Annotated in this window: 51 protein-coding genes and 1 tRNA gene (2 of these 52 cut by a window edge); 21 read left to right on the top strand and 31 right to left on the bottom strand. The window is 64.0% G+C overall.

What is annotated here, in order from left to right:
• Nucleotides 1–850 carry the 5' portion of a TAXI family TRAP transporter solute-binding subunit gene (locus tag JQ591_RS27995; protein ID WP_211399231.1) on the bottom strand. It extends 128 nt beyond the left edge of the window, so the window shows 850 of its 978 coding nt (coding positions 1–850); the start codon lies at nt 848–850; the stop codon falls past the left edge of the window.
• A 107-nt stretch (nt 851–957) separates the two neighbouring features.
• On the opposite strand from JQ591_RS27995, the gene JQ591_RS27990 reads away from it, so the two are divergent.
• The 4 genes from JQ591_RS27990 (at nt 958) to JQ591_RS27975 (ending at nt 3352) form a co-directional block, all read left to right on the top strand.
• A complete protein-coding gene (locus tag JQ591_RS27990; protein ID WP_211399230.1) occupies nt 958–1935 on the top strand; it encodes a Bug family tripartite tricarboxylate transporter substrate binding protein in 978 nt (325 codons plus the stop codon).
• A 336-nt stretch (nt 1936–2271) separates the two neighbouring features.
• Nucleotides 2272–2347 (top strand) — tRNA-Ile (locus JQ591_RS27985).
• 121 nt (nt 2348–2468) lie between these two features.
• Entirely contained in the window at nt 2469–3038 is a 570-nt protein-coding gene (locus JQ591_RS27980) for a hypothetical protein (protein WP_211399229.1), read from the top strand.
• A gap of 143 nt (nt 3039–3181) precedes the next feature.
• A complete protein-coding gene (locus JQ591_RS27975) occupies nt 3182–3352 on the top strand; it encodes a hypothetical protein (protein WP_211399228.1) in 171 nt (56 codons plus the stop codon).
• Here JQ591_RS27975 and JQ591_RS27970 read toward each other — a convergent pair.
• The 3 genes from JQ591_RS27970 to JQ591_RS27960 form a co-directional block, all read right to left on the bottom strand.
• Nucleotides 3349–3723, bottom strand: a complete 375-nt coding sequence (locus JQ591_RS27970; RefSeq protein ID WP_211399303.1) for a response regulator — start codon at nt 3721–3723, stop codon at nt 3349–3351. The genes JQ591_RS27975 and JQ591_RS27970 overlap by 4 nt on opposite strands.
• Before the next feature lie 376 nt (nt 3724–4099).
• Nucleotides 4100–4420: a hypothetical protein gene (locus JQ591_RS27965; RefSeq protein ID WP_211399227.1), complete on the bottom strand. Its 321-nt coding sequence runs from the start codon at nt 4418–4420 to the stop codon at nt 4100–4102.
• A 25-nt stretch (nt 4421–4445) separates the two neighbouring features.
• A complete protein-coding gene (locus tag JQ591_RS27960; protein WP_211399226.1) occupies nt 4446–5558 on the bottom strand; it encodes a DUF1236 domain-containing protein in 1113 nt (370 codons plus the stop codon).
• A gap of 184 nt (nt 5559–5742) precedes the next feature.
• Between JQ591_RS27960 and JQ591_RS27955 the strand changes: the two genes are divergently transcribed.
• Nucleotides 5743–5970 (top strand): hypothetical protein, encoded by a 228-nt coding sequence (locus tag JQ591_RS27955; protein ID WP_211399225.1) that lies wholly within the window; start codon nt 5743–5745, stop codon nt 5968–5970.
• Between the two features lie 281 nt (nt 5971–6251).
• On the opposite strand, the gene JQ591_RS27950 is transcribed toward JQ591_RS27955, so the two are convergent.
• The 5 genes from JQ591_RS27950 to JQ591_RS27930 form a co-directional block, all read right to left on the bottom strand.
• Nucleotides 6252–6764 carry a PRC-barrel domain-containing protein gene (locus JQ591_RS27950; protein ID WP_211399224.1) on the bottom strand — a complete coding sequence of 171 codons (513 nt, stop codon included), beginning with the start codon at nt 6762–6764 and terminating at the stop codon, nt 6252–6254.
• A 152-nt stretch (nt 6765–6916) separates the two neighbouring features.
• Complete coding sequence (locus JQ591_RS27945; RefSeq protein WP_211399223.1) at nt 6917–7957, bottom strand: glycosyltransferase family 4 protein; 1041 nt, start codon at nt 7955–7957, stop codon at nt 6917–6919.
• Between the two features lie 131 nt (nt 7958–8088).
• Nucleotides 8089–8298, bottom strand: coding sequence for a hypothetical protein (locus JQ591_RS27940; RefSeq protein ID WP_211399222.1), 210 nt, complete (start codon nt 8296–8298; stop codon nt 8089–8091).
• Between the two features lie 95 nt (nt 8299–8393).
• Nucleotides 8394–8798, bottom strand: coding sequence for a hypothetical protein (locus JQ591_RS27935; protein ID WP_211399221.1), 405 nt, complete (start codon nt 8796–8798; stop codon nt 8394–8396).
• A gap of 13 nt (nt 8799–8811) precedes the next feature.
• Entirely contained in the window at nt 8812–9012 is a 201-nt protein-coding gene (locus tag JQ591_RS27930; RefSeq protein WP_211399220.1) for a hypothetical protein, read from the bottom strand.
• 295 nt (nt 9013–9307) lie between these two features.
• Between JQ591_RS27930 and JQ591_RS27925 the strand changes: the two genes are divergently transcribed.
• The 4 genes from JQ591_RS27925 to JQ591_RS27910 all read left to right on the top strand — a co-directional run bounded on the left by JQ591_RS27925 (nt 9308) and on the right by JQ591_RS27910 (nt 13938).
• Nucleotides 9308–9718 (top strand): hypothetical protein, encoded by a 411-nt coding sequence (locus JQ591_RS27925; protein ID WP_211399219.1) that lies wholly within the window; start codon nt 9308–9310, stop codon nt 9716–9718.
• Nucleotides 9719–10219: 501 nt separating this feature from the next.
• A complete protein-coding gene (locus JQ591_RS27920) occupies nt 10220–11869 on the top strand; it encodes an amidohydrolase (protein WP_211399218.1) in 1650 nt (549 codons plus the stop codon).
• 614 nt (nt 11870–12483) lie between these two features.
• The gene (locus JQ591_RS27915) at nt 12484–13614 is read left to right on the top strand and encodes a helix-turn-helix transcriptional regulator (RefSeq protein WP_211399217.1); all 1131 of its coding nucleotides are present in this window, start codon (nt 12484–12486) and stop codon (nt 13612–13614) included.
• A 69-nt stretch (nt 13615–13683) separates the two neighbouring features.
• Nucleotides 13684–13938 carry a hypothetical protein gene (locus JQ591_RS27910; RefSeq protein WP_211399312.1) on the top strand — a complete coding sequence of 85 codons (255 nt, stop codon included), beginning with the start codon at nt 13684–13686 and terminating at the stop codon, nt 13936–13938.
• Nucleotides 13939–14050: 112 nt separating this feature from the next.
• Here the strand turns inward: JQ591_RS27910 and JQ591_RS27905 are convergent, their stop codons facing one another.
• Entirely contained in the window at nt 14051–14602 is a 552-nt protein-coding gene (locus JQ591_RS27905; protein WP_211399216.1) for a TetR/AcrR family transcriptional regulator, read from the bottom strand.
• Between the two features lie 129 nt (nt 14603–14731).
• On the opposite strand from JQ591_RS27905, the gene JQ591_RS27900 reads away from it, so the two are divergent.
• Both JQ591_RS27900 and JQ591_RS27895 read left to right on the top strand, forming a co-directional pair.
• Complete coding sequence (locus tag JQ591_RS27900) at nt 14732–15589, top strand: oxidoreductase (RefSeq protein ID WP_211399215.1); 858 nt, start codon at nt 14732–14734, stop codon at nt 15587–15589.
• Nucleotides 15590–15647: 58 nt separating this feature from the next.
• Nucleotides 15648–16649 (top strand): NADP-dependent oxidoreductase, encoded by a 1002-nt coding sequence (locus JQ591_RS27895; protein ID WP_211399214.1) that lies wholly within the window; start codon nt 15648–15650, stop codon nt 16647–16649.
• A 31-nt stretch (nt 16650–16680) separates the two neighbouring features.
• Here JQ591_RS27895 and JQ591_RS27890 read toward each other — a convergent pair whose 3' ends face one another.
• The 9 genes from JQ591_RS27890 to JQ591_RS27850 form a co-directional block, all read right to left on the bottom strand.
• The gene (locus JQ591_RS27890) at nt 16681–17478 is read right to left on the bottom strand and encodes an adenylate/guanylate cyclase domain-containing protein (protein ID WP_211399213.1); all 798 of its coding nucleotides are present in this window, start codon (nt 17476–17478) and stop codon (nt 16681–16683) included.
• 142 nt (nt 17479–17620) lie between these two features.
• Entirely contained in the window at nt 17621–18811 is a 1191-nt protein-coding gene (locus JQ591_RS27885; RefSeq protein WP_211399212.1) for an adenylate/guanylate cyclase domain-containing protein, read from the bottom strand.
• Nucleotides 18812–18954: 143 nt separating this feature from the next.
• Complete coding sequence (locus tag JQ591_RS27880; protein ID WP_211399211.1) at nt 18955–19539, bottom strand: HutD/Ves family protein; 585 nt, start codon at nt 19537–19539, stop codon at nt 18955–18957.
• 167 nt (nt 19540–19706) lie between these two features.
• Entirely contained in the window at nt 19707–20861 is a 1155-nt protein-coding gene (locus JQ591_RS27875; protein WP_211399210.1) for an ABC transporter substrate-binding protein, read from the bottom strand.
• A 21-nt stretch (nt 20862–20882) separates the two neighbouring features.
• Nucleotides 20883–21728: an amidohydrolase family protein gene (locus JQ591_RS27870; RefSeq protein ID WP_211399209.1), complete on the bottom strand. Its 846-nt coding sequence runs from the start codon at nt 21726–21728 to the stop codon at nt 20883–20885.
• 19 nt (nt 21729–21747) lie between these two features.
• Nucleotides 21748–22590 carry a shikimate dehydrogenase gene (locus tag JQ591_RS27865; RefSeq protein WP_211399208.1) on the bottom strand — a complete coding sequence of 281 codons (843 nt, stop codon included), beginning with the start codon at nt 22588–22590 and terminating at the stop codon, nt 21748–21750.
• Between the two features lie 322 nt (nt 22591–22912).
• A complete protein-coding gene (locus JQ591_RS27860) occupies nt 22913–23761 on the bottom strand; it encodes an SDR family NAD(P)-dependent oxidoreductase (protein WP_211399207.1) in 849 nt (282 codons plus the stop codon).
• A gap of 9 nt (nt 23762–23770) precedes the next feature.
• Nucleotides 23771–24322 (bottom strand): carboxymuconolactone decarboxylase family protein, encoded by a 552-nt coding sequence (locus tag JQ591_RS27855; protein ID WP_211399206.1) that lies wholly within the window; start codon nt 24320–24322, stop codon nt 23771–23773.
• A complete protein-coding gene (locus JQ591_RS27850) occupies nt 24300–25001 on the bottom strand; it encodes a TetR/AcrR family transcriptional regulator (protein WP_211399205.1) in 702 nt (233 codons plus the stop codon). The genes JQ591_RS27855 and JQ591_RS27850 overlap by 23 nt, the downstream gene beginning before the upstream one ends.
• A 117-nt stretch (nt 25002–25118) precedes the next feature.
• On the opposite strand from JQ591_RS27850, the gene JQ591_RS27845 reads away from it, so the two are divergent.
• The 4 genes from JQ591_RS27845 (at nt 25119) to JQ591_RS27830 (ending at nt 29972) form a co-directional block, all read left to right on the top strand.
• Nucleotides 25119–26108, top strand: a complete 990-nt coding sequence (locus tag JQ591_RS27845) for a Bug family tripartite tricarboxylate transporter substrate binding protein (protein ID WP_249137787.1) — start codon at nt 25119–25121, stop codon at nt 26106–26108.
• A gap of 25 nt (nt 26109–26133) precedes the next feature.
• Nucleotides 26134–26679 (top strand): VOC family protein, encoded by a 546-nt coding sequence (locus tag JQ591_RS27840; RefSeq protein WP_211399204.1) that lies wholly within the window; start codon nt 26134–26136, stop codon nt 26677–26679.
• A gap of 111 nt (nt 26680–26790) precedes the next feature.
• Complete coding sequence (locus JQ591_RS35760; protein ID WP_211399203.1) at nt 26791–29106, top strand: caspase family protein; 2316 nt, start codon at nt 26791–26793, stop codon at nt 29104–29106.
• A gap of 53 nt (nt 29107–29159) precedes the next feature.
• Nucleotides 29160–29972 (top strand): class I SAM-dependent methyltransferase, encoded by an 813-nt coding sequence (locus JQ591_RS27830; RefSeq protein WP_211399202.1) that lies wholly within the window; start codon nt 29160–29162, stop codon nt 29970–29972.
• Nucleotides 29973–29996: 24 nt separating this feature from the next.
• On the opposite strand, the gene JQ591_RS27825 is transcribed toward JQ591_RS27830, so the two are convergent.
• The 7 genes from JQ591_RS27825 to JQ591_RS27795 form a co-directional block, all read right to left on the bottom strand.
• Nucleotides 29997–31553, bottom strand: coding sequence for a L,D-transpeptidase (locus JQ591_RS27825; protein WP_211399201.1), 1557 nt, complete (start codon nt 31551–31553; stop codon nt 29997–29999).
• A 335-nt stretch (nt 31554–31888) separates the two neighbouring features.
• Nucleotides 31889–32584, bottom strand: coding sequence for an ABC transporter ATP-binding protein (locus JQ591_RS27820; RefSeq protein WP_106946251.1), 696 nt, complete (start codon nt 32582–32584; stop codon nt 31889–31891).
• The gene (locus JQ591_RS27815) at nt 32584–33333 is read right to left on the bottom strand and encodes an ABC transporter ATP-binding protein (RefSeq protein ID WP_211399200.1); all 750 of its coding nucleotides are present in this window, start codon (nt 33331–33333) and stop codon (nt 32584–32586) included. Before JQ591_RS27815 ends, JQ591_RS27820 begins: the two co-directional genes overlap by 1 nt.
• The gene (locus JQ591_RS27810; RefSeq protein WP_211399199.1) at nt 33330–34622 is read right to left on the bottom strand and encodes a branched-chain amino acid ABC transporter permease; all 1293 of its coding nucleotides are present in this window, start codon (nt 34620–34622) and stop codon (nt 33330–33332) included. The genes JQ591_RS27815 and JQ591_RS27810 overlap by 4 nt, the downstream gene beginning before the upstream one ends.
• Nucleotides 34619–35566 carry a branched-chain amino acid ABC transporter permease gene (locus JQ591_RS27805; protein ID WP_211399198.1) on the bottom strand — a complete coding sequence of 316 codons (948 nt, stop codon included), beginning with the start codon at nt 35564–35566 and terminating at the stop codon, nt 34619–34621. Before JQ591_RS27805 ends, JQ591_RS27810 begins: the two co-directional genes overlap by 4 nt.
• 117 nt (nt 35567–35683) lie before the next feature.
• Nucleotides 35684–36916, bottom strand: a complete 1233-nt coding sequence (locus tag JQ591_RS27800; protein WP_211399197.1) for a branched-chain amino acid ABC transporter substrate-binding protein — start codon at nt 36914–36916, stop codon at nt 35684–35686.
• Nucleotides 36917–37110: 194 nt separating this feature from the next.
• Entirely contained in the window at nt 37111–38142 is a 1032-nt protein-coding gene (locus JQ591_RS27795; protein ID WP_211399196.1) for a fatty acid desaturase, read from the bottom strand.
• Between the two features lie 759 nt (nt 38143–38901).
• On the opposite strand from JQ591_RS27795, the gene JQ591_RS27790 reads away from it, so the two are divergent.
• Entirely contained in the window at nt 38902–39579 is a 678-nt protein-coding gene (locus JQ591_RS27790) for a Crp/Fnr family transcriptional regulator (RefSeq protein ID WP_211399195.1), read from the top strand.
• A 209-nt stretch (nt 39580–39788) separates the two neighbouring features.
• Nucleotides 39789–40016, top strand: coding sequence for a hypothetical protein (locus JQ591_RS27785; protein ID WP_211399194.1), 228 nt, complete (start codon nt 39789–39791; stop codon nt 40014–40016).
• A gap of 251 nt (nt 40017–40267) precedes the next feature.
• Here JQ591_RS27785 and JQ591_RS27780 read toward each other — a convergent pair whose 3' ends face one another.
• Both JQ591_RS27780 and JQ591_RS27775 read right to left on the bottom strand, forming a co-directional pair.
• On the bottom strand, nt 40268–40414 hold the full coding sequence (locus JQ591_RS27780) for a hypothetical protein (protein WP_211399193.1): 147 nt from the start codon (nt 40412–40414) through the stop codon (nt 40268–40270).
• Nucleotides 40415–40875: 461 nt separating this feature from the next.
• A complete protein-coding gene (locus JQ591_RS27775; protein ID WP_211399192.1) occupies nt 40876–42312 on the bottom strand; it encodes a lipopolysaccharide biosynthesis protein in 1437 nt (478 codons plus the stop codon).
• Between the two features lie 305 nt (nt 42313–42617).
• Here JQ591_RS27775 and JQ591_RS27770 point away from each other — a divergent pair, with 305 nt between their 5' ends.
• A complete protein-coding gene (locus JQ591_RS27770; RefSeq protein ID WP_211399191.1) occupies nt 42618–43700 on the top strand; it encodes an endo-1,4-beta-xylanase in 1083 nt (360 codons plus the stop codon).
• Nucleotides 43701–43764: 64 nt separating this feature from the next.
• On the opposite strand, the gene JQ591_RS27765 is transcribed toward JQ591_RS27770, so the two are convergent.
• The 3 genes from JQ591_RS27765 to JQ591_RS27755 form a co-directional block, all read right to left on the bottom strand.
• Nucleotides 43765–44715 (bottom strand): DUF6492 family protein, encoded by a 951-nt coding sequence (locus tag JQ591_RS27765; RefSeq protein ID WP_211399190.1) that lies wholly within the window; start codon nt 44713–44715, stop codon nt 43765–43767.
• Between the two features lie 95 nt (nt 44716–44810).
• Entirely contained in the window at nt 44811–45605 is a 795-nt protein-coding gene (locus tag JQ591_RS27760; protein ID WP_211399189.1) for a protein-L-isoaspartate O-methyltransferase family protein, read from the bottom strand.
• Nucleotides 45602–49072 carry an ATP-binding protein gene (locus JQ591_RS27755; protein ID WP_211399188.1) on the bottom strand — a complete coding sequence of 1157 codons (3471 nt, stop codon included), beginning with the start codon at nt 49070–49072 and terminating at the stop codon, nt 45602–45604. The genes JQ591_RS27760 and JQ591_RS27755 overlap by 4 nt, the downstream gene beginning before the upstream one ends.
• Nucleotides 49073–49214: 142 nt before the next feature.
• On the opposite strand from JQ591_RS27755, the gene JQ591_RS27750 reads away from it, so the two are divergent.
• The 3 genes from JQ591_RS27750 to JQ591_RS27740 form a co-directional block, all read left to right on the top strand.
• Nucleotides 49215–55667 carry a non-ribosomal peptide synthetase gene (locus JQ591_RS27750; protein WP_211399187.1) on the top strand — a complete coding sequence of 2151 codons (6453 nt, stop codon included), beginning with the start codon at nt 49215–49217 and terminating at the stop codon, nt 55665–55667.
• 143 nt (nt 55668–55810) lie between these two features.
• Nucleotides 55811–55978, top strand: a complete 168-nt coding sequence (locus tag JQ591_RS27745) for a hypothetical protein (protein ID WP_211399186.1) — start codon at nt 55811–55813, stop codon at nt 55976–55978.
• A gap of 245 nt (nt 55979–56223) precedes the next feature.
• On the top strand, nt 56224–56789 hold the 5' portion of the coding sequence (locus JQ591_RS27740; RefSeq protein WP_211399185.1) for a 4'-phosphopantetheinyl transferase family protein. It continues 166 nt past the right edge of the window; the window shows 566 of its 732 coding nt (coding positions 1–566); its start codon is at nt 56224–56226; its stop codon lies off the right edge, out of view.

Genomic DNA, 56789 nt, shown 5'->3' with positions numbered 1-56789 from the left:
TCGCCTCGACACCGTGCAGCGTCTTCGCAAGACGATAGGCGAGATCATCAGGCAAATCTTCGCGGGTCAGGACAAAACTCCAGGAGCCGAGCGAGGCGATCGGTTCGGACTGGTTCGGATAGCTGCCGGCCGGCACGGTGAGCGGCTTGAGGAACGCATGCTTGGCGCGGATGCGCGCGATGTCCTCCGCGCTCGGCGCAATGAAGCGCGCGCCTGACGCGCTCGAGGCCACCGCCGCAAAGCCGGGCCAACCGATGCCGGCGCCCCAGAGTGCTGCGACACGACCATCCTCGACCATCGCGGGGCCGTCGCCGGCGCGGTCGAGATAGATCGCCTTGAAGTCCTCGTCCTGCCTCAACCCGAGACCGTCGAGCACGTAGCGCGCCAGGATCGGCAGGCCCGAGCCTTTCGCACCGAATGCGACGGGCTGACCGACCAGATCGCGAATCGTCTTGTACGGACTGTCCGCGCGCACCACGAACATGCCGGGATTGGAATAGATCGCGGTGAGAATTTTCAACCGTACCGGCGCACGGCCGATGCCGGCAAAGGCTTCGTAGGCCGGCTCGCCCGCGACCAGAGCGAGATCGAGCTCGCCCTTCTCCAAGAGCGGAATGTTCTCGTTGCTGCCCTTGGTGTTGCGCGGAACGATGGTGGCCTGCGGATCGGCCGCGTTCATCGCTTGCGCGAAGGCGTTGCCATAGAGCGGGAAGCCGCCGCCGGGCGTCGCGGTGCCCAAGCTGATCGTCAGGCTGGGTGTCGTGGTCGAAATGGCCTTGCCTCCGGTTTGAGCAGCGGCGGGGCTCAAGAGCAGCGCCGCGCCGAGAAGAACGGTGATTGCGAATCTCATGGTCGGTCCCGGCGGGGGCGCGTCAACATCGACTTGCGACGATGTAGGCAGCGCCCCGATTTTGTGAAAGCATGCAGCCCAACGACAATAGAACAATGGGAGGCGTCATGTTGCGAATTCTGCGTAACAGTGTTTTCGGGCTGGTTTTCCTTTCAACGCTTTTCAGCGCCGCAGCTCCCGCCTCCGCCGCCGGCTATCCCGACCGTCCCGTGCACTGGATCATCGGCTTCTCCGCCGGTGGCCCGGTCGACATCGTGGCGCGGATCATGGCGGCCTGGCTGTCGGACCGTTTCGGCCAGCAATTCATCGTCGAGAACCGCGCCGGCTCCGGCGGCAACATCGCGGCCGGTGCCGCGATCAACTCCACGCCGGACGGCTACACGCTGCTGTTCGTCGCGCCCAACAACGCGATCTCGACCTCGCTCTACAAGAAGCTGCCGTTCGACTTCTTGCGCGACACCGTGCCGGTCGCGAGCATCATGCAGCTCACCAACATGCTGGTCGTCTCCAACGCGTTTCCGGCGAAGACGGTTCAGGAGTTCATCGACTACTGCAAGGCCAATCCCGGAAAAATCTCCTTTGCCTCGTCCGGCAACGGCACCTCGGTGCACATGTCGGCCGAGCTGTTCAAGGTGATGACCAAGTGCGACATGGTGCACGTGCCCTATCGCGGCTCGGCGATCGCCTTCCCCGACATCATCTCCAACAAGGTGCAGCTGATCTTCGACAACCTTCCCTCCGCGATGGAGCAGGCCAAGGGCGGCAATGTCCGCGCGCTCGGCGTGACCTCGCCGCAGCGCTGGCCGAGCGTGCCCGACGTGCCCACGATCGCCGAGACCGTGCCGGGCTTCGAATCGGTCGGCTTCTACGGCATCTCCGCGCCGAAGGGCACGCCGCCGGACGTGATCGAGATCCTCAACAACGCCGTCAACGAGGCGCTGAAGGACCCGAAGCTGGTCGCGCGCCTCGGCGAGACCGGCGGCATCCCCAAGCCGATGACGCCGGCCGAGTTCGGCAAGCTGGTCACCGACGAGACCGAGAAGTGGCGCAAAGTGGTGGAGTTCGCCGGGGTGTCGGTGGACTAGCGCTGTGGAACTGCCGCGCGCCTACGCGACATTGGAGGGGACCGGAAGACCCCTCCCAACAAAATGTGCGAAAACAACCCCATGCACAGTAGAAAGATTTAGCGATCACAAGGGGTTACAGAATCGAGAAAGCGAGCCTCCGCGGCGGCGGCTTGCTCCGTCGGGCAAAACAGGGCTATAAGGGCATTATCGCAGAATTCGGTTTTTCAAAACTATCAGGCCTTGCTGCGCCGGGCGTTTCCTTCTCCCCAGAGTCAGCATTGCACCCCCGCCTCCGCCCCTGTAAACGAACCGCGCACCGTTGCCGGCCGCTGATCCCGCGGCCGTCTCGCGGCGGGGCCTGTAGCTCAATGGTTAGAGCCGGCCGCTCATAACGGTCTGGTTGCAGGTTCGAGTCCTGCCGGGCCCACCAGCGCTGGAATGCACCCTACAGTTCGCGCCTACCTGTGAGGAAATGGTCGCGACGGTCGAATAGCTCGTTTGGTCTGCGGGCTTGTAAACTGCCGGAACCTTCTTGATAAAATCTGAGAACAATGACCTCATTTGCTCAAGCCCCCGAGAAAGAGGCACAGACGCTGCGGTGGCTGCCCTTCTTTGCCGCAATTGCCGCGGTCACGACTGCAACGCCCTTTGCGTGGGATAAGAGCCTTGGCACGTTTCAGTTTCTCATCTCACTCTACTTGCCCGCGGTGGCATTAGCTTGCGTCGGACTCTGCATCTGGGCCGGAGTCGAGAGGAAATCCCCCCGAGCTCGTTCGATAGTCATCTCGCTCGTGCTGATGCTCACGCTGATCGGCGGGACCTTCTGGGCACTGCCGCGAGTCAAGGATGAACTTCGGTTTCTAGCTTGGTCTTACGCGCACAACGACGCACTACGAGGGTTCGCGGACAAAGACTCGGTCATGCTGGCTTGGGAAAGCTGGGGAATGGCTGGTATGGAAAATGACGATTACCTCGTCTCGAACCCGAGCGATAACCTCGCTGAGGACGGTGGAGCTTCGGAGTGGCTCCGCCACGTCGGATCAAGTTGCGAAATCGTTGCTTCGAAACGGATGCGTCGTGGAATCTACGCCGTCACGACTTACAATTGTCCGCTCCAATAAGCGCCATACGGCCGTAGAGCGGAGACCATCGGGATTCAGTGTGACAGTGCACTCAATGCGAGGGCTCGAAAGCTCATGAATTAAGTGCACTGTCACCGTAGTTCGGTTGCGATGTAGATGATGTCGGAGCTTGCGAGAACACCATGGTCGATCGATCACCAAAACACGTCGAGGAACTGGACCGATTCCGCAGGCTTCACGCGGAAACGACCGATCCTTTGACTGCGCGGCTACTGCAGGACATTATAACCGAATTCGAAGCAGCTTTGGATCCGCCGGGGCAGGAGACCGGCTCGAAGGCGGGACGCGGCTAGTTCTCATGCTCCGCCAGGGCCGCTTGGATCGCTCTTTCAAGACCATTCAGTTGGAAGGGCTTGCGCAGCGTGGGTCTATTCTTGAAACCCTCGGGTTTATCGTCTTCCCCGTAGCCGCTCGCGAAAATGAACGGAACAGATCTCTTCGCGAGAATTTCCGCGACGGGAGTGCTCGTCGGTCCTCCGAGGTTGATATCGAGGATGGCGATATCGAAGCCCGGATCGTGCGCAAGCCGTAGCGCATCCTCGATACGCCCGGCCTCGGCGACCACGGCGTGTCCGAGCTCCTCGAGCATGTCGACGAGCATCATTCGGATCAAGGCTTCGTCTTCGACGAGGAAGAAAGATCGTCTGGCGCGGTTCACTTGGATCCTTGGAGAAGGTCGATGTTCCCGCAGCGGCCGTCACAACGCCCGGAGTTCACAGTGGAGGGAAACGGGTAAACAACCTCGACCGGGGTCGAGGTCGTTTACCATGGACTAGGTTTCACTCCCGGCTGGGGCTTGGGGGCAAGGGGACCGAGAGTAAGGATTCTACGCGGTGGAATGCCGATCGTTCCTTGCCGCGCGACGCAGCGCTCCCAGAGCCTCTCCGTGTGCGTGATAAGCCGGGGCGCCGCGTGAGCCGGCGGCCCAGCTGGTCGGCTGCTTGTCGATGGCAGCCGCACGGAGCCGGTCAGGCCCGGCAGACTGACCTGGTCGATCCATCCGGAAGCGCCGCCCCAGGGGGCGGCGCCAAGATCGTCGATCACCAGCGGCCGGTACCGAAGCTGAAGCCGATGCTCGGCCCGCCTCCGTAATAGCCGTATCCGCGATCGTAATAGCCCGGACCGCCGTAGGCGCCATAGCTCCTGCGCACCACGTAGTCGTCGCCGCCGCCGTAGTAACGCTGGACGTAACGGGGGCCACGGGTGCGGAAGCAGCGGCCGTACTCGTTGCAGACCAGGCGAACCTGATCGACGTTTGCCGCCTGCGCCGATCCGACCGGACTGGGATTGAGCGGAGCCGCCGAAGCCGCCGACGCCAGCATGGCGGTGCCGGCAAACGCGACGAGAGCAATAGTCCTCATGTTCGTTCTCCTTGATGTGACGAGATCAATCGATCTCTTCGATCACGCGACGTTCCTGCGGTTCGACGATGTAAGTGCGGCTATCCCGGCTGATGTACCGGTACTCCCGCAGGCTCGGTGCGTCGCGATAGACCTCCTCGGGGAAGGTCTCTACTTCTACGTCTGCCGGCAGGCGCTCACCCCTGCGGATTTCGGTGCGCACGGTGCTGCCGGTGGTCTGCCGCTCGCGCTCGACGGGACGTGCCTCAGGACGTGCCTCCGGACGCGCCTTGGCGTGCTTGCGGATTACTTCGCGATCGCGATCGCTGAACGTCACCTTACGCTGTTCGGTGCGGGCCGGCGCAGTCGCGGTCGAGCGGCCGGAGTACGGGAGGACCGCGACGATCTGGTAGCTCGACGGCTCCACAATCACGATCTCGTCCTTCACCAGCACGAAGTTGTAGCCTCTGTACTGCGGCACGACCTCGACGACTTCCGCCGGGAGCGGCTGCAAACGGACATCGCGCGGCACGGCCGTGCCCACCGACAACGAGAAGTTCACGTTGTTGAGGGGGTGCACATTCAAATGCGAAATCGACGTGCTGATCCGGGTCCGCTGCTGATCGTTGATGTTCACCGACGCATTCACGTTGGTGTTCGAGGAGCGATCGGCCGTGTTCTGCTGATTGTTTGGCTGCTGCGCCGTGTTGGTCGAACCGCTGCCCGTCGGCGACTGCGCTTGGTTGGTGCCCGAGGCAGGCGGATTGGCACTCTGCGTCTGGGTATTCGTGGTCGAAGGAGAATTGGTCTGCGCCTGGTTGGAAGGCGTCGTGGTCTGATTGGACGGCTGATTGGTCTGGGCCTGGTTGGGCGAGTTGTTCGAAGCAGGCGCCTGCGTGGTGTTGGTGCCGGTACCCGAATTAGACGGCTGGCCTGCAGCGGTCTGACCGCTCGAGGACGGCGACTGCGTCTGGGCCGAATTCGCCGAAGGATTGGCGGAAGAAGAATTGGACGACGGCGAAGAGGACGGCGTAGTGGATGTGGAATCCTGCTGACGAGTCGGCGGATTGGAGTTCGACGTGCTCGGAGAGGATTGGGCAAAAGCGGAAGTCGCGATCGCGACTGCAGCGGTCGTAGCCAAGAATAAACGCTTGTTCATCTGAACCTCCTAAATGCGGACACCGAACAACCCCGGGCGAGCCGCGGGGTTCCAGACCGGGAAAACTAGGCAATCTCGATCCAGCGAGACGGACGGGCTCTGTTGTACCGAGTAGGAACTTCGGTTGCGCGGCGTCGTTTGCGATGACTACTCACGAGTCATTTTTCACTTTGAGGAGAACACCATGAAGAAGCTTATCGTGTGCGGCGCTCTTGCCGCCTTCGCCCTCGGTACGCAGGCAGCCAGCGCCGCCGAGTTCTACATTGTGCGCGACGCCACCACCAAGAAGTGCACCATCGTTGACAGCAAGCCGACCACCACCACCACGACGGTCGTGGGCGACGGCGTCTTCAAGACGAGGGTCGAGGCGGAGTCTGCGGTCAAGACCACGAAGGTCTGCACCGAGCAGTAATAGTCGCGGCGGTCCCTAGCGCCCCGTCTAAGCGTTCTGACAGCAATTGGAGGAGAAATGCCCGTACTGATTTTATGGGCCGTTCCCGCCGTCTTGGTTGTTGGCGGCGTCGGCTATTTCCTGGTTCACATGCACTGAGCGGATGAACCCCGCACGGACGAACGGCCCGCCCAATGATTTGAGCGGGCCGTTTTTCGTTGCAGCACATCCGTACACTAGCCTCCGAGGTCACAAAAAAGGGCCCCGTAGGCGGGGCCCCAATTTGCCGAGCACTCGTCGCGCTAGTTGTAGTCCGAATATTTGAACTGGGGGAGCGCCTTCAATTGCTCCTTGTTGCCACTCATGACGGCGTGGTCGGGCACCCAATCGTTCGCAGTGCGGTTCGTCGTGGTTGTCGACGCGGCGCCGGTCGTTGTGGTGTCGCGCGACGTGGTCGATGTGCCGCTCGAGCTGGTCCGGACCGGCTCTTCAACAAACTTCAGCTTGTCCATCGAGACGGCGATGTCGTGCTCGCCCATGCCGAGGAAGCCGCCGATGCCGATAACCACCGCGTTGATCTTGCCGTTCTTGTCGACGAGCAATTCGTTGATGTCGCCGAGCTTCTCGTTCGCCTCGTTGTAGACGTTCACCCCCATCAGCTTGGAGGCACGCCAATTTCCCTTGAACGCCATCTTCGCATCGGCGGGGTGAGCGGTGGCCGCCGGCGCGCGATCGGCGGGCTGAGTGGATTGCGCGAAAGCAGCGCCGCCGATCACAGCAGTGCCGAGCAACGCGACGGCAAGAAAGCTTTTCATCGATTATCTCCTCCAACGAGAGCCGCACCGGTTTGGATGCCGGCTTCAACGCCGCGAATTACCGCTTGTTCCCGACCCGGAACGGATCGCCAAGGATTGGATAGGCAGCCGGCTTTTCCAGCACCCCACAAGCGAGCCGCGGAATTGATCTCTCACGTAAAGCGCGCTCCGCGGGCGACCAGCTCGCGATATCGGGTCTCGTAATCGTTCGCCATCCGGCTTGCGACGAAGCGCTCCTCGAACCGGGCGCGGACCACTCGTCTGTCCAGCCGGCGCAATTCTTTCACCGCTCTGATCGCCTGCTCCTCACCGTCGACGATGAAGCCGGTGACGCCGTCCTCCACGACTTCCGGCACCGAACCTGATCGGTAGGCGATCACGGGCGTCCCGCACGCCATCGCCTCGATCATGACAAGACCGAACGGTTCGGGCCAACCGATCGGAAACAGCAGGCCCGCTGCGTTGGCGAGAAACGGCTGCTTCTTCGCGTCGTCGACCTCGCCGACGAGCTGAACCGTCTGGCCATCGATGATCGGCTCGAGCTTGTTCTTGAAGTAGGCCGTCTCTGCGCGAGGGATCTTGGCGGCCATGCGCAGCGGCATCCGGGCCGCGCGCGCGATTCGTATGGCGTCCTCCGGACCCTTGTCCGCCGTCAGCCGCCCCAGAAAGGCCAGGTACGAACCTGGTTCGTAGGAGGGCCTAAACATATCCTTGGGCAGTCCGTGCTGGATCGTCGCGATCCAGTTCGCTTCCGGAAGCGGCCGACGCTGGTCGGCGGAAATCGAGACGAATGGAGCGTCCGCAAAGGCACCGATTACCTGGGGCAGGCCGGGCAGATCGAGCCGACCGTGCATCGTCGTCAGGAAAGGCACGCCGGTCCGGCTCAGCACCGGAAGAGGCAACCAGTCGACGTGGGAGTGGATCACGTCGAAGTCGCGCGCGCGCTCGGCGATGGCCTCGATCAGAAGCGCGCAGGCGGCGTTCGGATCCGCACCCTTCCGCCCCAGGCGCAACGCGCGCGGCCACACCGCGTGGAGCTTTCCCTTCGTCTTCGAGTCCCCGCTTGCGAACAGGGTGACGTCGTGCCCGGATTCGACCAGTTCGTCCACCAGCCAGGCGATCACACGCTCGGTGCCTCCGTAGAGCTTTGGAGGTACGCTCTCGGCCAAGGGAGCGAGCTGGGCAATCCGCATCGGCTAGGCCCCGAACACGGACCGCAGGACCGCCACGATCCCAGCGGAAATGAGGGATGAAATCGCAAGCAGCGTCCAATTGGGCCTCGTGCTTCCGCGGGCCACGCGCGCTGCGAGCGTCTTCACGATCGTCAACATTCGTCTGGAGGAAGCCGCTGCAGGTAGGCTATCCCGAAGCCAGCGAGTTCTTCGGTATCGCTCTCTCGCGCTTCCGACCTGCTGTGGAGGTGGCGCTCCAGAAGGCAGCGCCGGCTGTCGTGCGCATCGACCTCGGGGTGCCGCGCCCGATACACCGTCCAGGCGGCCTCCGTGGCGTTCTTCAAGACGACTTCGTCGACCATACTTACTCTCTCCGGAGACCGAACCCAGTCGCTGCCAACTCAAGGCAATCTGGAAAGTTTCCAGTTTTTCCCGGAAATAGACGAAAGGAGGTGAGTCAGGATGCTTTGGCACGCACCCGCGCACGTGCCGCACGGCGGCGCTGCAGGCGGTGGCTTCGGCCTGACCTTCTGGTTGCGAGGGGTGCTGGCGTCGGCGCTGCGGCCGTCGACTCAGCCGCTGGCGCTTCGCGTGCCGTTTCTGGCTCGGGGCGCTTGGCTTCCATGAACTCGAGGACCGAGCGCCCTTTGTCGGTGATGCGCCAGCCGCCGTCCAGCCGCTCGATCAGCGCCTGCGAGAAGATGTCGAGATTGGCGACGCGCGCCGCCAAGCGCCTGGTCCGCTCGGCCCAATCCGGTCCGCTCGTCGCCAGGATCGCCATGTCGCGCTTGAGGTCTGCCATGACGGCGAATCCGTCGGGATAACTCACCAGGATCTTGAGCACTGTGACCTGGAAATTCACCCACCACGCTCCGCTATCGCCCCATGCTCGGGGCTCGATGGAGCGCCTCGCGACCGACCTGCTTCAGGCTCTCCGGCGTGACATCGCCCTTCGCGGCGGCTTCCAGAATTCTTGAAGCGACATGGGTCCGAGCACCGGTTTCGAAACGCGAAACCTTTTCACAGACCTCGTCGAGTACGGCGCGCAAAAGCGCGGTCGTGGCCGGATCGAACATGGGAACCCCAACCCTACAAGAGATAGCCTACCGCAAAGACGTATTCCGGTGGAATCAACATTGTTAATGCTCGGCGACATCGGGCGGATGTTCGGGGCGATCTGCTGAAACCTTTCGCGCCGCAGCGCGGGCCGAACCCGACGCCGCCCGCGGAGTTGTGGTTCGAACTCGACGCTGTCGAGCGACGCTGCCCCCGGCGGCGAGGATCATTGCCCGCTCGCCGCGGGGTGCAGCTGCAACTATTGCCTGTTTTTCCCGTTGTCGACAGGGCGCGAGCAATGTGAAAGGAATCTCGATGAAGAAGATCGCGATGTCGGCGCTGCTGGTCGGCGCTCTTGGTCTGCCCTCGGTGGCCGTCACGTCTCCTGCAGAAGCCCACTGGCGTGGGGGCTGGGGACCGGGCATCGCCGGCGGCCTGTTGGCCGGCGCTGTGATCGGCGGGCTTGCCTCGTCGGCGTATGGATGGGGACCTGGTTATGGCTACTACGGTGGCCCGGGCTACTATGGAGCGGGCGATTACGGCGGACCCTATGCCTACGACTACGGGTATGACGAGCCGTATCGCTGGGGCGGCGGGTACGCCACCACGACCTACTACACGGCGCCCGTGTCCTACGGCTACCGTCGAGTCGTGCGACCTGCATACGCCTATTACCGCGGATCCTACCCGGTCGTTCGGCACCGCTGGCATCGCCACCACTGGTGAGAGCGGTCCGTCTGAACGCAACGAAGGCCGCGCACCCGAAGGCGAGGCCTTTTCCGCTTACCGCAATCCACCGGAAAACGGGTCGTGCCGTTCTAAGGCAAGGCGTCGTTCGGGCGCTCTCGTCGCCGACCTCGTCGAGCGCTTTGGATGCGGGCGCGCCTGTGAGGCGATGCGTCCGGGCGGTTTTTTCTTAACCTCGGGCTACGCGTGGCGCAGCCGCGCGGAGAACGAGGGCGAAGCGTGGTGTCCGGCGAAGCGTGAACGAAGTGAGAGCGAAGACGGACGAACTGCTGCGAAGCGGGCGAAGGCGGGCTGTAAAATCAATTGCTTGAGCCGTTACCCAATTTTCCGGTGGACCGGCTGATTTTGTTGGAGCCAGACATGGTCAGGATCACGATACTCCCCGTTGCGACACGCGATGTCCGCGAGCGCATCCAGCGGCGGATGTGTGGCGCCGATCCTGCCTCTCTCCCTCCGGCCTCTCTCATTTCGGGACTGACTATGCGCAAGCTTCTGGCGATCTTGGTGATCTCGTGCTGGGCCAGTTTGGCTTACGCACAAAAGGCCGACCTCATTGTCACGAACGCGAAGCTCGTGACGCTGGATCCGGCATCGACGATCGCGCAGGCTCTCGCAGTCCGCGACGGCAGGATCGTTGCAGTTGGCGGCAACGATGCCATGGAAGGCCTGATCGGGCCCGCGACGCGCCGTGTCGACGCAGGTGGACGCACAGTCATTCCGGGATTGATCGATTCCCATATTCACGCAGTGCGCGCCGGCCTCACCTACGCAACCGAGGTCAACTGGATCGGCGCAAAGACGATTCCCGAGGCCATGGAACGCTTGCGCCAGGCGGCAACAGCCCGCCCGGCGTCCTGGATCATCGTAGCCGGTGGCTGGAGCGAATTGCAATTTGCGGAGAAGCGGCGGCCAACGCTCGCCGAGGTGATGTCGGCCGTTCCCGACAATCCGGCTTACATCCAGCTGTTCTATTCGGCGGTGCTGATGACGCCAAAAGCGCAGCAAGCCCTCGGGATGTTCGCGGATCAGTTGCCGGCCGGTATCACGACTGAGCGCGCCGCATCGGGCGACGCCACGGGCTGGCTCAACGGCTCCATTGTCAGCATCTCCGCGCTGTTCGATCGGCTGCCGAGGCCGAATTTCGAAGAGAATGTCGCCGGGACCCGGCAGTTCTTCACGGAGCTCAATCGTCTTGGCGTGACCGGGATCGTGGATCCCGGCGGCTTCAGCATTTATCCCAGCCACTACGCCGCCTTGCAAAAGCTCTGGCGTGACAAATCACTTTCGGTTCGGGTTGCCTTCAACCTGTTCGCCCAGAATGTCGGCGCGGAATTCGAGGAGTACAAGACTCTCACGCCGTTCCTGCCGATGGGATTCGGCGACGACATGCTGCGGTTCAACGGGATCGGCGAGCGGATCACCGGCGCCATGTACAACAACAATGCGCCCGACGCGGCCGCCAAGGACAAGTTCCGCGAGATCATTCGCTGGGCCGCCAAACAAGGGCTGACGGTCACCATCCACTGGCAGGAAGACAAATCCGTCCATCACCTCCTGGACCTCTATGACGAGGTCAACAAGGAGACGCCGCTCGCGCCGTTGCGCTGGTCCATCGCCCATCTCGACAACACCTCGCCCCAAACGCTGGCGCGCATGAAAGCCCTTGGCGTTGGCTGGACCATGCAGGACGCGATGTATCTCGGGGGCGACCGTATCGTGGCACAGGCCGGCGAAGCTTCGCGCAGCATGCCACCCATCGTCACGGCGTTGCGCATGGGGGTCCATGTCGGGGCCGGCACGGATGCGCATCGGGTCGCATCCTACAATCCGTTCGTGGCGCTGCAATGGATGCTCGACGGCAAGACCGTCGGCGGACTCTCGACGCGCGGCCCGGACGAAACACCCAGCCGCGAAGATGCCTTGCGCCTCTACACCGTGGGAAGCGCGTGGTTCTGCTTCGACGAGACGCGGCGCGGCACGCTGGAGACCGGCAAGCTCGCCGACTTCGCGATTCTCGATCGGGATTTCATGTCCGTCCCCGTCGAGCAAATTGGCGCCACGGCGTCTCTGCTGACGGTCGTGGGCGGCAAGGTCGTCTACGCAGCGGATGCTTTCTCGAGCGCAAAATAGGAGCTGGAGGCCTGAAGGCGAGCTCTTCCGCCCTGCGGGCTACGCGCGGCGCAGCCGCGCGGAGAACGAGGGGCGACGCGTGGTGTCCGGCGCAGCCTGAACGAGGTGAGAGCAGAGGCGGACGAACCGCTGCGCGCGAGCGAACCCGCCCCATCGCCGGCCACCGCAAGAACCAAATCGCCGATCCGGCGTTATCCCCGCGCTATGGAGCCGTTTCGCGGAGGTCTCACGATGGAAGACCAGAATCGGACGACCCTGGTTTTGAGTGCTATCGCCCTCGCCGTTGCCATTGTGGTTGCATCCACGATCACGATGGAGCGCGTCAACATGCCTGCGGTCAGCAACGACGCAGCTCCCGGAACAGTCGGCCTCGCCAGGCCGCACCCACCGCTGGACCGTGCGGCCGGTGAGCCGATCCAGACGGTAGGCGGCCCGTCCAGCGCGAGTACTCGCGGGCGTCCGTGACCGAACGAGCCGCCTTGGCGGGTTCGACGGCTGATGAAATAAGCAGCACTATGACTGCAATCCCAGAGCATCCCGATGTCCCACTGGTCGGTTGATGCGATTGCCCCGTTGCATCAATATCGCGGTCAGTCGAACGAGGGATGTCGGGAATGGTCGATCCGGAACTTTTGTCGCAGCTGATCGGCGATATCTACGACGCGGCGCTCGACCCCAGCTTGTGGGTGGGCGTTCTCGAGCAGGCGACGCAATTCATCGGCGGAACCGCGGCTGGGATTTACTGGAAGGACATCACCGTCCAGGGTGAGCTTCACTACGTTTTCAATGTCGAACCGTCCAGCGTGGACGCGTATTTCGATAAATACATCCGCCTCGATCCGAGTTTGACGGCTCAATTCTTTTTCAAGGTTGGGGAGATCTACAACACGACCAACGTCTTGCCTTATGACGAGTTCGTCGAGACGACTTTCTACAAGGAGTGGGTCAAGCCGAACGGGTGGGCCGATCATTTGGCTGCCACGCTCGACAAGACCGCGACGTGCTTCGCTCAGTTCGGCGTATTCCGGAGCGAGCGCCAAGGGCTTGCCGACGACAATATGCGGCAGCGCATGCATCTGCTGGTTCCCCACGTGCGCCGCGCGGTGCTGATCGGCAATGTCATCGACCTTCAGAAGGAAAAGGCCGGAAGTCTATCGGATGCGCTCGACGGGCTCCACGCCAGCGTTTTTCTGCTGGACAAACATTGTCATATCGCATTCTCCAACATAGCCGCGCAAACGCTGCTCGACGATGCGACGATCTTGCGAACCGTCAAAAATAATCTGATCGCCGTGGACCCGCATGCCGCGCAGGTATTGCGCAATGTTGTCGCCGCCGCGAGCGATGGCGATGGTGCCGTCGGCGCGGATGGTGTTGCCATTCCGCTCTCCAGCAAGCCTGGGCAGAATTGGGTCGCTGATATCCTGCCGCTGACGTCGGGGGTGCGTCGTCAAGCCGGGGGCCTTCACTCTGCGGTCGCTGCCGTCTTCATCCGGAAGGTATCAATGGCGGCGCCTTACCCGACCGAAGTGGCGGCGCGACAATTCCAACTCACGCCGAGCGAAGTGCGGGTGCTTGATGCGATGCTGAAAGTGAGCGGAGTATCTGAGATAGCGGAGGCGCTTGGCATCGGCGAGTCCACCGTGAAAACTCACCTCCAGAATATCTTTGGAAAGACCGGGGCGCGCCGTCAGGCTGACCTGATCAAGCTCGTTGCGGCACTTGCCAGACCGTTTCCCGAGTAAGCGAGGACGAAAAATGTTGCTGCCACTGGTCGCGCCTTCCGAAGACGACGGCAGCATGAAGCTGCCGTCATGTCAGAAGATGGCATTGACGAAAATGGCAACGTCGTCGGCGTCCATTTCGACTATGGACTACCCCCCTTGCCGAGGTCAGCCTATACAAGGCGCCCACCACCCCTCTCACGGCAGGAGACTTTCATAGTCAGTGAAAAAGGCCCGAACATCAAGAAGAAGCAGAAATGCAAGAATTGCGAAGGCAAAGGCTTGCTCAAGAAGGGCGACAAGGTGGTGAAGTGCCAGCGCTGCAAGGGCACGGGGGTGCGGTGATGTTGAGGTGATGACCTCTCTGATGCCAATGCAAAGGCGCCAGGGATTGCGGTGACGGTGCACTCAATGAGTCCGATCGCTTTCGCGGACCGAATACTCATTGAGTGCGCCGTCAGCCCGCCAGCGAATTCCGCGTCGCGCGAAGGATATCGTCCGACAGCTTGGGATCGTTCACGGCCCGGGCGAGCACGAGGGCTCCCACCATTGCGGCGGCGGCAGCGAGCGCCTTGTCCTCGCGCTGGCGTGGCTTCAGCGTCGACGCCATCCGGCTGCTCAGCAGGGCGATCGTGCCGCGCACGCCGGCGGTGAAACGCGCCCTCACGCCTGAGCTTTGGCGTGACACCTCGCAAGCCAAAGCGGCAAACGGGCAGCCGCTTGCCGGCTCGTCGCGATGCGCCGGCGAGAGGTATTGCGAAACATAGTCCTCGAGTTCAAACACCTCGGGCAATTCCTGGCCTTTGGCCTTGATCGCATAGGCCACCGCTTCCTCGACCAGCCGCTCCTTGGAGCCGAACTGGCTGTACAGGCTGCCGTGCGTCATCCCGGCCGCTTCCGCGAGCGCGTCGACACCGACGCCGGCGATGCCGCGCTCCCGCAGCAGGCGGGAGGCGGTCTCGAGGATATGCTCGCGATTTTTGGCGGCCTGTTCCTTTGAGACGCGCATGGGACCGATCCTCGGACACCCGGGCTTTGGGCACGGGGCTTGACTTTTACATTATGATCGTCATGTATATCAATAGTTACGATCGTAATCAAACTATTTCAGGCCCGGTGGTGGCGTCGGAGAGGCATTATGAACAGGATTACACCGAAGATCGCGCTAGTGACTGGCGCCTCCTCAGGCATCGGCCAGGCCACGGCGGAGCGGCTCGCGACTGCCGGCTACAAGGTGTTCGGCACCAGCAGGCGCGGCGCACAGCCGGGCAAGCAGGCGTTCGAGATGCTGGCCCTCGACGTCACCAGCGATGCATCGGTGGAAGCCGCCGTCGGCGAGGTGATCCGGCGCGAGGGCCGCATCGACCTGCTGGTGAACAACGCCGGCTTCGGCGTCGCGCCTGCCGGCGCGGAAGAGAGCTCGATCGAGCAGGCGCGCGCGATTTTCGAGACGAACTTCTTCGGCCTGGTCCGGATGACGCGCGCCGTCGTGCCGCACATGCGGCGCCAGGGAGGCGGCCGCATCATCAATATCGGCTCGGTGCTTGGCTTTCTGCCGATGCCTTATGGCGCGCTCTATGCCGCGACCAAGCACGCGGTGGCAGGCTATTCGGAATCGCTCGACCATGAACTGCGCACGCGGGGCATCCGGGTCTCCGTGATCGAGCCCGCCTACACCAAGACGCCGTTCGACGCGAACTTCATGGAGCCCGATGCCACGCTCGAGGAATATCGCGAGGCCCGTGCGGGCGTGACCAAGAGGGTGAACGAGGTGATGGCGACGGCCGACAAGCCCGGCGTCGTGGCCGAGACCGTGCTGAAGGCCGCGAGCGCGGCGCGCCCGCAACTCAAATACGCGGCCGGCAGCCTCGCCAAGCGCCTGCGATTTCTGCGCAGGTTTGCGCCCGCTGGCCTGGTGGATGCCGGGATCCGAAAGGACCTGCGGCTTGATACGCCGCCGACGTCGCAGCCCGGCCGCACAGCGCGGGCTTTCTGACGGCGTGCGACCGGCCGCAAGCTTGCCATTGCGAAGAACCTTCGGACCGAGAGGAAAAATGAGAGCCCTCATCTTCAAGCGCTACGGCAAGCCGGACCAGATCGCGTTGGCCGACATCCCCCGGCCGACGCCCAGGCCGAACGAAATCCTGGTCCAGGTTCACGCCGCGGGCTTGAACCCGATCGACAACATGATTCCGAAAGGAACGTTCAAGCCCATCCTCAAGTTTCAGCTGCCGGCCACGCTGGGCAGCGATCTGGCGGGCGTCGTCGTCGAGGTCGGGAGCCGCGTGACGCGCTTCAAGCCGGGCGATGCCGTCTTCGCCAGCATCTTCGACCTCGGGACCGGCGCCCTCGCCGAATTCGCGATCGTGCCGGAGGATGCCGCCGCGCTCAAGCCGGCAAACCTGGACTTCGTGCAGGCGGCCTCGATCCCGATGGTCGGCCTGACATCGTGGCAAGCGCTCAGGGAGCGCATAGGTCTCAAGCCCGGTGAAAAGGTGTTCATTCCCGCGGGTGCCGGCGGGATCGGCACGTTCGCGATCCAGCTCGCGAAATATCTCGGAGCAAAAGTGGGGACGACGACCAGCACTGGAAATATCGATCTGGTGCGCAGCCTCGGGGCTGACGAAGTGGTCGACTACAAGACACAGCAATTCGAGGAGGTGCTGCGGGACTACGACGCGGTGCTGGGCACGGTCAGGGGCGATGCGCTCGAGACATCGTTTCGGATCCTGAAGCCGGGGAGCAGGATTGCCTCGCTCATCGGGCCCCCGGACGCCGCGTTCGCGCGCGCCCGCGGGATGAACTTCGTCATGGCGTTCGTGTTCGGATTGCTGAGCCGCAAGATCATTCGCCACGCCGGCAGAATCGGCGCCTCATATTCGTTCCTGTTCGTGCACCCGGACGGCACGCAACTCGCCGAGATCGGCGAGCTTCTCGAGGCCGGACGCATCCGGCCGGTGATCGACAAGGTCTATCCGTTCGAACAGGCGAAGGAAGCGCTGGCGTATCTCGAAAAGGGACGGGCCAAGGGGAAGGTCGTCGTCCAGATGAGATGACGGCGTCGATACGGGCCCTCGCGCAATCGCCTCAGCCCTCCACCCGCCACAACCGCCACCGCTCCGGTACGCCCTTGAGCTGGTGCACGCCGTGATCCCTGAAGCGGATCTCGGACTTCGGCGCCAGCAGCTCCTTGACCGCGCTGGAGACCAGAACTTCGCCGGCGCGCGCCTTTGCGGCGACGCGGGTGCCGATGTGGAAGGCGAGGCCGACCGCCTCAGTGCCGCTCACGGTGTATTCGCCGGCATGCAGACCCACCCTGATCTCGAGGCCGAGCGTGCGCACAGCCTTCTGGATCGCGGCCGCGCAACTGATGCCGGCAGCCGGCGTCTTGAACGTCGCCAGCACGCCGTCGCCCGTGGTCGTGACTTCCTTGCCGCGCGAACTCTTCAGCTCCTTGCGGACCGCCGCATAATAGTGGCCCATGATCTTGGTCCAGCGGGCATCGCCGAGCTTTGCGGCTTTTGCCGTGGAGCCGACGATATCGACGATCAGGATCGTGGCGAGGGCTCGCTTGAGCTCGGTGCTGCCTGCGGCTGGCCGGCGCCGGAGCACGATCGCGCCAGCCAGCGGTTCATAGCGATGGTTGCGGCGCCGCGCGATCGCGGCCTTGGCGTAATCCTGGGCACGCTGCGCGCTGCCGAAGCGAATTGTCTTCTCCTGCGGCAGACGCGTCCAGTAGACCTTTCGTCCGTCACCCGCGCCCTGAACCTCCACGGCGCCCCATTTCAGGAGGATCGCCGTGCCAACGCGCCGGACACACCACGCCTTCGACGTGTAACCCGATACGTTCGACTGATGGAGTCCGATGCGGAGGAATTTTGGCATGAACGTGCGGCCGATCGATGAAGCGCTTGGGCTATCGAACGCAAAGCGTAGTTGCACATTCTCGCGTTGGCAACAGCACAAGCCTCGGTCGATAAACGTGCCTCTGGCGAGGGCCCCAGCCGACGGGCCCGCAGCCTGCACCTCAGCCGCGATACGCAAACAGCTCGATCGGCTCGCTGAAGCCGCGCACCCCGTGCTCGCCCACGCGCTCAAGATCGAACTGGCCGCCGACGAGATCGGCGAAGTCGCGCGACAGCAGCACCGTCTTTCCCAATTGCTTGGTCAAGGCTTCGAGGCGCGAGGCCATGTTGACGGCGGGGCCGATCACGGTGAAGTCGAGTCGGGTGGACGATCCGATATTGCCGTACATGACGTCGCCGACATGGACGCCGATGCCGTAGTTCAGCGGCGCGCGGCCGGTCCCGTTGTTGCGCGCGTTCAACGCGATCATGGCCTGACGGGCCTCGGTCACGGCATGCAGCAGGTTTGCGCAGGCGTTCGGCTCGCTCAGCGGGAAGATGGCGAGCAGGCCATCACCGATGAATTTCAGGATCTCGCCGCCATGCCGCGCGATCGGCTCGGACATCGCGTCGAAATAGTCGTTGAGCAGATCGATGACGTCGTCGCGCGGCCAGTTGTCGGAAATCTTGGTGAACTCGCGCAGATCGCAGATCATGATGGCGGCGCGCACCGTCGTGCCGGTGCCGCGCCGTGTGGCGCCGGCCAGGATGAGCTCGCCGGCATGGGAGCCGACATAGGTCTCGAGCAGCGTCCGCGCCAGCCGGTTCTTGATGCGGATCTCGCTGACCAGCGCCAGCACCGGCAATATGTTCTTGAGGCCGGCGACATGCGTGTCGTCGAAACCGCCGGGCCGATCGGTCGCGAAGGTGACGAGATGGCGCTTGCCGAGCGTGTGATAGAGCGGCCAGGCCACATAGTCGGTCAGGCCCTTCGCGCGCATCTCGTCGTAAAGGGCGTGCTTGCGGCCGAGCGAGGGGTCCCGTTCGAGATTCTCCCGCACCTCGGTCGCGCCCTCGAACATTTCGTTGGCGGGACTGCCGATGTATTCGGACCGCTCGCGGACGTCATAGTCAACCCGTGAAATCTCCGCCTCGCGCATGCCATCGGACCACATGAAGCGGGCCCCGAGCCATTGCGGGTGCTGGATCAGCACGTGAAGCGTCGACCGCGCCAGCGGGATGCCGGCCTGCTGGAGCCGAATGCACATCTCGGCAAAGATATTGTCGATGAAGCGCTCGTCGCGCGTGCTGGTGGTCAACCAGTCGACGACGCCGTCGGACAGCGTGGCGGATTTTTTGTCTGGCGCGGTCATATCTGCCCGTTCATATCGCGGCCGTCCATATCGTGCTTTGGGCGGCGGTCTGCGTCAGGGCAGATATCGTGCTCCGGCTCCGCGGCGTCAACCTAGCCATTTGCACGGATTGTGCGCATCGCCCTGGTGGGCAGGAACGCTGTTCAGCCGACGATCTGGATAGACCCCAGCACAGCCAGCCCCGAGACGAGCGCAAGCGTCGTCGCTCCGGTCAGTTCGACCTTCAACGTATTTTCGTGCGAAATCGCAAAATCCGTGCCGTCGAGACGGATGCTGCAGTCGCCGCACGCCGCATAGACCAGATGCGTGCCGGCGGACAATCGCCGCTCGCCGGGCTCCCTGAGCGCTTCGAGCTCGATCGCGACCGCACCGCGCCGGCCCATCAAATTCACGACCTCGACCGGGCCGGCCTCGAGCTCAGTCACGATCTCCATCTCGCCGGTGAAGCGCACGGTCGTAAACGGCTCGCGCTCGTCGAATTCCCCCGTGGGCGACTTCAGCACCAGCCCGCGTCCATTGACGACCATCTGCAAGCGGTCGATGCCGGGCATATGGGAGAACGGAGCTGGCGCCACGATCGGTGTGGAAGCAAAGCGCCACAGCAGGCTGTCCCAATCCTTCACCGTGGAATCAGCGCGATGAGCATCCGCGATATCGGTAAAGATGCCGCCACCGTTCTTCCAGGGCGAGCGGGTGTAGTTTTCGGATTTGAGCAGCGTGGTTTTCATGTTCTGGAGGCCGTCCGGGAGACACAAGGTGGGGCAGATCTCAGTCGCATATCATGCGGACAGGATCGTACCCGGGTTGGAGCGAAGTGCAATCCGGCACCTCTCTCGTGCTGGGACAGAGACCCGGATTTCGCTGCGCTCCATCCGGGCTACGCGCTACCCATCCCTCACTCGCCCTTGCCGGCCTTCAGCTTCGGCAGCGTCTCGACGATCTTCTGCTTGCCGTCGACGATCTCGGCGAGGAAGCTGGCGCGATCGATGTCGCCGTTCTGGTCCCAGCTTGCTTCCATCAGCATGCCAGGGGCCTTGTCGGGCGTCAGCGTCAGGCCCTTCATCGCGGCGCCAAAGGCCTTGCTGTCGAACTTGCCGATCTTCTCGGTGACGTATTTGACGAGATAGACGGCGGTGTAGCCCTTGATGCCGTTATGGTCGGGCCGGTACTTAAAGCGCTCGCTGAACTTCCTGGTGAAGTCCTCGATCGCCGGCACCGGTGCATCGGCGGAAAGGCCGACATGGCCGCGCACGCCGTTCGCGGCGGGACCGGCGAGCTCGACCACCTTCTGGCTGAGCAGCGTGGTCTCGCCGAACAATGGCGTCGCGAGACCCTGCCGCTTCGCCTCGATCAGGAAGCGGGCGCTTTCCTCCTCGTTGGTGTAGACGAAGACGGCGTCGGCCTTGGCGCCCTTGAGCTTGATCACGTCGGAGCCGAAATCGACCTGGCCCTGCTCGGTGGAGATGTCGGCCGCGATCTCGATGTTGCGCGCCTTCATCTCCTTCGCAAAATTGTCGTGGCCGCCCTTGCCGAAATCGTTGTTGACCCAGACCAGCGCAACCGTCTTCACCTTGAGCTTGTCGTGCAGGTAGTTGGCGATCTTCGGCATCGAGAATTGCTGGCCGAAGGCGGTACGGAACACCCAGGGGTTTCCCTGCGTGGTGATGTCGGCGGCCTCGGCGCCGACGATCTGCGGGATCTCGGCGGCTTGCGTCAGTGCCATGTTGACCTTGACCGAGCCGGAATAGATCGGCCCGAGCACGACATAGGGATCCCTGTCCAAAACCTTCTGCACCTGCGCACGCGAGACGCCGGGGTTGCTCTGGGTGTCCAGATGATCGGTCTGGATCTTTCGACCCAGAATGCCGCCGGCATTGTTGATTTCGTCAATGGCGAGCGCGACGCCGTCGCGCCAGTTGGTGCCCGACACCGCGCCGGGGCCGGAGAGCTCGATGACGTCGGGCATGTAGACCGTGCTCTGCGCCTGCGCGCCACTTGCGCATAGCGCTGCCGCGATCGCCATGACGACCGTCCCTGCAAGGTGCCTCATGATGTCTCCTCCCTTTTGTTGTTATGCTTGATCTGCCGCGCCGTCGAAGCCGAGCAGCTTTGCCGGCGTTTGCCAGAGCAGGCGGTGCTGGTCGCCGGGATCCGGGAACAGTTTCGTCAGCACCGCGAGCAGCGGCCCGTAGTCGAGCCGTTCGGATGCGCGCAGGAACGGATAGTCCGAGCCCCAGACGCAGCGATCGAGCGTGAAGGCTTCGACCAGCGCGGCGATGAACGGCCAGGTGTCCTCGTAGGGATGCGGCTGCTGCGAGAACTTGTAATAGCCGGAAAGCTTGATATGCGCGTCGCGCTCGCGACCGATCGCGAGCAGCGCCCGGAAGGCTTTGCCCCCCACGCCCTGCGCGACCGAGGGACGGCCGCAATGGTCGAACACCAGGCGCACATTTGATTTTTCAATGAGCGGCAGCAGCTCGAGCAGCTGGTCCTGCTCGACCTGGATCTGAAGGAACAGGCCGAGGCTGGTCAGCTTCTCCAGCAGCGGCGCCGTGTCGCGATAATAGTCGGCGCCGTGGAACGGCACGTTGAAGGCGACGCCGATCACGCCGGCCGCTTTCAATCGTTCGAGCTCGCTGATGCCGACGTCGTTCTCGACGACGGCGACACCCCGAAAGCGGCCGCCGCCCTGCCTCAAGGTGTCGAGAAGGATGCGGCTGTCGCTGCCGTAACCGGTGTTGGTGGCGACCACCAGCGCGTGCCTGACGTCGAAGGCGTCGAACACGCGGATGAGCTGCGCCGCTGGCGCGATCTCCTGCCCGCTCGGATGATATGGCGTGTCGGCCCCGTAGGGAAAGCGAACGGGATCGATGGCATGGACGTGGCAGTCGATCCTGGGGGACGCCGGCAGTGTCATGGCGCAGAACTCCCCAATGTCAGAACGTCGCCTCGATCGCCTTGGTCAGCTCGGGCGTCACGTCCGGCATGACACCGAACCAGGCCTTGAAGGCGAGCCGGGCCTGGTTGAGCAGCAGGCCGAGCCCGTTCACCGTGACGCAGCCGCGCGCGCGGGCCTCGGCCAGGAACGGCGTCTCCAGCGGGGTATAGATGAGATCGGCGGTGAGCGTTTCGGGCCTCAGCCGCGACAGGTCGATCTCGAGCGCACTCTTGCCGACCATGCCGCGATCGGTGCAGTTGACGAGAAGGGCGACATCGCCAAGCGCGGCGCCCCGTGCATCCCAGGCAACCGTGCGGATGGCGGCGCCGAAGTCGTTTGCAAGGGCCTGCGCCTTCTCAGGCGTACGATTGGAGATGCGGATTTCGCGCGCCCCGTTCTCGAGCAGCGCCACCACGACCGCGCGTGACGCGCCGCCGGCGCCCAGCAGCAGCACCGGCCCGGCATCTCCGCGCCAGTCGGGCTTGGCATCGCGCAGGCTCTGGACAAAGCCGTTGCCGTCGTTGTTGAAGCCGGAGAGCGTGCCGTCGTCTTCGACCACGATGGTGTTGACGGCGCCGATGCGCTTGGCGGTCTCGTTGACGCGGTCGAGCTTCGGCATTGCCGATTGCTTGTGCGGCATGGTGACGTTGCAGCCGCGAAAGCCGAGCGCGACAAGTCCGCGAAGCGCATCCTCCAGCCGCTCCGGCTTGACCGCAAGCGGCACATAGGCGCCGCGGATGCCGTGCGCCTTCAGCCAGTAATTGTGAATGACGGGCGAGCGCGAATGCGCGACCGGGAGTCCAATGACACCCGCGAGCCCAAATCCGTCCGCCAGCGACATGCTGCGCTTCCTCCTCAACCCCGCCTTTCGGCGTCCGACCATTTTATTTGGTCGTTTGTACAAATTCATTAGAGGGAATGGCTATCGCGCGCAATCTGAATCTGGGGACCCCGCGGGCCCCAAATCGCGCCGTCGTCCTGGCGAAAGCCAGGACCCATTAGCCCAGGGAGAAGTTGTGGTGCGAAGGGGTAACTGCGAGTTCCCGTAACCACATCCCGGCGGTGGTTATGGGTCCTGGCTTTCGCCAGGACGACGCTGAAGGGGCATCGTACTTCCAAGCACTCGCCGCGGTCGTAGCCCGGTCACGCAGGGACTGCTCCAATCACATCCCGCTGAGCCCGCTATCGACCGCAAGCGTCTGCGCGGTGACGTAGACGCTCTCGTCCGAGAGGAAGAACAGCACGGCATAGGCGATTTCCCAGGCGGTGGCCTGGCGGCCGAAAGGGACGTGGCCCTTGCCACGCGAGGGGCGACCGGCGCCGGCCTCGCGGCCGTTGGGGGTGTCGACGAGACCGGGATAGACGAGGTTGGCGCGGATGCCGCGGCGCGATCCGAGATGGGCGATGTTGCGCATCAGGCCGCCGAGCGCGGCTTTCGATGAATCATACACCGCCATCTGCGAGCCGGCCTTCAGTGCGGCGATCGAGGATATGAACACGATGGCGCCGCCATTGTCGAACTTCGGCATCGCGGCGCGACAGCAGAGCATCGGGCCGCGGACGTTGACGTCGTAGATCCTGTTCCACTCCTCGGGGCTGACGGCATCGAGCCCGAATTTGCCGAAGGTGCCGATGTTGAGCACCATGCCGTCGAGCCCGCCCATGGCGCGATGGGCCTCTTCGATCATGCGCACGACGTCTGCCTCCGACGTGACGTCGGCGGCAATCGCAAAGCCCTCTCCGCCTTCGTCGGTGATGCGCTTGACGGTATGCTCGGCCGAGGTTCGGTTGAGATCCGCGACCGCGACCTTCGCGCCCTCGCGGGCGCAAAGAATGCTCATGGCGCGGCCGTTGCCGATCGGATCGGTGGCGGCGTCGAACACGCGCTGGCCACCGCCGACGATCAGGATGCGGCGGCCCCTCAGGCGCCCCCTGCCCGGCGCTTCGCCGAGCGATTCCGCGCTCGGCGGGCGGACATAGCGGTCCGGCCTGGTCTCGGAATTTTCAGACATGCGGGCCGCCTATTTCTTGCCGCCGTCATAGACCTTCATGCCGGCTGCCGGATCGAGATCGGTCTCGGTCGCCTCGGTGACACGCGCCATCATCATGTAGAAGCCGAGCGCGACGATGGATTCGACGATCTCCTGGTCGCTGAAATACTCGCGCATGGCGGTGAAGGTCGGCTCGGGAACGCGAACATTCTCGACCACTTCGCGGCCGAATTTCAGCAGCGCGCGCTCGGCATCGCTTAAGCCGGCGGCATCGTAGTCGGCGCGCTCGACCGCATCGATCTGTGCTTGCGTGCAGCCGACCCCGAGCGCGATCGGCACGTGCTGGCGCCATTCATAGGCGCCGCCTTCGAGCTGGGCGGCCTGGAGGATCAGGAGCTCGCGGTTGACGGCCGAGAGCTTCTGCTTGTGCAGGATCGAATTCCCGAGCCGCATCGCCGGAATCATGTTGGCCTCGGCATGGGCCATCATGCGAAAGATATTGAGCTTGACCGGCATGCGGTCGAACGAGGCGCGGATGTCGCCGCTCGTCGTCTCCGGATCAATCAGGGGCAGCCTTGCCACGATTCTCTCCCTTGGCTTTTCGTTTCTTGTTGTCCTGCGTCCCGCCATCCGCCGCGATCAGCGACAGGAAGAAGGCGAGATAGCGGTCGATCGCCTCGATCACCTTCGGCCGCGTCGACGGTGCCGCGCCCATCACGTAATGCTCGAGACGGATGTAGATCAGTCCGGCCGCGAACAGCCGCGCGGTCTCGCGCGGATCCGGCGTCGAGACCAGGCCGGCGAGCGCAAAACCGCGGAAATAATCCGTCATCATGCTCTGCTCGCGCGCGTAAAAATGATCGGCGAATTTGGCGCGGATGCCGGGCACGCGATTGCGCTCGGCGGTGATGACTTTCTGGAACTGGTGCTCGCGCGGATCGGACCATTGCTCGACGAGGTCCAATGCAAACTGCCGGCAGAACGCGGCGGGCTGGCGCGCGAGCTGCTTGTAGCGCGGCTCTTCCAGCCGGCTCGCCGAGCTGGCCGGACCGTGCTCGGCCACGATCGCCTCGAGGATCGCGGCCTTGCCGGCGAAGTGATTGTAGAGGCTGCTCTCGCGGATGCCGACGCGGCGCGCGAGCTCGCGCATCGAGGCGCCGCCATAGCCGCTCTGCGCGAACAGATCGAGCGCCTCGGTGAGGATGCGCTCGCGGGTCGTGGGCGCAGCCGCTTCCGCCGCGCTGGTGGTGTGGACAGCCATGCGGCTTGACTAACGAACGATCGTTCGCTAGTCAACCGCCGGCACGATCGCTCGTTCGGTCTTGCGCTTCAACTCCGCTCTCAAAAGAAGCGGAGAGCAATCTGGGGAGACTAGGTCATGGCGCGCTTCGTCCATTTTCGTCTGCTGCGCGCCGCAACATTGTCATTGGTCGTAACGTCCTCGGCAATGCTGCCTGCGCGTGCCGAGGATCCGGCCGCCTATCCCACGCACAAGATCAGGATGCTGCTGCCTTATGCGGCCGGTGGCGGCGGCGACGTGATCGGGCGGCTGCTCGCCGACAGGATGGGCAAGACGCTCGGACAAAGCATCTATATCGAGAACCACACCGGCGCTGCCGGCACGCTCGGCACGCAGATAGTCGCGGCGTCGGCGAATGACGGCTACACCATCACCGTCGGCGGCATGACCACGCATGTGCTGGCGCCGGCGATCTATCCGAAACTGCCCTACGATTCGATCAAGGATTTCACCACGATCGGGCGCATCGGCACGTCCTCGATCATGCTGGTGGCGACCAAGGATTTTGCCTCCAACGACATCAAGGGCCTGATCGCGCTGGCCAAGAAGGGCGAGCCGATCCAGTACGGAAGCTGGGGCGTGGGCTCGACCGGACAATTCTGCGCGGAAATCCTGATGCAGCAGACCGGAATCAAGATGGACCACGTGCCGTTCAACGGCATCGCCAAATTGGCCGGCGATTTGCTCGGCGGCCACATCTCGCTGGCGACACTCGACATGGCGACCGCGACGCCGCTGGTGAAGGACGGCTCGATCAAGGCGCTGGCCGCCTGCGGCGAACGCTCGCCGAGCCTGCCGGATGTCGCAAGCTACAAGGAACAGGGCGTGCCGTTCGACCGCAGCCTGTCCTGGGCGATGTATGCGCCTGCGGGCCTTGCCGAACCGATTGCGAAAAAGCTGTCGGCGGCACTGAAGGACGCGCTCGCCGATGCCGAGGTGAAGGAGAAGCTGCTGGGGCTCGGCATCACGCCGCAATTCGTGCCGGGCGACGAGCAGCGTGACATCAACGCACGCGACATCGCGGCCTGGAAGCAGGTTGCCAGGGACGCGGGTATCGAGGTCAAGTGAGCAAGGTGACAGGAGGAGCGCGGGCATGAGCCGCATCTTCGGCGCGGTGCGCCAGAACGGATATGTGGTGCGGGACATCCACGCCGCAATGAAGCACTGGATCGAGGTGATGGGCGTCGGGCCCTGGTACTACATGGACCGCGTCAAGACCGACTGGTTCCGCCATCGCGGCGAGAACTCAGCCGTCGAGATGAGCATTGCGCTGGCCAATTCCGGCGATCTCCAGATCGAGCTGATCCAGCAGCGTAACGACGCGCCCTCGCTGTACAGGGAGTTCCTCGATTCCGGCCACGAAGGCCTCCAGCACATGTCCTATTGGAGCTACGACTACCAGGCGCTCCACGACAGGGCGCTCGGGCTCGGCTACAGGATCGGCCATGAGGGCCAGATCGGCGGCGACAAGGGGCGCTTTGCCTATTTCGACACCCAGGCCCATCCAGGCACCGTGATCGAGATCTCCGACATCAGCGGCACCAAGGGCCCGTTCTTCGAGAAGGTCCGGCAGGCTGCTGCGAACTGGGATGGCACGCGGCCGATCCGGGAGGTTGGTGGGGGGAGATCGTCGGACTGATTGCCGGGTTGCGGCGACAGGAAGCGCCGAACGAATTCAAATAGAAATTGTATTGCGGCCCCGGTCGGATATTCTCGCCGGCATTGCAGGTATCCCGGCTTGGGGGCCGTGATGAAGTTTTTTTATCTCTTTCTTCTTGGCGCATTGACTCTCGTCTTCGCGCCGGTCGGAGCATTCGCCGACCAGCGCATGGCGCTGGTGATGGGCAATTCGGCGTATCAACGCGCGCCCAAGCTCGCCAATTCCGCCAATGACGCCAACCTCATGGCCGAGACCTTCAAGAAGGCCGGCTTCACCGTCGTCGAGGCGCGCAACGACCTCTCGGCCCAGGACATGCGGCGGGCCTTGCGCGATTTCGGCGCCAAGGCGCGCAGCGCCGACATCGCCGTGATCTACTATGCCGGCCACGGCATCGAGATCGACGGCAACAACTATCTCGTTCCCGTCGATGCCCAGCTCGAGAACGACACCGATGTCTATGACGAGACCATCGGGCTCGACCGTGTCCTGGTCGCCATCGAGCCCGCGAAACGGCTGCGTCTCGTCATTCTCGATGCCTGCCGCGACAATCCGTTCTCGAAGAACATGAAACGCACGATGGCGTCGCGCGCGGTCGCGCGCGGCCTCGCCAAGGTCGAGCCGTCGAGCCCGAACACGCTGGTGGCCTTCGCCGCCAAGGCCGGCCTCACCGCGCTCGACGGCGATGGCAGGAACAGCCCCTTCGCGACCGCGCTGGCACATCACCTCGCGACCCCCGGCCTCGATCTGCGCAAGGCGTTCGGCTATGTCCGCGACGAGGTGCTCCAGGCCACGACCAACAGGCAGGAGCCCTTCATCTACGGCTCGCTCGGCGGCGACGACGTCGTGCTGGCGCCGGCAGCGGCGCCTCCTGCTCCACCGTCGGCACCCGTCGCATCTACCGACGCGAGCGCATCGCGCGACTACGAATTCTCCGAGCGCGTCGGCACGGTGGAAGCCTGGGACCTCTACATCGCGACGCATCCGGGCGGGTTCTACACTGATCTTGCGAAGGTCCAGCGCAACAAGCTCGCCGCAACCGCCGCCCGCCCCGCGCCAGCACCGGTCCCGGTCGCGATTGAAGCGAAGAAGGTGCAGACCTCACCTGTCCTGCCGCCGCAGCCGGAGGCAACAAAGCCCGTCGTCGCGCCAAAGCTGGCGGCGGCTCCGGCGACCGTTGCGCCGCTCGCGCTCGCCGCCCCGCCGGCAACCGAGACGAAGAGTGTCGCTGCCGTCCCCTCATCGAGCTGCACCACACGTATCGCACGGCGCGGCAACGACGCCGTCGGCGGGCCCTTCGTCCCGGTCTCGATCAGGCCGAATGTCGAGGGTGCGAGCGTGCGCACCATCGCCGTCTCCCCTAACGGCCGGGAGATCGCCACCGCCGGCGACGACGGGGTGATCCGGCTCTGGGATGCATCCTCGTTCCGGCTGACGCGCGTGCTGCGGGGACATGCCGGCGCGATCTATGCGCTGGACTACTGGACCGACAGCACTCTGCTCGCTTCCGCCGGATGGGACGGCAAGGTCAAGGTCTGGGATCTCAAGAGCGACGGCCAGAGCCTGACGTTCGACGCCGGCGCAAAACAATTCGCGGTCGCCTTCGCGCCGGAGCCTACGCTCAAATATCTGGCCGCGGCCGGCGAGGACGGCGTCGTGCGCATCTGGAATCTCGGGACCCGCGAACTCGCCAAGAGCAGGCTCGATCACCAGAGCCCCGATCCCGCGCGCGCGGCGGTGCGCTCGCTGAGCTACGCGCCGTCGGGTTCTGGCGAGTTCGTCTCGGCGGGCTTCGACGGCAAGATCAGGTTCTATCGCACCAGCGGCACCATCGACACCAGGGACGCCTACGGCCGCAAGGCATTGCGTGTGGCCTATTCACCAGACGGCACGCGCGTGGTCACCGCCGGCTCGGATGCGGAACTCGGCGCGGCAAAGGTGTGGGACGTCAAGAACGGGACGTCGCGCCTTCTCACCGGGCATCGCGATTATGTCGTGTCGGCGAGCTGGTCCGCGGACAGCAAGCGCATCGTGACCGGCGGCGGCGGACGCGACAAATCGGTCAATTTGTGGGACGCCGACAGCGGCCGGCTGCTTGCAAGTTTCGTGGGCCATCAGGAGGATATCGAGGCGGTCGCGTTCTTTCCGGGCGGCACGCGGCTGATCTCCGCGAGCGAGGACAAGACCATCAAGGTCTGGGACATCGCGGAGCGGCGCGTGCTCCTCACCGCGATCGGCTTCGGCGACGAGGGCTATGTCGGCTACACGCCCGAAGGCTGCTACGCCGGTTCGAACGGCGTCGAAAGCCGGCTCAGCATCTTCAACGGCAGTCGCTACGAGCCGATGTCGCTGGAGGCCCGCAAGGCGATGCAGGAACCGGCCGGATTCACCGCGCTGCTGGCGCGGTAGGCGGCAATCCATGGTAACGTGAGCCGCGTATCCGAACCTTCAGCGAGGCAAGCATGTCCAACACTGACAAGGTTTTCGCCGGCTCGATCCCAAAGCTCTACGACGAATATCTGGTACCGATGATCTTCGCCGTTTACGCCGACGACATCGCAAGACGTGTCGCGGCCCTGTCTCCCTCCGTGCTGCTCGAGATCGCGGCAGGCACCGGCGCAGTGACGCGCGCGGTGGCGGCGGCGCTGCCGCGCGGCGTCCGCTATGTCGCGACCGACCTCAACGAGCCGATGCTCGCGGTCGCGGCGCAGCGTCAGGCAGACGACGATCGCATCTCATGGCGCCAGGCCGACGGATCGGCCCTGCCCTTCGACGATGGCGAATTCGACGTGGTCTGCTGCCAGTTCGGCGCCATGTTCTTTCCGGACCGCGTCAAGGCTTACGGCGAAGTGAAGCGCGTCCTCAAGGGCGACGGCACGTTCGTGTTCAACGTCTGGGATCGCATCGAGGACAATGTGCTGACGCATGAAGCGACAGTCGCGCTCGAAAAGCTGTTTCCCGATGACCCGCCCCGTTTCATGGCCCGGACGCCGCACGGCTATCACGACAAGGCCGTCATCAGAACCGACCTCGAACGCGCAGGCTTCCGTGACATATCGATCGAAACGCGAGCTGAAACAAGCCGCGCGCCGTCGCCCGACTACGTCGCGATCGCGATCTGCCAGGGCACGCCGCTGCGCAGCGAGATCGAGGCAAGGGATGCCAGCAAGCTTCAGGCTGCAACCGACATCGTGGCCGAGGCGATCCGAACCCGCCATGGAGCCGGGGCGATCGAGGGCAAGATCCAGGCGATCGTGATCGAGGCACGTCGGTAATAACGGGCTTCGATCTGCAGCCGCCTACCAGAAGCCCCGCTGCATCGGCTGCGCCGGCTGATAATATTGATACTGGCCACGCCGGCGCGGATTGACGGGCTGCGGGTTCGGATCGCGCTGGAAGAAGAAGCCGAAACCGTTGCCGCCATTGTCCCAGCCGTCATCGCTCGCCATGGCCATCGGAGGCGCGGTCGGCTTGCGCGTGATGAACCCACCCTGGGGCTGGCTGCTCAGCACGGCGACGAACTCGGTGCGGTAGTTGGTCTCGCTGCTCAGCGGCTCGTCCGAGATGACGATCGAGGACCGCGGCAACGCGGTCGGCGCGATGCGATCGAGCACCTCCTGCGGAATGGTGATGCGGTCGAGCGCGTTCTTGGCGTTGTCGCCGTCTTCGATCGTGACCACGCTCCAGCGCAGGCCCGTATCGTTCTTCGCCATCGCCGTGAAGATATGCGTGCCGAGCGGCTGGTCGGGATTACGGATCGTGACGGGAACCTCGATGCTGGTGTCGAACACCTCGCCGCCGCCGTCCGGTGCCGGCTTGTGGGTGTTCCGCCGCACGTAGAGCTTCTGCGTCGCGCGGCTGATGTAGACGGAGACCGGCTCAAGCGCGAGCTTTGCGTCGGTCGCGGCCTTCACGGCATCGGCCTTCCTGGTCGCCGCCGCCTTGGCGGCCTCCTTCGTGGCAGCCACCGCATCGCGCTTCGGCTGTGCGGCGGCCCTGGCGGCATCGAGCTGCGTCGCCGCGTCGGCGGCCTTGGTGGCAGCCTTCTGCTGCAGTTCCTCGGCCTTGGCGCGGGCCTGATCGGTCTTGGTGGCCGCGAGCTGCTTGTCGGCGAAGGCGAGCTCGGCGTCAGCGCGGGTCTTCTGCTGTTCCAGCTTGCGCAGCAAGGCCGGCAGCGAGGCCGCCTCTTTCGCGGCCACTGTCGCGGCCTTCTTGGTCTCGTCAGCCGCCCGGGCTGCCTCCTCGGCCTCGCCGGAGAGCTTGTCGATCCGGCCCGGCGCCGCCGTAATGGCCTCCCGCTTCGGCATGAACAGTGCGGGATGGACGATGTCGACCGGGGCCGCGTCGTTCGGCGAGATGATCACCCGCATTCCGATGTTGGTCTTCTCGAACAGACCCTCCGCGAAGCCGAACGGCATCCGCACGCAGCCATGCGAAGCGGCATAGCCCGGCAGCGGCCCGCCATGCAGCGCGATGCCGTTCCAGGTGATGCGCTGCATGTTCGGCATCCAGGCGTCGTCATACATGGTCGAGTGGTGGTCCTTGTCCTTCTCGACGATGGCGAAGACGCCGGCCGGCGTCTCGCGTCCCGTCGTGCCGGTGGACACCGGCGCGCGAAAAATCCAGCCGTCTGCGTCGTAGAAGGTGACCTGCTGGCTCTTGATCGACACGATCGCCATGATCGGCTCGCCGGCCTCGCGTGGTGCCACCGCCTCGGCCGGCTGGCGCGGCTGCTTGGCCGCGGTCGCCGGGCCCACAGCCGCAAAGGCGAGCATCGCCGCCAAGGTCACAATTCCGGGAGGCCCCCAACGCCGCATCGCCACGGTGGATTGCGCCGTCGTCATCAGGTTTCTCATGCCATCCTCGGTCGAAATGCCAGTCCGCCGGTCATTGATCAGATTGCGATCTTTGAATTAAGAAATCGCAGCCGCCTTACGTTCCGTCTGTGGCGACATTCGGCACGTTCCGGCGATAAATCTCTCATATACGACGGTTGGCGCAGGCGGAAGGGCGGCGTGCGACCGAAGCTGGCCCTGGCGGGCGCCGCTGCGGCAGAATGTCCGCTATGGGCCAAGCTTGGCAAGTTGCGTCCGGGGATCAGATCAGTTCCGGCAGGCGTTCCGGATCAACGAGGACCCCGATGCTGCGAGGAGTTCTTGGCTGCCTCTTGATGAGGCGGCTCGTTCCTGCGTCAGACCTCGAGCCACTCCTGGCGCACGGCGGCGTTGGCCTTGAGCTCATCCGGCGTCCCTTCGAAGACGACGCGGCCGTGGCCCATGATGTAGACACGTTTCGAGATTCGCATCGCGATCGACAGCTTCTGCTCGACGAGAAGAATTGCGACACCTGCCGCGGCGATGCGGGCAATGAGATCACCAACCTGTTGCACGATCAGGGGCGCGAGGCCTTCGGTCGGCTCGTCGATCATGATCAGATCCGGGTCGCCCATCAGTGTCCGGCAAGTGGTGAGCATCTGTTTCTCGCCACCCGACAGCACGCCCGCGTCCGTATCGGCGCGCGCGGCAAGATTGGGGAACATGTCGAGCATGTCCTGAAGCCGCCATTTTCCGGGACGGCGCGTGTCCTTGATGCCGAGCACGAGATTTTGACGAACAGTCAGGCTCGGGAAAATGTCACGATGTTCGGGCACGTAGCCGAGGCCGAGGCGTGCGATCTTGTAGCTGGGCAGACCGGCGATATCCCTGCCCTTGAAGCGGATCGTGCCTTGCGGCGCCACTTCGCCCATGATCGCCTTGATCGTGGTGGAGCGGCCGACGCCGTTGCGGCCGAGCAGGCTCACGACCTCGCCTGCGGCGACGTCGAGGTCGACGCCCTGGAGAATGTGGCTCTTGCCGTAATAGGCGTGGAGATTCCTGACCTCGAGCATCAGTGGGCTTCCTCGCCGAGATAGGCTTCCTTGACCTTCGGATCGCGCCGGATTTCTTCCGGCGTGCCCGACGCGATGATGTGCCCGTAGACCAGCACCGAGATGCGGTCGGCCAGGCCGAACACGACGCTCATGTCGTGCTCCACGATGACAAGGGTCTTGCCCTCGGTCAGCCGCCGGATCAGCGACACCGCGCGTTCCGTCTCGGCGTGGCTCATGCCGGCGGTCGGCTCGTCGAGCATGACGACGGTGGCACCGCTCGCGATGGTGATGCCGATTTCCAGCTCGCGCTGCTCGGCATAGGTCAAAAGGCCCGCCGGCACGTCGCCCCGGTGCGTCAGATGAATATCGTCCAGGATCCGGGCCGTGCGCTCGCGAACCTCGGGCAGACTATCGACGTTCTTCCAGAACGCGTAGCGATGCCCTGTGGCCCACAGCACGGCGCAGCGGACGTTCTCCCAGACCGTCATGCGGGCGAACACGTTGGTAACCTGGAACGAGCGCGACAGGCCGCGCCGGTTGATCTCGAACGGCCGCAGGCCGGAGATCAAGTCGCCGTTCAGCCGAACCTCGCCCGAGGTCGGCTTGATATGGCCGCTGATCAGATTGAACGTCGTGGACTTGCCGGCGCCGTTCGGACCAATGATGGCGTGCCGCTCACCTTGTGCGACGCTGAGGTTGAGGTCGCGGATGATGTCGACATTGCCGAAGCGCTTTTCGACGGCGCGGACTTCGATGGCTGCCGTCATGCCAGATACCCCCGGTCACGGGCGACCGTGGCGGCCCTGTCCCACGCATCCGCAATCCGCCGCCAGGTCACCCGCGCGGCGAACGCGCCGCCGACAACGAGAACCGCAGCACTGATCCATGTCACCGGCGATTTCGGCTTGAACCCAATGCCGAACAGGTTGATGGCGTCCCCGCCGGAATAGCGCGCGATCGTCTCGATCGTCAGGATCACGCCGAAGGCGAGCGCCGCGGTGGGAACGATCGCGACGAGATAGGACGGGATCACCGTCCACAGCGTCCCGGCGCGAACCAGTGGCCGATGCATCATCACCAAGCCGGCAATACCGCCGGGCGAGAACATCACGATCCCGATGAAGATGATGCCGAAATAGAGCTGCCAGACACTGGTGACGCTGGTCAGCCCGAGCTGGAGATAGGTCACCAGGATCGCGCCGAGGATCGGGCCGAAGAAGTAGGCTGTGCCGCCGATGAAGGTGGAGAACAGCACGAGGCCGGACTGGATCGCGCCGAGATAGGCGGAGTTCGCGATCTCGAAATTGATCGCGGCGAGGCCGCCGGCGATGCCGGCGAAGAACCCTGCAAAGCAGAAGGCGAGATAGCGGACGACATGGGGATCGTAGCCGATGAACTGGACACGTTCAGGATTGTCGCGGACCGCATTGCTGATCCGCCCCAGCGGCGTCCGGGTCAGCGCGTACATCGCCATGGCCGACAACACCAACCAGAACGCGATCAGGTAATAGACCTGAAGCTGCGGGCCGAAGGTCCAACCGAACATCTTTGGCAGCGCGGTGCGGTCCGTGGTGACGCCGGATTCTCCACCGAACACCGAGCGCAGGATCAGCGAGGAGGACGCCACCAGTTCGCCGATACCGAGCGAGATCATCGCGAACACGGTGCCGGCGCGCTTGGTCATGACCCAGCCGATGATCATCGCGAAAACAAGACCACCGATCCCGCCGAACAGCGGAATGAACGGGAGGGGAACCGGCCAGCCATGCGACGTTACCGCATTCATCATGTGGCAGGCAGCAAAGCCGCCAAGGCCATAGTGAACGGCGTGCCCGAACGACAGCAGCCCGGTCTGGCCGAGCAGGATGTTGTAGGAGAGCGCGAAGACGATCGCGATGCCGATCAGGCTGAAGGACGTCAGCGAGCCGCCGGAGGAGAAGATCATCGGCAGGACGATCAACGCGATCACGCCGATCAGCCAGACGCCGTAGAAGCGCAAATTTCCGCCGGCGGGCTTGCCTGTAACGTTCGGCGTCGAGGTCGTTGCAGTCGTCATGACTCGCGCGTCCCCATCAGGCCCATGGGGCGAACGATCAGAATGAGCACCAGCAGCATATAAGGAACGATCGGTGCGACCTGGGCGATCGTGACATTCCAGATGTCGGCGAGGACGGACGGTCCCGCCGACGGATCGAGCGGCCCGAACGCGCTGGCCAGCGAGCCATCGAGCGCCACTGCGAACGTCTGGACCAGTCCGATGACGAGCGATGCGATGAAGGCGCCCGGCAAGGAGCCGAGGCCGCCAAATACGATGACCACAAACAGGATGGGCCCGAGCGAAGCGGCCATGTCGGACTGCGTCACCAAAGCTGGTCCGGCAATGACGCCAGCAAGCCCGGCCAGCGCGCTGCCGACACCGAACACCGCCATGAACACACGCCCGACGTTGTGACCGAGATGCCCGACCATGTGGGGATGGGTCAGCGCCGCCTGGACGATGAGGCCGACGCGGGTGCGCTTGAGCACCACCAGCAGCGCCACGAAGATGACGACCGACACCGCCAGCATGAATATCTTGTAGGCAGGATAATTGGTCGAGAAGATCGTGAAGGCCGGAAAGTCGAGCAGCGCCGGCACGCGATAGTCGAGCGGGCTCTTGCCCCAGATCATCGACACGATCTCTTCGATCGCGAAGGCAAGACCGAAGGTCAGCAGCAGTTCGGCGACATGGCCGTGCTTGTGGGTGTTGCGCAGGCCATAGCGCTCCACCGCCATGCCGATGGCGCCCACCAACAGCGGGGCGAGCACGAGTGCAGGCCAGAAGCCGATCCACTTCGTGAGCTGGAAGCCGAAAAAGGCGCCGAGCATGTAAAAGCTGGCATGGGCGAAGTTGAGCACGCCCATCATGCTGAAGATGACGGTCAACCCGCTCGACAGCAGGAACAGCAGCATGCCGAACAGCACACCGTTCAGGGTCGAAATGACAACAAGTTCAAGCACAGCGCACTCTTGAATATCCTGGCCGCTATGGCCCGGCGAACATTGTCCAACGGATCAGATATTCCGGCCACCGCCTCCCCGCAGCCCGTAACGGCTGCGGCAAGGCGGCGTGCGTGGTTACGGCCGCGTCATCTTGCAGCTCGTGGAGACCATGGCCTGCGGGGTATCGACCTTGGAGACCCCATGCCAGCCCCAGCCGGTGTTTTCCTCGTCGAAAGGATCGTTCGCAGCAAGCTTACCGAAAGAGGAAATATAGATCGGCTGGAAGAACTGGTGGTCATCCTTGCGCATGAAGCCGGTGCCACCGTCGAGAACATCGAACTTCAGGTCCTCGAGCGTTGCCGCCACCTTCACCGGGTCGATCGAGTTGGCCTTTTCGGCCGCGGCCTTGAACATGCGCATCTCGTTGACGGCCCGCGGATACCAGAGCGAGAGGTTGACCTTGGCACGGAAGGCCTTTTCGTAATCCATTGCCGTCTGGTTGCCGGAATTGGCAAAGCCCTCGGTGATCTGGAAGACCTGGTGATCGAGACCGGTCTGCTTGATCGCGGTCGGGCCACCGGCGCCGCCGGCATAATAAGTGTACCAGTTCACCTTCAGACCGGCATCGGCCGCGGCCTTGAGCAGCAGCGCGAAGTCCTGGCCCCAGTTGCCGGTGACGACGCTGTCGGCGCCGGACGCCTTGATCTTGGCAATATACGGCGAGAAGTCCGTAACCTTGAGCAGCGGATGCAGCTCGTCGCCGACGATCTGGATGTCGGGCCGCTTGGCTCCGAGCATCTTGCGCGCGTCGGAGCGCACCGACTGGCCGAACGAATAGTCCTGGTTGATCAGGTACACCTTTTTGATCGAGGCGGTGTCCTTCATGTAGTTGGTGAGCGCCTCCATCTTGATGTCGGAGCTCGCATCCCAGCGGAAATGCCAATAGCTGCACTTCTCGTTGGTCAGGCTCGGATCGACGGCGGCGTAGTTGAAATACAGGACTTCCTTGCCGGGATTGCGGGTGTTGTTCTTGGCGATGAAGTCCGAGAGGGCCGCAGCAACCGACGAGCCGTTGCCTTGGGTGATGTAGCGGACCCCGGCGTCGATCGCCTTCTGGGCCTGCACCAGGCTCTCCTGCGGATTGGTCTTGTTGTCGAGCGGCACGATCTCGACCTTGTGGCCGAGAATGCCGCCCTTGGCATTGAGTTCGTCGGCCAGATATTGGAATGTCTTTAGACCGCCCTCGCCGACGCTGGCTCCGCCTCCGGAGAGCGGATCGATGTAGCCGATCTTGATCGTGTCCTCGGCCCACGCGGCATGACCGAGCATGGGGGCGATCACGGCAATAGCCAAAGCTAGCTTGCGCATTATGACGTTTCCTCGCTGAATTTCGACTTTAGTCGACGGATGAATGCGCTTATTGCTGCGCAATTTCAAACCCATACTGACCAGAACAAGCTTTGATTGACAAGCTCCACAAGACCGCAAAATGCAAAGGCCGACCGTCCATTTTGCGCCCAGAATTCCGCGCTGGGAAATGAAACTTCAGCCGAAGCGCACGGTCATGGCGCGACGATGCCGGCTGGACGTTGGCTAGCCCGTGCCTCTCCAAAGGAGACGAGCCGCTGCCGCTCCTCGTCCCACAAGGCCAGCCGCACGGTCTGCAAACTCTGGAGCAGCGTAATCCGCCCGACACCAGCGAACTGCGGATGGTCGCGCAACACATCCGGCAAGCGATAGCAGGGAATTCGACTGGACAAATGATGGATGTGATGGACGCCGATATTTGCCGTGAACCATCGCAGGACACCCGGCAATTGGTAGTGGGAGCTGCCGTGCAGCGCAGCGTCGTGAAAATTCCAGGTCTTCTCGTGGGCCCAGTGCGTGTGCTCGAACTGGTGCTGGACGTAGAACAGCCAGACACCGATCGACGCCGCCAGAACAATGATCGGCAGATGCACAAGCAGGAACGGCCCATAGCCGACCAGCCGGATCATCGTGACGGCGAGAACCGCGATGGCGGTGTTCGTGCCCATCGTGCTCAGCCAGGGTTTCCAGCCGCCACGCATCACCCCGACCGGCAATCGGTGCTTCAAGATGAACAAATACGTGGGACCGACGCCAAACATCACGATGGGATGTCGATACAAACGATATAGCGTCCGACGCCATCGCGACTGCCCGAGAAACTCGCGCATGGTCAGCGTATCGATGTCGCCCAAGCCCCTGTGATCGAGATTGCCGGAGTTCGCGTGATGGCGTGCATGGTTGTACCGCCAGTAGCCGTATGGCGTCAGTGTCATCACACCGATGGCTCGGCCGACCCAATCGTTCGCAACGCGGCCGCGGAAGAAAGAGCCATGTCCGCAATCGTGTTGGATCATGAAGAGGCGGACCAGCAAACCCGCCGCGGGCACCTCGAGCAGCAGAGCAAACCAATACCCCTGGTCAAGAGCGGCCCAGATCAGAGCCCAGACGATGAAGAACGGTATCGCCGTGATCGCCAGCTCGAAGACGCCGCGCGCATTGTCGGGCTCGCGATAGCGGGCGAGCAACTGCGCCGATGCGCGGATTTCCGGCGTTCCTTGGGTCATATCTGCTCTGCTCCCGAACATGCCATCCAAGAAGCACGGTTATGACCACGGACGCTTGCGGCAGCAGCCCTGAGGTCACGCCCCGCGCTCTCATATTGATCCTTGCCGGGATGTGTAGCTGAGCAATATTGGTCACGCCAGCGCCACGTTTCCGAGACCGGAAGCGTGACGCGATCGCCGACGAGCCGGCGATTTCCGGGAATGTGAGCAATATTGAACAGAGGCCAACGTCGAGGCGCGGCATGCTCACGGCGTCGCGGTCGGCGAATCGGCTGTATCGGCGGCGGCTTCGGGTAGAACATACCCCGCCATATGGGCAGGAGCTTCCTATGTCCGAGGTCTATGCTCGTCCAGAACCCACGCTGATTCCGATACCCCGGCCACCCTGCCCGACCTGCCAGAGCCGCATGATGCTGATCCACGTCAGAGCAAGTTGCGACGGTCCCCATCTGCGGATTTTCGAATGCTCCAAGTGCGGGAACCTCCACAGAATATCCATGGACGATCCGATGAGATCGGCCAGGTAACAGCCGACCCCGAACGCGCGACGAAGCGGCCCTTGCACGGGAGTGCGGAACTCATGGAGGACCGGCATGGGACGGTCGTCCGGCATTGAGCGCAAGCGAGCCGGCCGAAGCGGTCGCCATAATCGGTCGATCGGGGTCGCCTGCGGGAACAAGAACAGAAGCAACATTTGCCTAACGCGCCAGACAACGGGCCTGCTAAGCTGAGGTCCTTCGATCAGGATTTGAAGGCGTCATGGCAAGAGCGGTGAAAAGCACGTTCGACCCGAAACTATTTCTCGCCAAGGTCGGCGAGGGCAAAGCCATATTGAAATTCGACAAGAGCCAGGCCGTGTTCTCGCAGGGTGACGCCGCGGACACGGTTTTCTATATCCAGAAGGGGAGGATCAAGGTTCTCGTCGTCTCCGAGCAGGGCAAGGAGGCCGTGGTCGGAATCATGGAGCCCGGACAATTCTTCGGCGAAGGCTGCCTGAACGGACATCCCTTGCGGATTTCGACGACGGTGGCGATGGAGCAATGCGTGGTCACTTCCATCGCGAAGTCCGCGATGCTTGCGGCACTCAAAAGCGAGCCTAAGTTTTCCGAGTTGTTCATGGGGTATCTGCTCAGTCGAAACAGCCGCATCGAAGAAGACCTGATCGACCAGTTATTCAATTCCAGCGAGAAGCGGCTTGCGCGTCTCCTCCTGCTCCTGGCAAATTTTGGAAAGGATGGCGTTCCTCAGCCGATCGCGGTGCAGGTCAGCCAGGAGACGCTCGCGGAGATGATCGGGACAACCCGCTCCAGGGTCAGCTTCTTCATGAACAAGTTTCGCAAGCTCGGCTTCATTACCTATAACGGTAAGATCGAGGTACATAACTCCCTCTTGAACGCGGTCTTGTATGACAAGCCCGAGATAATAAGGGAAGAGTGAGGCAGTCGAGCGGAAGGATCGAGGGAGCCAAACGCCTCGAGCCGCCTCCTGCGCATCGCGGAACATTCAACGCGCTGTCCGGTTGCCAACAATGGGGCGACCGGCTCTGAGGCGAATTCAGATGCGCCGATACGATTTCGTCGTTGCGATCTCGGCGGTCGTGGCGCTCGTGTCACCCTCACCCATCCTGCAATGATATGAAGGTCCCCATGAAGAAGCCGATCGCACAAACCGATGAGAGTGAGCCGAGAATCATTCAAAGGGCTGACGTAGCACCGGCCGATGGCTTCTCGCTCGTGGTCGATGGTCAATTCAAGACTCGTTACGATAACGAAACAGCTGCTCGAGAAGCCGCCGCGGATCTGTTGGGCAGGTTTCCAATGCTGCAAATCCTGGTCTACGATGCGGCGACCGGGATGCGGTCGCCGCTACAATAGATTCTCGCCCAAATGTCCAGGACGGGCAATTCGCGACTGGAGCCCCGCGCCGGGTCTTGTTGTGGGCTTGCGCGAAGTGTTCGTGAAGTCTCGGGGAATGGGCGATCGTCCTCCTTGGGACGAATTGGACGAGGTGTCGAAGATCATCCGACTGCGAGTGTATCGCTGCTCGGATTTCCTCGTTGTTGGATGCGTATCCGCTCACGACACACCTCCCATCAACGACTCTTTGGCGGTGCACCGGTGACCGCCTATCGGACCGCAACCCGGACTTTCGCCTGTTCCTCGGCCAGACGCTTCAAGAGCCATTGCCGCCGGGTGTCGTCTTTGGCCAGGTCGAGCTGCCTCCTGAAGATTTTCAGGTTTTCGAGGTAGATGAATTGTTCCAGGTCCTCCATTTGGTGCACTCGCTCAGGTCGGTGGCCTCAAATCGTGACTGGCGAGCCAGAGAATCGCAGCCGACTTCATCGGATCGATTTCGACTGTCGCGGTGCGAAAGCGATGGTACCCGGGGCACTCGGACGTTCTGACGCTAAATGCGGATGGGTCGGGCATCCTCGCCAGGCACATGTGTTCGCCGATGGCCGGTACAAGTGACGGGCCGGGTGAAGGGGAATATTGCAATTGCATGCGACGCGTCCTCGAGATCAGGCGGGAGCGTTACAGACTCTCAGTCACCGATAGCTGCCGATAAGGGGCGGTGATCATGACAGCATGAGCCCCCAGTTCCGAAGTTGCTGATCAATATTGCTCAATCGAGCAGAATCCCCGACCTCCTCGCCTGGAGCGCGCCGCATCTTCGCTTCCGGCGAGGCACGGCAAGTCTACAGAGAGGGCCGAGCCTCATCGGAAATCGCAGCTAGACGCCCAGCGCCTTCCGGTTGAAGGTTCGCAGGAAACGCAGCGACAGCGTCCGCACGTTGGCGACGTTCAGCAGCCACGCCGCGGCGGCATAAGCGAGCCCGCCGGCGAGGCTCACGACGATGAGCGGAACGAAGCCGGAGCCATTGACCTGCGATCGTGCCACGAGGATAGCGGCCGCCATCGCCGCGGCAGAGACGGCAACGCCGGCGAGGCGGTGGAGGTCGAACGGCACCGGATGGGCGCGATGCATCAGGACGACGGCAACGAGGAAGCCGATCGCTTCGGTCGCGAGCGTCGCCAGCGCCGCGCCGTAGAGGCCGTAACCGGCCACCAGCACGAACATCAACGCCACGCTGACGACCAGCGTCAGGAACGACTGCGCCGCAAGCATGAACGGCCGCTCGGCGAGCTGGAAGCTGATCTGCACATAGAACTGATTGGCGATGCCGAAGAAGCGGGCGAGCACCAGGGTCGGCAGCAGGGCCGACACGCCGGCGCGGAAGTCGACGCCGACGAGCGTGCCGGCGACCTGGTCGGCTGCGAGCGCGAGCCAGACGGCGACGGGCGTGACCACGATGAGCAGAAGTTCGAGGCTCTCGGTCAGCCGCTCCCGCGTCGTCTCGGTGTTTTTCTCCGACAAAGACCGGAACACCAGCGGCACGGTCGCCGCGGCGACGCTGGAGGCGATCATGACCATGAACTGTCGCGGCAGATCGGCGGCGACGCCAAAGATGCCGGCGGCGTCCCTGCCGAGCAAATAAGCCACGATGAGCCGGTCGCAGGCCGAATAGACCGCAACAGACAATCCGGCCAGCGTCAGCGGCAAGCCGTAGCGCGCGAGCAGCATGAACTGGCTGCGCTGAAAGCGCGCGATCCTGGTGCGGTCGCCGACGAGGTTCAGGATGATCCCGGTGAGCGAACCCAGGCCGAATGCGGCGAGCAGTCCCAATCCACCCCAGCCGAGCCAGATGCCGAGCAGGCCGAAACCGACGCTCGACACGCTGCGCACGATCGAGATCGCCGCGAATCTGTAAGGGCGAAGTTTGGCGCGCTCGAACTCCTGGCCGACATCGACGGCATTCGCCATGATCGCGACGAACATGCTGGCAAGCAGCAGTCCAACGCTGAGATCGCTGCGGAACAGGAAGACCAGCGGCGTGGTGGCGCAGAGGACGGCAACGGTGAGCGCGAAGGCGACCATTGCAGTGCCGCGAAAATCCACCTCGGCCGACATCGCCTGATATCGCGACACCGAGAGCTTGATCCAGGCGAAGAAGATCGCGCCCAGGATGCCGGCCAGGCTGATGCCGACGACATAGACGCCGTACTCCGCCGGCGTCAGCAGCCGCGTGTAGGCCGTGACGGCGAAGAAGCCCACCGCCGCAGGCAGGATGTAGGCGACCAGGTAAATCGAGAAATGGCGGTTCAGCATGCGAGCACGGGACCGGCAACGTTGTTGCGAGTGTGACGGCCGTTCATCAATTGGACCATGGCGGGGCGAACGAACTGCGCCGCAGCATCCCTCAAGAGTGTCACATAAGTCTGGAGATCGGGCGGCGAATGCGGCTTTGAGGCCGCTTTCGCGCGTTAGCGTTAAATTTGCCCTTCCCTGACGGGAGGGCCGATCACCGCAAGGAACCGTGATTCGCAGATGGCAAAGTTAACCCAACGAGGGAAAACCCCGGCGTTGCAAGGCGTCGCTTGGTACGATGGCGCGTTGGCTCGATAAGGAATGCCGTGACCAGGCTCGACAGACGCGAATTTCTCCTCGGCAGCGCCGCAGCACTCGCGGCGGGCACATCGGCGTCGGCAGCGCCGGCGTCGGCAGCGCCGGCGTCGAAACTCGCCCAGCGTAGTCCGGGATTTGGCGCGGCGGCCACGCTCTGGGATCTGCAAGCCGATCCCAGGCTCGGCGAAGCCATCAGCACCTATTGCACGCAGGTGGTTCCGGTGCTCGAGCTGAAATGGCCGATGCTGCGTCCCGACGCACACACCTTTGCCTTCGAACGTGCCGACGCGATCCTGGATTTCGCCCGGCAGAACGACCTGACGATGCGCGGCCACGCGCTCGCCTGGTATCACGACATTCCGGACTGGACCAAGCAGATCAAGGATTCCAAAGGCGTCGAGCGTGCCTATGTCGACCACATCGGCACCGTCGTCTCCTATTACAAGGACAAGCTGACGTCGTGGGACGTCGTCAACGAGCCGATCCCGGACAATCCGCGCAGTCCAAAAGACCGGCGCGACTCGTTCTGGACGCAGCACCTCGGCAACGGCTGGATTCCGCTGGCGTTCCGCACGGCCGCCGCGGCCGATCCCTTCGTCAAGCTCGCGATCAACGAATACGATATCGAGTCGGCGAAGGACACGTTCATTGCGAAGCGCGCGGCCTACCGCAATCTCATCATGGACCTGCTCGACCAGGGTGTGCCGTTGCACGCCGTGGGACTGCAATCGCATCTGCATGCCGAGCTCGAGATCGACACCCATGGGCTCGCGGAATTCGTCACCGAACTGCGCGCCTGGGGCCTCGAGGTGCTCGTCACCGAACTCGATGTCGACGACCAGAAGCTGACGGGGACGCCGGCGCAGCGCGATGCCATCGTCGCCAAGCGCGTCGAAGATCTCCTGACCGCGATCTCGACCAGCGGACCGGTACGCTCGATCCTGACCTGGGGCCTCTCGGACCGCTATAGCTGGATCAACGGCACCTTTGCCCGCGCCGACAAGCAGCCGAACCGTCCCCTGCCGCTCGACGGCGAGTTCAAGCCGAAGCCGTTCATGAACGTGATCAGAAAATTCACGCGAGACGTGTAGTAAGCGGCTTTATTTTGAGCATGATCTTTCCGGAAAACCGCTGCACACTTTTCCGGATCATGCTCTAGCGCGTCTTCGGCGTCTCGAATTCGGCCTCGTCGCCCATGTGATCGGGCGAAAGGCTCGGACCGCGACGGTCGCGCGAGGCGAGGCGGAAGACGTCGCGGATGTCGTCAACCGAGGTCGACGAATAGGACTGGATGCAGAGCGCCACCTGGTCGGGCGAAGCGGCGCGCATCATCGCTTCGATGGCCGGGCGGTCGAGGCGCGTGTCGTCCCAATGCGAGACCGCGATGCTGTCTTCCGTAACCCGATGGGTGGCCAGATGTGCGGGCGAGCTCGCGACGAAATGGCCATAGAGCAAATACTCCGAAAACTTCTTCTTCCGGCACAGTGCCAGAACCCAGTTCAACCCCGTTGCCGACTTGATCGCGTCGGTCATCGCGCGCGCGGTGTCCTTGTCCCAGACCAGCGCGTTGCCGACATAGTCGTCCGCGGGGAAGGACCGGTCCTTGATGCCAAGCAGTTGATCGACGGTGCGGAGCCACAGGACATGTAAGGGGTGGGCGGCGTCGATCCCGTTGCGCGCGACGAACAGCGGCGTCTTCTCACCGCCGGCATATTGGCCAACGTCGAATTCGCGGAAGAAAAGATTGTCCGAGTCCAGGATGCAGACACGCTGCTCGGGCGCGTTGAGGACGCCGGCGATCTTGAGGATCTGCTGGATGTGCCAGCCATGAACAGGTGACGACAGCAGCGAGAGCCAGACGCGCCGCTTGCTGATGAACTGGAGAGCCGGCGGCAGCGCCCACAGCCATTTCGGCAAATAGCGCGAGGCCGGAACGATGACACGCTTGTCGGAAGCGAACCGCGCGAACAGCGGCAAATCCTCATCGTTAACGAGAACATAATGCCGCGTATAGCCCGTCAACCAGGTGTCGATGCTCTCGCTGAGCAGCGAAAAGCGTTCGATATCCTTGGCGTAGCTGGCAGTCAGCAGGGCAACGGAATGCATGGCGCGCGCTCGTATGGCGATCAGGCCGCAGTCATACCCTCGGCTGGAGCCGTTGGAAACTTACATTCGCGATCAAGGTAAAACGTAACGAAGCATTAGCCATCCGACGGCAACCCCTGCTCGATGCCGCGAAAGCGCAGCGGCGCCAGCGCGGAGGCGCGCTGCCACCAGTCGGCGACGCGGTCGTCGAGCGCGGTCACACCTCGACCCTGGCCGGGGAAGATCCGGATCTGCTGCACCGCCTCGGCTTCGAACCCCTTGCCCTTGCGGGTGATCTTGAGGGCGGCGCCTTCGCGGTCCCGCTGGGTCAGCGGCACCAGAAGGCGGCCGCGCGGACGAAGCGACCGAAGCCAGAGCGGATGCGGCTGCGAGAAGCCGGCATGAACGATGATCACGTCGGCGGGTTCGCCGATGTCTTCGCATCCGTCACCATGGACGACCGCGACGTTGCGATAGGCGCCAAGATAGGTCGCGGCGCGCGCTGCAAGCCGCTCGTCGCATTCGATTGCCTGCACCCTGCCCTTTGGGCCCACGATCTTCGACAGCACGGCCGAGAAATAGCCGAGCCCGCAGCCGATCTGGACCACACGGTCTTTTTCCCGGACGTCGAGCAAATCGATGAAGTGCGCCCAGAGGCTCGGCAATCCGGTATCGAGCTTGCGGCGCGCATCGATCGCGACCAGCACATTGTCCTGGAGATGAACGGGATCGGCATCTGGCGTCTGCCGATAGAGGCGCGCCGCCTCGCTCTTGATGCGCCAGGGTCCCTTGGCCAGAAACTTTTCGCGCGGAACGGTGGCGAGGGCGTCGAGCAGGCGCGTTGAGGAGATCCGCTCGCGCTTTGCGATCAGCTCCACGTAACGCGCACGCGCGGCGGCAAGATCGCTCATCTCACGGGATCGGCCTGTTCGCGAACAGGCGCGTTCGCGCCGAGCTCGTTGATCAGTTGCATCGCCTGTTTCAGGTCCGGCGTGTAAAAGCCCTCGCTGAACTTGCCGACGATCGGTGCGAGCAGGAGACCTGCGTGCTCGCGCTTGCCGGCTTCGAGCGACAGGCGCGCGAGGCTGACAGCGGTGCGAAGCTCCCAGGACAACGCGCCCTGCTTGCGCGCGATCTCCAGCGACAGGTTGAACAGGTCCTCGGCCTCCTGCACCGAGGCCGGATTCCCGTCCGACAGGGTGATCTCGCCTTGCAGGCGGTAGACCTCGGCGAGGTAGGAGTGGTCGCCGGTCCGTTTTGCGGTCGCGAGCGCGCCGTCCAGCGCGCGCAAGGCGGCATCGCGCATTCCGACCTTGGCATAGGCCTCCGCGAGCAGGCAGCGGAACCAGCAGCCGGCGAGCCAGGAATCCATCGCTTCGTATTCGTCGAGGCCGAACCGCATCTGGCTGAGGCCCTCGTCGGCCTCGCCGAGCTGCGCCAGCGCCCAGCCGCGCAGGATCGCCGCCTGCTGCTTCCAGTGCAGGAAATTGTGCTCGGTGGCGATGATCATGGCGCGGTTGGCGTGGTCGCGCGTGCCCTCGACATCGCGCAAATGCTGGCAAAGATAGGCGCCGAACACGAGTGCGAAGGCGAGCGTGAAGGGGTGGCGGATCTTCTCTGCGTTCGCGATCGCCTGCTCGCTGTGCTGGCGCGCCGCATCGGGCCGGCCGAGGAACCACAGGAGATAGCCGAGATAGGACAGCGAGACGACGCCGGGATCGGTGCCGTGCCGCTCCATCAGATCGGAGTGCAGATCGGGGCTGTAGAGGTTGATGCAGCGATGCAAATGATGCTGGGACGCGGCAAAGCGGCCGCGATAGAGCATGGTCATTGCGATCGAGCGGTGCGCCTCGATCAGATAGCCGGTCTGCTGCGCCGGCTGCGTCCGCTCGTTCAGCCGCTCGCGCTTGGCGAACTTCAACAGCTCGACGCTGAGATCGTGCGCGCGGGTGAGATCGGCGCGGATGAAATGACAGACCCAGAGCCCGCGCGTGGCGGCGAAGGCCTTTTCGTCGTCGTCGAGCTGCTGGCCGAGTTCGAGGGCGCGGACGTAGTTCTCCTCGACCTCCTGCACGGCATAGCCCTTGGCGGCGATCAGCGCGTTGCCGAGCGCGATGCGCAGCTCGAGCTCCATCTCGTCGGCGCCCTGCATGCGCGCATTGGCCTGCACGACGCTGAGGCCGCGGCCCAGATGCCCGATCGCCTCCAGATTGGCGCCGCTCTTGGCCGCCTGCTTGCCGGCCTTGAGCCAGAAGCTGGCGGCGCTCTCGCTCTGGCCGGATTCGGTCATATGATGGGCCAGCAGTTCCGGTTCGCGTTCGGTCTTCTCGGGATACATCTCGGCGAGCACCTGGGCGATCCGGGAATGCAGCTTGCGCCGCTCGCTGTGCAGCAAGCTCGCATGCGCGGCGTTCTGGATCATCACGTGCTTGAAGGAATAGAGTGCGTCGGGCGGATGGCCGCGGCGCATGATCAGCCCGGCCTCCTCCAGATGATTGAGCGCGGCCTCGATCTGTTCGGCGGGCGTGTTGGCGACCGCGTGCAGTGTCTCGTAGGAGAATTCGCGGCCGATGGTGGCGCCGATCTGCGCGATCCGCTTGAACGGCCCCATCCGGTCCAGCCGCGCCATCAGCGAGTCCGTCAGCGTCGCCGGGATCGCGAGCTGCCGCCACGGGCCCGACAGCACGTAGCGCCCGTGCCGTTCGGTCAGGAGGTTGGATTCGAGAACCGTCTTGGTCAGCTCTTCCAGGAACAGCGGCACGCCGTCGGTCTTGACGATGATCTCCTCGATGACCTCCTTGGGAAGCTCGCGTCCCGCCACGCGCTCGACCAGCGTCGCGCGCAGCTGCCGGCTCAACCGGTTCAGCACCAGCGTGGTGATGTGCGAATGGGCGCTCCAGCTCGGCTGGAATTCGGTGCGCGCGGTGATGATGACCAGGATCGGCCGGTTCTGTGCCCGGTCGACCAGCAGATCGATCACCTCGCGGGAAGTCGGGTCGATCCAGTGCAGATCCTCGAACGCGACCACCAGCGGCTGCTCGCGCGCAAGACCGAGGAAATGATTGACCAGCGCCGCGACGGTCGCATCCTTTTGCTGCTGCGGCGACAGCTCCAGCGGCGGATAGCGGTCAGCGGTCGGAATGGACAACAGCGCGGCAAACAGCGGCGCAACCTGCTCGATGTCGCCATGAGCGGCGGCGATCGCGGTCTCGAGGCTCGCCAGCGACTGCGCGGACGCATCCTCGCGATCGAGACCGAGGGAGAATTTGAGCTGCTCGGCGAAAGGATAGAACGCGGTGGAGGTGTAATAGGGCGAGCACTGGAACGAGACCTGTCCATGGCGGTCGCCCGCGATCCGCTCGAATATCTCCTGGATGATGCGCGACTTGCCGATGCCGGGCTCGCCGAACTTGACCACGACCTGGCCGTCGCCGTCCTTGACCTGCTGCCAGCGCCCCATCAGCAGCGCAATCTCCTCCTCGCGATTGACGAGCGGGGTCAGCCGCGTGCCCATCGCGGCGGCGAAGCGCGTCTCCACCCGCGAGGCGCGCATCACGTGCCAGGCCTGCGCTTTCTCCGAGATGCCCTTCAGCGCGTGGACGCCGAGATTGCGGTAGTCGAACTTCCCCTTCAGCAGCGACTGGGTCGAGGCGGAAATCACCACGCCGTTGGGCGGCGCCAGGCCTTGCAGGCGCGCGGCGAGATTGACGGTTTCTCCGACCGCGGAGTCGCGCTCTTCGGTGCCCTGTCCGACGAGGTCGCCAACCACGACGAGACCGGTCGCGATGCCGATGCGGACGGCGGGTGAGTGGCTGAGCGCACCACGCGGCTCGATCGCGCGGGCGGTCGACAGCACCCGGACGATTTCCAACCCCGCACGCACGGCGCGCTCGGCGTCGTCCTCATGTGCGGTCGGATAGCCGAAATAGACCAAAATACCGTCGCCGACGAAGCGGGCGGCAAAACCTTCGTAATGCTTCACCACGCGGACACAGGTCTCGCGGAAGCTCGCAATCATGTCGCGTACGTCTTCCGGATCGAACTGCACCGAGAGCGAGGTGGAATCCACCATGTCGCAGAACATGGTGGTGAGCTGGCGCCGCTCGGCGCCGACCTCGGTCCGGATTGGCGGGCGCGCCGCCGCGTCGGGCTTCTCTGCGGTTTCGGCCCGGAACAACGCGGTCATGGCCCGCTGGAGCCGCTTCCGATCGCCGAGCGGCAATCCGAGCTCGACCAGATCGGTTTCGGTCAGGTCCGCCATGACATCGAGATCGAGACGGTGCTGCGCGAAGAGATCGGCATAGTGGCTGAGACCGATGCCCTCGAGCCAGCGCTTCAGCCCGCCTTCCGTTCCCGTGCCCAGCTCATTCTCCAGCATGGTGATTCTGCCCGACCAATCACTCCGTCGAAGCGCTTAGGACCCCTCAACCACAGATTTTGGGGCCAAAACTTCACCTCAGACTGGACGCGTTCCCTTACTTCTTGGAAGAATAGCCCAATCGGATCAAAAGGGAACGGAATTGTCGGACGCCACACGCCCAGCGCCGCAGGGATCAGCCAGCACGACGGCCGAAACGAAGATATTCGCGCATATCGGCGGCCTTCTCGATTTCCATGCCCGCAAGACGCCGGCGGCCCCCGCCCTCCTCGCCCCTGGCCGGCCGGTCCTCAACTACGGCGGGATTGGCGACCGGACGCAGGATCTCGTCCGCACGCTGCGCGGACTCGGCATTGCCCCTGCCGACCGCATCGCGGTTGGGCTGCCGCGCGGTGCCGACAGCGCACTGGCCCTGATCGCGGTCGCCTCGAGCTGTGCTTGCGTCCCCGTCAATCCCGATCTGACGGCGGACGAGCTGCAACGCTATTTCAGCGAATTGAAGCTGACGGCACTCGTCACCCGGGCCGACACGAACTCGGCGAGCCGCGATGTCGCCAAGACGCTCGATATCGCTGTGATCGATTTCGTGCCGGGGTCGCACGACGATCTCGGCGGCTGCACGTTCGTCGGACCGGCGGTTGGACCGGCGAGCACCGCCGGCGCCTCGCGCGGCGACGATGATGCGTTCATCCTGCTGACATCGGGCACGGCGGCGCGGCCGAAGATGGTGCCGCTGACGCATCGCAACGTGTGCCTGTCCGCCTACAATGCCGGCCGCGTGCTGTCGCTCGCGCCCCACGATCGTCTGCTCAACGTCCTGCCGCTGTTTCACGCCCATGGTTTGATCTCCGGCCTGCTGACGGCGCTGGCCGCGGGCTCCAGCGTGATCTGTACCGACGGTTTCGACGCATCCTCCTTCTTCGGCTGGATGCGGCAGCTGCAACCGACCTGGTACACGGCAGTGCCGACCATCCATCGCGCGCTGCTGACGGCGGCGGAAGCGAACCCGGACCTTGCCCGATCGTCGTCGCTGCGCGTGATCCGCTCCGCCTCGGCCTCGCTTGCGCCCGCGATCCTCGACGGGCTGGAGGCGACGTTCGGCGTTCCCGTGCTCGAAACCTACGGCATGACGGAGGCGGCCTCGCAGATCGCGGCCAACCCGTTCGAACTGCGCAAGATCGGATCGGTCGGCCGCGCCGCGGGCCCCGAGATCGCAATCATGGACGAGGCGGGCCGCGCGCTCGCGAGCGGCGAGCATGGCGAGATCATGCTGCGCGGACCGAACTTGAGCCGCGGCTACTTCAATGACGAGGCGGCGACACAGGCCGCCTTCCGCAACGGCTGGTTCCGGACCGGCGATCTCGGCTATCTCGACACCGACGGCTATCTCTTCATCGTCGGCCGTATCAAGGACGTCATCAACCGCGGCGGGCAGAAGATCTCGCCCCTGGAGGTGGAAGAGGTTCTGCTCAGCCATCCGGCGGTGCTGGAGGCCGGCGTGTTTGCCGTCCCGCACCAAAAGCTCGGCGAGAACGTCGCCGCCGTCGTGGTGCTGCGGCCGAATTCCGAGGCGACCTCTGACCAGTTGCGCCAGTTCGCGCGAAAGCGGCTCGCGGCCTACAAAGTGCCGAGCCTGATCCGCAGCGTGGCGACGCTGCCGAAAGGCGCCAGCGGCAAGGTCAAGCGCAATGCGCTCGCCGAGCTGATCGCAACAATGGGCGGCGGCGAGGAGGCCCGCCTGCCGCGCAACGCGCTGGAGACCCAGCTCGCCGGAATCTGGGCCAATTTGCTGGAGCTGCCGCAGGTCGGGCGCGATCAGGACGTCTTTGCGCTCGGCGCGGACTCGCTCGCGGTGACGCAGATGCGCTCGCGCCTGCGCGAACGCTTCAATGTCGACTTCTCGTTCGAAGACATCTTCGATTGCGCCACGGTCGCCGCGCTTGCGGCCCGGCTCGAGACCGCCGCAACCCATCGCGAAACGATGCTGCCGGCCTGGCGCCAGGCCGCTGAAGCAGGCGCGCCGCTGTCGTTCCAGCAGCAACGGATGTACGTGCTCTCGCGGCTCGATCCGACCCGCTACAATTATAACGTCGTCGAAGTCGCGCTCCTCAGGGGCCAGGTCGACGTCGCCGCGCTTTCTACTGGCCTCGCCTCGGTCTCTGCGCGCCATGAGGCGTTGCGGTCGGTCATCATCGAGCGCGAGGGCGAGCCGGTGCAGCTTGTGCTGCAATCGCCGCCGCGGTTCGAGCGGATCAAGCTCAAGCCCTGCTCCGCGGACAAGCGAGCCGCTGTTATCGGGCGCGAAGCGCTCCGGCTCGCGCAACATCCGTTCGACCTTGCGCGCGAGGCGCCGCTGAAGGTCACGCTGCTCTCGTTCGACAAGAGCAGCCACGCGCTGGTGGTCAACGTCCATCACCTCGTCACCGACGGCTGGTCGCAGCGGCTGTTCTGGGAAGAACTCGCCGCCCATTATTCGGCAGCGCGCGAGAACGACGTGGCGGCACTGCCTTCGCCCGCCTTCCAGTACCGCGACTTTGCGCTCTGGCAGCAGAGCTGGGCGCAGACGCCGGCCGCAAAAGAGCAGCTTGATTACTGGCGGACGCAGCTCGACGGCGTCACCACGCTGCCGCTGCGGACCGACCGGCCAAGGCCGGAGGTCTGGAGCGGTCACGGTGCCCGTCGCTATCTCGAATTCTCCAGGACTCTGTCGGCCGACCTGCGCGCGCTGAGCCAGAACCAGGGCGTCACGCCCTTCATGACCCTGCTCGCGGTATTCCAGTGCCTGCTGTTCCGCCACACCGGACACGAGGACGTCGCGACCGGCTCGCTGATCGCCAACCGCAACCAGATCGAGAGCGAGCGCCTGATTGGACTGTTCGCCAACACCCTGATCCTGCGCAACGATTTTAGCGGCGATCCGAGCTTCGGCGAATTGTTGCGCCGGGTACGGCAGGTCACGCTCGATGCCTACCGCAATCAGGATCTTCCGATCGAAGAAGTCCTGCGCGCGCTTCAGATCGCGCGAAGGAGCGACGGCAATCCGCTGTTTCGGATCATGTTCATCCTCCAGAACGCCTCGATCGAGGCGGCATCTTTCTCTGGTCTGTCGACGCGGCGGATCGAGATCGATCCAAAGGTGGCGCGATTCGACATCACACTCGAACTGGTCGAGGCCGACGGCCGTTTCACCGGCTTCTTCGAATACGCCACCGATCTGTTCGACGCGGCGACGATCGAGGGCGTGGCCGCCCAGTTCAAGACCCTGCTCAAATCCGTCATCGCCGATCCGGAGCAGCGCATCTCGCACCTGCCGCTCCTGACCGAGGCCGAACGCCGGCAGCTGCTGGCGAAGGGCCGGGGCGTGCCGGCCAATTTCAGCACGCGCGGCAATTTGAGCGAACGTTTCGACCGCCAAGCCAAAAAGACGCCGAACGCGATCGCGGTGTCGGACGGCCGCACTTCCCTGAGCTATCGCGAGCTGGCTCGCCGCAGCCAGGCGGCGGCGCGCTGGCTGGCCCGGGAAGGCGTCGGCGCCGAGGCCGTGGTCGCCTTGCTCGCGGATCGCGGGCCCGACCTGCTCGCCGCGATGATCGCCGTGCAACGCGTGGGCGCAGCCTTCCTCAATCTCGATCCCGAGCAGCCGCCGGCACGACTCGCAACCATCCTCGGATCGAGCTGCGCCCGCGTGCTGCTGACCGGACGCGCGCAATCATCCATGGTCGAGGCGCTGCTCGAACCGCTGGTCGAGCGCATCCAGGTGGCCGAGCTCGAGGACGCGATCGCGCCAGCGTCGACCAAGCCGGCCCGCGCGGCGCGGCGCGCGGCTTCGAGCCTCGCCTATCTCATCTACACCTCCGGGTCCTCCGGCGCGCCGAAGGGCGTCATGATCGAGCAGCGGGGGCTTTCGAACCATCTGGCCTCGCTCATCTCCGAGCTGAACCTCTCGGCCAGGGACGTAATCGCGCAGACCGCGCCGCAGAGTTTTGTCGTCTCGGTGTGGCAGTTCCTCGCGGGGCCCATGGTCGGCGCGCGCGTCCATGTCTGCGGTACCGCGATCGTGCGGGACCCGATCTTGCTCGCGCGGGAGATCGAGCGCGAGGGCATCACGGTGCTCGAGATCGTCCCATCGCTGCTGCGCGTGATCCTCGATCGCATGGACGAGGCACGGGTCCGGCGCGCCTTTGCGAGGCTGCGCCTTCTGATCTCGACGGGCGAGCCGCTGCCCGTCGATCTCTGCAAGGCCTGGTTCGCCCGCTGTCCGAAAGTGCCGCTGATCAATGCCTATGGTGCGTCGGAATGTTCCGACGACGTCTCGCTGCATCGCCTGACCAAGGCACCGGCGACCACGACGGGCAACGTCCCGGTCGGCGCGCCGCTGCCGAACACGCAGCTCTACGTGCTCGACGCAAGCCTGCAGCCGCAGCCGGTCGGCGTGACCGGCGAGCTCTGCATCGGCGGCGCCGGTGTAGGCCGCGGCTATGTCAACGATCCCGCGCAGAGCCGGCAGCGCTTCCTGCCCGATCCGTTCTCGCGCCAGGCCGGCCGCCGGCTGTACCGGACCGGCGACCTCGCCCGCCGCCGCGCCGACGGCACGATCGAATGCCTCGGTCGCGCCGACCATCAGGTCAAGGTCCGCGGCTACCGTATCGAGCTCAAGGAGATCGAGAACGCGCTTGCCGACCATCCGAGTGTGCGCGCGGGCATCGTCGAGCCGCGTCGCGAGGCGAGCGGCGATGTCAGGCTGATCGCCCATATCGTCGCAAGCTCCGGCAGCCGCAGCAGCGCCAGCGAGCTGCGCGAGTTCCTGAAGAGCCGGCTGCCGGGCCATGCCATCCCGTCCGCGTTCCTGTTCCTGGACCAGGTGCCGCTCAACGCCCATGGCAAGATCGACCGGACCGCGCTGCTGGCGCCGGCGCAGCAGGAAGCGTCCGGACCGGATGCGGCCGTGCCGGCGCGGCGCTTCACCGAAAAGGTGTTGTCCGACATCTGGATCGACCTGCTGAAGGTCGAGAGCCTCGGCGTCACCGACAATTTCTTCGACCTCGGCGGCCATTCGCTGCTGGCCGGCCAGGCGATGGCGCGCGTCGCTCGGGCGCTCGGCGTGTCGCTGCCGATCAAGACCATCTTCGAGGCACCGACGATCGAAGAGCTTGCCCGGCGGGTCGACGAGGCCGTGGCTGCAAAGCCGCGCAAGCCTGCCGCAAGTTTGGCAAGGTTGGCTGGAGCGAGCCTGGCCGAAAGCGGCCCTCCCACGCTCTCGATCGCGCAGGACCAGATGCTGCGGATCGAGCAGAATCTTCCGGGTCTGCCGCTGTTCAACCTGCCTTTCGCGTTCCGTCTCCGGGGGCCGCTCAATCGGGCCGCGCTGGCGCAGGCGGTGGACGACGTCGTGCGCCGGCACGAATCGCTGCGGACCCATTTCGGCTGGAGCGGCGGGGAGCCCGTCAGCCGCGTCGCCGCGCCCGGCGCCCTCGGCCGTGTCCTGAGTGTCGAGACGATCGGCGACGGTCAGCCCCACGACAACAAGCGGCGCAAGGCCCTGGAACTCCGCAAGATCGTTCTCCTGATCGAACAGGAGGCCTATGCCCCGATCGACACCACGCGCGCACCGCTGCTGCGCGCTCGGCTGTTGCGGCTCCACGACGGCGATCATGTGTTGCTGCTGACGCTGCACCACGCCGTCGTCGACGGCTGGTCGATCGGCGTGCTGTTCGAGGAATTGTCCAATCGCTATGCGGCGCTGGCCGGCTATCCGTCGGTGCCGCTGCCGAAACTGCCGCCGGCCTTTTCGGACGTCGCGCGCTGGCAGCGCTGGTGGTGCGGCACCGATGCCGCCCGCCGTCAGGCGGCCGACTGGACGGAGAATTTGCGCGGGGCGGCCCCCCTCTTCGAAGGCGAATCAAGCCCGGGCGCGTCCACGGGGCACCATCCGGTCAGCCTCGAGCGTGAGCTGATCGGCCGGCTCACGGCTTTCGCCAGCCAGCACAATTGCACGCTGTTCATGTGCCTGCTGACCGGCTTGAAAGCCCTGCTGCTGGCGCGGACCGGCCGCAACGACATCTCGATCGCCACCGCCATGGCCAATCGCGCCCAGCCGGACACCGACCGGATCGTCGGTCCGTTCGAGAACACGGTGATCGTTCGCACCAAAATCACGCCGGAGCTGTCGTTCGCGCAGGCCGTGGCCCGGGTCCGTCAGAGCGTGCTTGACGCGCATGCGCGCCAGGAGCTGCCGTTCAGCATCCTGGCCGACCATCTGGAGCGGGAGGGGGTGGATCCAGCCTCGCTGCTCCAGGTCTATTTCACCCTGCAAAATCCGCTGCGCCAGCCGCTCGATCTGCCTGATCTCACGACAGGGTCGATCGGCAACATCGCCCGCGAAGGCCAGCCGGTGCTGCCGATCGACCAGACCTGGCTGTCGCTGATGCTCAAGGAGCGCCCGACGGGAATCACCGGTTCATGCAATTACAAGAGCGAGCTGCTCGACGGCGCTACGGTCGGCCAGTGGATGGAGAATCTCGTCGCGCTGCTCGGGGCCGCCCTCGCCCAACCCAACGCGCCGCTCGGCCGATTGCTCAATCGCAGGGCGGCATGAACCGGCTGTACAGCACGGGCGAATACTGGTTCACTCGCCAAAGCTGTGAATGACCAAGTTGCATCTTGATTATTTGGCGCCATCGCGCAAGATTATTCTCGCGTTTTGATTTGGACGATTATTTTCAACCGGGGGAGTTTGTTATGGGTTTCATCAAATTTACCAAGGGCACCTCGTTGAGCGACAAGGACCGCAAGGCCCTGCAGAAGCTGCTCGGCGCCGAGAAGAAGAAGCTGCAGTCCGCGCTGAAGGACGTCGACGCCAGCATTTCGATGCTGGGCGGGTCCAAGAAGGCCAAGAAGAAGAAGTAAGACTCGTCGGCCGGGACGCCGCACGAATCTTCAGGCTTCAGTTTTCGGGCTTCAGTTTTCAAATTTGGCCGCTCGCGTGTCGAGTTGGGGTCTCGCACAAGCTTGCGCCCGTAAACCGGCCAGCAATCGACAAGGATTCGCCCGAGTGGACCGCTAGAAGCGGTCCGCGCAGTTGATTCTTGCTCAGTTGATTCTTCGGTCATGGCAGGGGATTTGGCCCCGGCCTGACGCCATGGGCCCAATTGATGACAGACGACAGGATTGAACTGTTTGTCGGACTGATCGAGACTTTTGACGCGCCGGGTGCGGTTGATGCGTGCCGGCGCTTGCTCTCGGTCGACGAACGGGTACGAGCCGACCGCTTCATGTTCGAGCGGCACCAGCGGCAGTATATTTTCGCGCACGCGATGTTGCGCCTGGCGCTCTCGCACGTCGCACCGAATGTCGCACCCACCGACTGGGCATTTGCGGCCGGGCGTTACGGGCGGCCGTTTGTGGCGTCGCCCAGGACCTCGAGCACGCTGCATTTCAGCCTGTCGCACGCCGACGGCTGCGTTGCCTGCGTCGTGTCAGGGCATGAGACCGTCGGCGTCGACGTAGAGACCGTGTCGCGTCGGGTGGCGCCGCTGTCGACCGCGCTTCGGTTCTTCGCGCCGGAAGAGGTCGAAACGCTGCGCGGACTGCCGGAGCCCGCCGCGATCGAGCGCTTCTTCGACTACTGGACGCTGAAAGAAGCCTATCTGAAGGCCAGGGGTTTCGGCCTCAATTTGCCGCTCGACGCCTTCGCGATGCAGATATCGCGCGAGGCCAT

The sequence above is a fragment of the Bradyrhizobium canariense genome (assembly GCF_018130465.1).
In the GTDB taxonomy this organism is placed as follows: domain Bacteria; phylum Pseudomonadota; class Alphaproteobacteria; order Rhizobiales; family Xanthobacteraceae; genus Bradyrhizobium; species Bradyrhizobium canariense_C.
Note: the sequence above shows the minus strand (reverse complement) of the source record. Positions and strands in the feature narration are given on the sequence as shown.

Excerpts from the sequence above, each read along its gene's own strand:
- JQ591_RS27990 (WP_211399230.1), top strand. The coding sequence starts at position 958 with ATGTTGCGAATTCTGCGTAACAGTGTTTTCGGGCTGGTTTTCCTTTCA.
- JQ591_RS27980 (WP_211399229.1), top strand. The coding sequence starts at position 2,469 with ATGACCTCATTTGCTCAAGCCCCCGAGAAAGAGGCACAGACGCTGCGG.
- JQ591_RS27975 (WP_211399228.1), top strand. The coding sequence starts at position 3,182 with ATGGTCGATCGATCACCAAAACACGTCGAGGAACTGGACCGATTCCGC.
- JQ591_RS27965 (WP_211399227.1), bottom strand. The coding sequence starts at position 4,420 with ATGAGGACTATTGCTCTCGTCGCGTTTGCCGGCACCGCCATGCTGGCG.
- JQ591_RS27960 (WP_211399226.1), bottom strand. The coding sequence starts at position 5,558 with ATGAACAAGCGTTTATTCTTGGCTACGACCGCTGCAGTCGCGATCGCG.
- JQ591_RS27955 (WP_211399225.1), top strand. The coding sequence starts at position 5,743 with ATGAAGAAGCTTATCGTGTGCGGCGCTCTTGCCGCCTTCGCCCTCGGT.
- JQ591_RS27950 (WP_211399224.1), bottom strand. The coding sequence starts at position 6,764 with ATGAAAAGCTTTCTTGCCGTCGCGTTGCTCGGCACTGCTGTGATCGGC.
- JQ591_RS27945 (WP_211399223.1), bottom strand. The coding sequence starts at position 7,957 with ATGCGGATTGCCCAGCTCGCTCCCTTGGCCGAGAGCGTACCTCCAAAG.
- JQ591_RS27940 (WP_211399222.1), bottom strand. The coding sequence starts at position 8,298 with ATGGTCGACGAAGTCGTCTTGAAGAACGCCACGGAGGCCGCCTGGACG.
- JQ591_RS27930 (WP_211399220.1), bottom strand. The coding sequence starts at position 9,012 with ATGTTCGATCCGGCCACGACCGCGCTTTTGCGCGCCGTACTCGACGAG.
- JQ591_RS27925 (WP_211399219.1), top strand. The coding sequence starts at position 9,308 with ATGAAGAAGATCGCGATGTCGGCGCTGCTGGTCGGCGCTCTTGGTCTG.
- JQ591_RS27920 (WP_211399218.1), top strand. The coding sequence starts at position 10,220 with ATGCGCAAGCTTCTGGCGATCTTGGTGATCTCGTGCTGGGCCAGTTTG.
- JQ591_RS27915 (WP_211399217.1), top strand. The coding sequence starts at position 12,484 with ATGGTCGATCCGGAACTTTTGTCGCAGCTGATCGGCGATATCTACGAC.
- JQ591_RS27910 (WP_211399312.1), top strand. The coding sequence starts at position 13,684 with ATGTCAGAAGATGGCATTGACGAAAATGGCAACGTCGTCGGCGTCCAT.
- JQ591_RS27905 (WP_211399216.1), bottom strand. The coding sequence starts at position 14,602 with ATGCGCGTCTCAAAGGAACAGGCCGCCAAAAATCGCGAGCATATCCTC.
- JQ591_RS27900 (WP_211399215.1), top strand. The coding sequence starts at position 14,732 with ATGAACAGGATTACACCGAAGATCGCGCTAGTGACTGGCGCCTCCTCA.
- JQ591_RS27895 (WP_211399214.1), top strand. The coding sequence starts at position 15,648 with ATGAGAGCCCTCATCTTCAAGCGCTACGGCAAGCCGGACCAGATCGCG.
- JQ591_RS27890 (WP_211399213.1), bottom strand. The coding sequence starts at position 17,478 with ATGCCAAAATTCCTCCGCATCGGACTCCATCAGTCGAACGTATCGGGT.
- JQ591_RS27885 (WP_211399212.1), bottom strand. The coding sequence starts at position 18,811 with ATGACCGCGCCAGACAAAAAATCCGCCACGCTGTCCGACGGCGTCGTC.
- JQ591_RS27880 (WP_211399211.1), bottom strand. The coding sequence starts at position 19,539 with ATGAAAACCACGCTGCTCAAATCCGAAAACTACACCCGCTCGCCCTGG.
- JQ591_RS27875 (WP_211399210.1), bottom strand. The coding sequence starts at position 20,861 with ATGAGGCACCTTGCAGGGACGGTCGTCATGGCGATCGCGGCAGCGCTA.
- JQ591_RS27870 (WP_211399209.1), bottom strand. The coding sequence starts at position 21,728 with ATGACACTGCCGGCGTCCCCCAGGATCGACTGCCACGTCCATGCCATC.
- JQ591_RS27865 (WP_211399208.1), bottom strand. The coding sequence starts at position 22,590 with ATGTCGCTGGCGGACGGATTTGGGCTCGCGGGTGTCATTGGACTCCCG.
- JQ591_RS27860 (WP_211399207.1), bottom strand. The coding sequence starts at position 23,761 with ATGTCTGAAAATTCCGAGACCAGGCCGGACCGCTATGTCCGCCCGCCG.
- JQ591_RS27850 (WP_211399205.1), bottom strand. The coding sequence starts at position 25,001 with ATGGCTGTCCACACCACCAGCGCGGCGGAAGCGGCTGCGCCCACGACC.
- JQ591_RS27845 (WP_249137787.1), top strand. The coding sequence starts at position 25,119 with ATGGCGCGCTTCGTCCATTTTCGTCTGCTGCGCGCCGCAACATTGTCA.
- JQ591_RS27840 (WP_211399204.1), top strand. The coding sequence starts at position 26,134 with ATGAGCCGCATCTTCGGCGCGGTGCGCCAGAACGGATATGTGGTGCGG.
- JQ591_RS35760 (WP_211399203.1), top strand. The coding sequence starts at position 26,791 with ATGAAGTTTTTTTATCTCTTTCTTCTTGGCGCATTGACTCTCGTCTTC.
- JQ591_RS27830 (WP_211399202.1), top strand. The coding sequence starts at position 29,160 with ATGTCCAACACTGACAAGGTTTTCGCCGGCTCGATCCCAAAGCTCTAC.
- JQ591_RS27825 (WP_211399201.1), bottom strand. The coding sequence starts at position 31,553 with ATGAGAAACCTGATGACGACGGCGCAATCCACCGTGGCGATGCGGCGT.
- JQ591_RS27820 (WP_106946251.1), bottom strand. The coding sequence starts at position 32,584 with ATGCTCGAGGTCAGGAATCTCCACGCCTATTACGGCAAGAGCCACATT.
- JQ591_RS27815 (WP_211399200.1), bottom strand. The coding sequence starts at position 33,333 with ATGACGGCAGCCATCGAAGTCCGCGCCGTCGAAAAGCGCTTCGGCAAT.
- JQ591_RS27810 (WP_211399199.1), bottom strand. The coding sequence starts at position 34,622 with ATGACGACTGCAACGACCTCGACGCCGAACGTTACAGGCAAGCCCGCC.
- JQ591_RS27800 (WP_211399197.1), bottom strand. The coding sequence starts at position 36,916 with ATGCGCAAGCTAGCTTTGGCTATTGCCGTGATCGCCCCCATGCTCGGT.
- JQ591_RS27795 (WP_211399196.1), bottom strand. The coding sequence starts at position 38,142 with ATGACCCAAGGAACGCCGGAAATCCGCGCATCGGCGCAGTTGCTCGCC.
- JQ591_RS27790 (WP_211399195.1), top strand. The coding sequence starts at position 38,902 with ATGGCAAGAGCGGTGAAAAGCACGTTCGACCCGAAACTATTTCTCGCC.
- JQ591_RS27785 (WP_211399194.1), top strand. The coding sequence starts at position 39,789 with ATGAAGAAGCCGATCGCACAAACCGATGAGAGTGAGCCGAGAATCATT.
- JQ591_RS27780 (WP_211399193.1), bottom strand. The coding sequence starts at position 40,414 with ATGGAGGACCTGGAACAATTCATCTACCTCGAAAACCTGAAAATCTTC.
- JQ591_RS27775 (WP_211399192.1), bottom strand. The coding sequence starts at position 42,312 with ATGCTGAACCGCCATTTCTCGATTTACCTGGTCGCCTACATCCTGCCT.
- JQ591_RS27765 (WP_211399190.1), bottom strand. The coding sequence starts at position 44,715 with ATGCATTCCGTTGCCCTGCTGACTGCCAGCTACGCCAAGGATATCGAA.
- JQ591_RS27760 (WP_211399189.1), bottom strand. The coding sequence starts at position 45,605 with ATGAGCGATCTTGCCGCCGCGCGTGCGCGTTACGTGGAGCTGATCGCA.
- JQ591_RS27755 (WP_211399188.1), bottom strand. The coding sequence starts at position 49,072 with ATGCTGGAGAATGAGCTGGGCACGGGAACGGAAGGCGGGCTGAAGCGC.
- JQ591_RS27745 (WP_211399186.1), top strand. The coding sequence starts at position 55,811 with ATGGGTTTCATCAAATTTACCAAGGGCACCTCGTTGAGCGACAAGGAC.